Below are 55,489 nucleotides of genomic sequence, written 5' to 3' on the forward strand. Positions count from 1 at the left end.
CACCCCGCTGGGGGTGACCAGCACGATTCCGCCGGCCCGGGCCGACACGTTGCCCGAGGTGCCGACGACCAGGCCGTCCGCCGCCGTCCTCCGGGCCGTCTCGACGACCCCGTCCCAAGCCCGTTCGACCGCGTCCGTACGCACATCACTCATGCGGGGATCCTAGGGTCACGTGACCGACGTCTCCTCAAGGGGACATATCGGGCTCGATCCGGACGCCGGACGCCGGGTGCGGCCGGTTCCCGCACCGGCGCGGAGGCACCCGACAGCACCGCACGCACACAAGCGGAATCGACATACGCGCATGGGGTCACCATGCCGCCCTGTCCAGTTCACCTTCCGTTCACCCTGGTTGCTTACGTTCCACGTGCCAATGACGTCGAACGATTGCCTGGGTAAATGGAACACATCACGCTGCTGCTCGCGATCGTGATCGTGACAGCTCTCGTGTTCGATTTCACGAACGGTTTCCACGACACCGCCAACGCGATGGCCACCACCATCTCGACCGGCGCTCTCAAGCCCAAGACAGCGGTGGCCATGTCCGCCGTTCTCAACCTCGTCGGCGCGTTCCTGTCGGTGGAGGTCGCCAAGACGATCTCCGGCGGGATCATCAATGAGAACGGCCTCAGAACCGAGGTCATCTTCGCCGCGCTCGTCGGCGCCATCCTGTGGAATCTGCTGACCTGGCTGGTCGGCCTGCCCTCCAGCTCTTCCCACGCACTCTTCGGCGGCCTCATCGGCGCCGCGGTCATGTCGGCCGGCTGGTCCTCGATCAACGGCGGCACCGTCGTCACGAAGGTCCTGCTGCCCGCGATCGCCGCGCCCGTCGTCGCCGGTCTCGCCGCCCTGCTGGCCACGAAGCTGACGTACCGCCTGAACCGGAAGATCACGGATCCGGCGCAGCTGAAGTCGACCGCCAAGGGGTACCGCGCCGGCCAGATCGCCTCGGCCGGTCTCGTCTCGCTCGCCCACGGCACCAACGACGCGCAGAAGACCATGGGCATCATCACCCTGGCCCTGGTCACCGGTGGCGTCCTCTCCCCCGGCTCCAACCCGCCGGTCTGGGTCATCGCCTCCGCCGGTATCGCCATCGCGCTGGGCACCTACCTCGGCGGCTGGCGCATCATCCGCACCATGGGCAGCGGCCTCACCGACCTGCGTCCGCCGCAGGGCTTCGCGGCCCAGACGAGCGCGGCCACGGTCATCCTGGCCTCCTCGCACCTCGGCTTCTCCCTCTCCACCACGCAGTCCTGCTCCGGCGCCGTCATGGGCGCGGGCCTCGGACGCAAGGGGGGCGTGGTCCGCTGGTCCACCGCCACCCGGATGTTCATCGCCTGGGGTCTGACGCTGCCGGCCGCCGGACTGGTCGGCGCGGGTGCCGAGTTCCTGACCAAGCAGGGCCCCTGGGGCGTCGCCGTGGTCGCCGTCCTGCTCGTCGCCGGCTCCGGCGCCATCTGGCTGGTGTCGCGCCGCAAGCCGGTCGACCACACCAATGTCAACGAGCCCGAGGACGAGCCCGCGGGCGTCGTCACGACCGCCATCGCGGCCGTCAGCCCGCCGCCCGCCGGTGTGGCCGCCACCGAGCTCAAGACCACCATCCACGCTCCGGCCACGACGGCCGAGACCCCGGCCGACCCGGCCCGGCCGGCCACGGTGTAAGGACAGATCCGCATGAACATCGACTGGGCAGCTCTCGCTTCCGTCTTCGGCGTCAGCCTCGTGATCACCGTGGCGCTGGTCGGCCTCTTCACCCTCGGCATCACGGGCCTCGCCAAGCAGACGCCGACGGCGCAGGGCGGCGGCGGGGCCGGCGTCCTGGCGCGCACCGGCGCGTACGCCTGCTTCGGGCTGTGCCTGGCGGCGGTCGCGTACGGGATCTATCTGATCGTCGCCTGACCTCCGCTCAGACGCGCACCGGCCGGACACACCCCGTGTGTGTCCGGCCGGTGTGCGTCTGAGCACACTGAAGCCTCGCAGGTCAGCGGCAGGTTGACGGGCGTTCGCGGCGCGTGGTGGACTGCCGGAGCCATGTACGGCGACAGAAGAGGAAGCCGGTGCGAATCCGGCGCGGTCCCGCCACTGTCACCGGGGAGCAGCCTCCACACGGAAGTCACGGCCCGTCACCGCGGGCTGGAAGGCCGGAGGACCTGCGGATCCGGAAGCCAGGAGACTCTCGTCGCCGGTCACGTCGAACCAGGGCGCGGACCCTGAGTGAGGACATACGCCATGCCTGGCTGCCCTGCGTCGGTCGCCGTACCACCCGCTGTGAAGGTCCTTCGAGGCGCGACGGCCGGCTGAGCGGTGCGAGCCGACCGCATCTTCGCGTACGGCGCCGCCGCCGGTCTGATCGGCGACCTGCTGCTCGGTGACCCCCGGCGGGGTCACCCCGTCGCCGCCTTCGGGCGTGCCGCGGCGGGGGCCGAGGGCCGTCTGTGGCGCGATCACCGTGGCTGGGGTGCCCTGCACGCGCTCGTCTGTGCCGGGGGTGCCACGGGCGCCGCCGCGCTGGCCGCCCGTGCCGTACGGGACCGTCCCGCCGCCGCCGTGGCGCTGACCGCCGCCGCCACCTGGTCCGTCGTCGGTGGCACCTCGCTGGGCCGCGAGGCGCGCGCCATCGGCGGGGCGCTGGCCGCCGGGGACGTCGAGCTGGCCCGGGAGCGGCTGCCGCATCTGTGCGGCCGTGATCCGCAGGCACTGGACGCGCAGCAGATCGCCCGCGCGGTGGTGGAGTCCGTCGCCGAGAACACGTCGGACGCCGTCGTGGGAGCCCTGGTGTGGGGTGCACTCGGCGGAGTGCCCGGACTGGTCGCCTTCCGGGCCGTCAACACGCTCGACGCCATGGTCGGGCACACGTCGCCCCGCTACCGGCGCTACGGCTGGGCATCCGCCCGGCTCGACGACGTCGCCGGCTGGCCCGGGGCCCGGCTCACCGCCGTGCTCGCCGTGGCCGCCGGGGGACGCCCTCGCGAGGCCGTCCGGGCCTGGCGGGCCGACGCGGGCCGGCATCCCAGCCCCAACGCGGGCCCGGTGGAGGCCTCGTTCGCGGGCGCGCTCGGCGTACGGCTCGGCGGCACCCTCGCGTACGGCGGGCGGGTCGAGCACCGGCCCGTGCTCAACGGCGGGGCCGGCCGGGACGTGCGGGTCACGGACATCGAACGCGCGGTGCGGCTGTCGCGCCGGGTGAGTGTGCTGGCCCTCGCCGTGTGTGCGGTGGGGCGGTCGGCCATGGGACGGAGAGGCGAATGAGCGGCGGGCTGCTGGTCGCGGGAACCACGTCGGACGCGGGCAAGAGCGTCGTCACGGCCGGGATCTGCCGGTGGTTGGTGCGCCAGGGGGTGAAGGTCGCACCGTTCAAGGCGCAGAACATGTCGCTGAACTCGTTCGTCACCCGGGAGGGCGCGGAGATCGGCCGGGCCCAGGCGATGCAGGCGCAGGCCGCCCGGGTGGAGCCGTCGGCGCTGATGAACCCGGTGCTGCTCAAGCCCGGCGGTGACCGGTCGAGCCAGGTCGTACTGATGGGAAAGCCGGTCGGCGAGATGAGTGCGCGCGGCTATCACGGAGGGCGCCAGGAGGCGCTGCTGGGGACGGTCGTTGACTGTCTGGAGCAGCTGCGGGGCACGTATGACGCCGTGATCTGCGAGGGGGCGGGCAGTCCGGCCGAGATCAATCTGCGGCGTACGGACATCGTGAACATGGGCATCGCCCGGGCCGCGCGCTTTCCCGTGCTGGTGGTCGGCGACATCGACCGGGGCGGTGTGTTCGCCTCGTTCTTCGGTACGACGGCGCTGCTGAGCCCCGAGGACCAGTCGCTGGTCGCCGGATATCTCGTCAACAAGTTCCGTGGTGACGTGTCTCTGCTGGAGCCCGGTCTCGACATGCTGCTCGGGCTCACGGGCCGGCGGACGTACGGGGTGCTGCCGTACGCCCACGGGCTGGGCATCGACGAGGAGGACGGGCTGCGGGTGTCGATGCGGGGCGCCGTACGGGAGTCGGTCGTGGCGCCGCCGCACGGTGAGGACGTGTTGCGGGTCGCGGTGTGCGCCGTACCGCTGATGTCGAACTTCACCGATGTGGACGCCCTGGCGGCCGAGCCGGGTGTGGTGGTGCGGTTCGTGGACCGGGCGGAGGAGCTCGCCGACGCCGACCTCGTGATCGTGCCCGGGACGCGGGGCACCGTGAAGGCGCTGGCGTGGCTGCGCGAGCGGGGACTCGCCGACGCGCTGCGGCGGCGGGCCGCCGAGGGGCGGCCGGTACTGGGGATCTGCGGCGGGTTCCAGGTGCTGGGTGAGCGCGTCGAGGACGACGTGGAGTCACGGGCCGGTCTGGTCGAGGGGCTCGGGCTGCTGCCGGTGCGGGTCCGCTTCGGCCGGGAGAAGGTCCTGGGGCGGCCCGTCGGGTCGGCGCTCGGGGAACCGGTGGAGGGTTACGAGATCCATCACGGGGTGGCCGAGGTGACGGGCGGCGAACCGTTCCTGGACGGGTGCCGGGTGGGTTCGGTCTGGGGGACGCACTGGCACGGGTCGCTGGAGAGCGACGCGTTCCGGCGGGCGTTCCTGGTCGAGGTCGCGCGGGCCGCGGGACGGCGGTTCGTCCCGGCGCCGGACACGAGCTTCGGGGCGCTGCGGGAGGAACAGCTGGACCGGCTGGGGGACCTGATCGAGGAGCACACCGACACGGACGCCTTGTGGCGGCTCATCGAGACCGGCGCGCCCGAGGGGCTGCCGTTCATCGCCCCGGGCGCGCCGGGGGCACCCGTTCCTGAGACAACCGGCGCGCTCGGTCATGCAGGTGTGATCGCTACAGAGGAGGCCTTGTGAACACGCCCTATCCCTTCACCGCCATCGTCGGGCAGGACGATCTGCGGCTCGGTCTCCTGCTCAACGCCGTCAGTCCCGCCGTCGGCGGGGTCCTGGTCCGGGGTGAGAAGGGCACCGCGAAGTCCACCGCCGTACGGGCGCTCGCCGCGCTCATGCCCGAGGTCGCGGTCGTGGCGGGGTGCCGCTTCTCGTGCGACCCCGGCGCGCCCGATCCGGCGTGTCCCGACGGCCCCCACGAGACGGGGACGGGCGTGTCGCGCCCGGCGCGGACCGTGGAGCTTCCGGTCGGCGCGTCGGAGGACCGGCTGGTCGGGGCTCTCGACATCGAACGGGCCCTCTCGGAGGGCGTGAAGGCCTTCGAGCCGGGGCTCCTCGCCGACGCCCATCGCGGGATCCTGTACGTCGACGAGGTCAACCTCCTCCATGACCACCTGGTGGACCTGCTGCTCGACGCGGCGGCCATGGGCGCCTCGTACGTCGAGCGCGAAGGCGTCTCCGTCCGTCACGCGGCACGCTTCCTTCTGGTCGGGACGATGAATCCGGAAGAGGGCGAGCTCCGGCCGCAGTTGCTGGACCGCTTCGGGCTGACCGTCGAGGTGGCCGCCTCGCGTGAGACGGACCTGCGCGTCGAGGTCGTACGGCGCAGGCTCGCCTACGACGACGATCCGGCCGCCTTCGCCGCACGGTGGGCCGACGAGGAGGCCGCGCTGCGTGAGCGGATCGTCGCCGCGCGCGCCCTGCTTCCCCGGGTGGTGCTCGGCGACGGCGTGCTGCGGCAGATCGCGGCGACGTGTGCGGCGTTCGAGGTCGACGGGATGCGGGCCGACATCGTCATGGCCCGCACCGCGACGGCGCTGGCCGCGTGGGCGGGCCGCGAGGAGGTCGTCGCGGACGACGTGCGGCAGGCCGCGCTCCTGGCACTCCCCCACCGTCGACGGCGCAATCCGTTCGACGCGCCCGGGCTGGACGAGGACAAGCTGGACGACGCCCTCCAGGACGCCGCGGACGAGAACGACGGGGGCGACGACGACCCGGACCCCGACGGACCCGGCGGCGGCGTGCCACCGCAGGGCGGCGGCCCCGACGACGGCGGTACGGACACGCCCGGCCCCGACGACGGGGGCACGGACACGCCCGGCCGTGACGAGGCGGGGAGCGGCGGAGCGCCCGCGCCGGGCGGCGGCGCCGGGGAACAGCAGCCGGTGCGGGCCGGCGAGCCGTTCCGCACGAAGATGCTGAGCGTGCCCGGCCTGGGCGAGGGCGCGGCCGGGCGGCGGTCCCGGGCGCGTACCGAGCACGGCCGGACCACCGGGTCGCGGCGGCCCGAGGGTGCGCTGACGAAGCTGCACCTGGCGGCGACCGTACAGGCGGCGGCGCCGCACCAGCGGGCGCGCGGGCGGTCGGGGCGAGGACTCGTCGTACGGCGTGACGATCTGCGGCAGGCGACCCGGGAGGGGCGCGAGGGCAATCTGGTGCTGTTCGTCGTGGACGCCTCCGGGTCGATGGCGGCCCGGCAGCGGATGGCCGCCGTCAAGGGCGCGGTGATGTCGCTGCTGCTGGACGCCTACCAGCGGCGTGACAAGGTCGGCCTGGTCACTTTCCGGGGCAAGGACGCCGAGGTGGCGCTGCCGCCCACCTCGTCGGTGGACGCGGCTGCCGCACGGCTGGAGTCGCTGCCGACCGGCGGTCGCACCCCGCTGGCCGCCGGACTGCTCAGGGCGCACGACGTGCTGCGGGTGGAGCGGCTGCGCGATCCGTCGCGCCGCCCGCTGCTCGTGGTGGTGACGGACGGCCGGGCGACCGGGGGCGTCGATCCGGTGGCGCTGGCGGCGCGGGCCGGGCGGCTGCACGCCTCCGAGGGGACCGCTTCCGTCGTCGTGGACTGCGAGTCGGGGTTCGTACGCCTCGGTCTCGCCGCACAGCTCGCACGGGATCTGGGGGGCAGCGCGGTCACGCTCGACGAGCTGCGCGCCGACTCGATCGCCGGGCTGGTCAAGGACATCACTGCTGCCGGGAGGGCCGCTTAATGCCACAGGGACAGCCGGTATCGGTACCGGACGACGGACTGACGACACGTCAGCGGCGTAACCGTCCGCTGCTGTTCGTCCACACGGGCATCGGCAAGGGCAAGTCGACGGCGGCCTTCGGGCTGGCGCTGCGGGCCTGGAACCAGGGGTGGCCGATCGGGGTGTTCCAGTTCGTGAAGTCGGCGAAGTGGAAGGTCGGCGAGGAGAACGCGCTGAAGGTGCTCGGGGCGAGCGGCGAGGGCGGCACCGTCGACTGGCACAAGATGGGCGAGGGCTGGTCGTGGGTCCAGCGGGGCATTCACGGTGACAACTCCGACAACGAGGAGAAGGCCCGCGAGGGCTGGGAGCAGGTCAAGCGTGACCTGACGGCGGAGACGTACAAGCTGTACGTGCTCGACGAGTTCGCCTACCCGATGCACTGGGGCTGGATCGACACCGACGAGGTCGTCGAGGTGATGCGGGACCGTCCGGGCACGCAGCACGTGGTGATCACGGGCCGGAACGCCCCGCAGAAGCTGATCGAGGCCGCCGACCTGGTGACCGACATGTCGAAGGTCAAGCACCCGATGGACGCCGGGCAGAAGGGCCAGAGAGGCATCGAGTGGTGAGTGTTCCTCGTCTGGTCATCGCCGCACCCGCCTCGGGCAGCGGCAAGACCACGGTCGCCACGGGCCTGATGGCGGCCTTCGCGGGGCGTGGCCTCGCCGTGTCCCCCCACAAGGTGGGGCCCGACTACATCGACCCGGGTTACCACGCGCTGGCCACCGGCCGCCCGGGGCGCAACCTCGACGCGTACATGTGCGGGCCCGGTCTCGTCTCCCCGCTGTTCGCGCACGGTGCGGCAGGCTGCGACCTGGCCGTCGTCGAAGGAGTGATGGGGCTGTACGACGGGGCCTCGGGGCAGGGTGAACTCGCCTCGACCGCCCAGGTGTCCAAGCTGCTGCGGGCTCCCGTCGTGCTGGTGGTCGACGCGTCCTCGCAGTCGCGTTCGGTCGCTGCCCTCGTGCACGGTTTCGCCTCCTGGGACCCGGAGGTGCGGATCGGCGGGGTGATCCTGAACAAGGTGGCCTCCGACCGACACGAGGCGCTGCTCCGGGAGGCGCTGGACGAGTCCGGGCTGCCGGTGCTCGGAGTGCTGCGGCGGGCGCCGCAGGTGGCGACGCCCTCGCGCCACCTGGGGCTCGTCCCGGTGGCCGAGCGGCAGGCCGACGCCCTCGACGCCGTACGGGCGATGGGTGAGCGGGTGCGGGAGGGCTGTGATCTGGACGCCCTGCTGGCGCTGGCCCGTTCGGCGCCCGCCCTGCCCGGCGAGGCGTGGGAGCCGGAGCACCACCCCGAGCCGGGAGCCCGGCCGGTGGTGGCCGTCGCGGGCGGCGCGGCGTTCACCTTCGCGTACGCGGAGCACGCCGAACTGCTGACGGCGGCGGGCGCGGAGGTGGTCGTCTTCGATCCGCTGCGCGACGAGAAGCTGCCCACGGGTACGGCGGGCCTGGTCATCGGCGGCGGCTTCCCCGAGGTGTACGCCCCGGAGCTGTCCGCGAACGAGCCGCTGCGCCGGGCGGTGACCGGACTGGCCCTGTCCGGTGCCCCGGTGGCGGCGGAGTGCGCGGGGCTGCTGTATCTGGCCCGTGAGCTGGACGGCCGGCCGATGTGCGGGGTGCTGGACGCCTCGGCCCGGATGTCCGAGCGGCTGACGCTCGGCTACCGGCAGGCGGTGGCGGTGTCCGACAGCGTGCTGGCCGTGGCCGGGACCCGGCTGCGCGGGCACGAGTTCCACCGGACGGTGCTGGAGCCCGGGGCCGGCGCGACACCCGCCTGGGGTCTGCACCAGCCGGAGCGGCGGGTGGAGGGCTTCGTGCAGGGGGGCGTTCACGCGAGTTATCTGCACACGCACTGGGCGGCGGAGCCCGGGGTGGCCCGGCGCTTCGTGGAGCAGTGCCGAAGATGACGTCACTCCGCTCCCGTGGAGGGGCGCCCTGGACGACGTCACTCCGCGATGCCGACCACCAGCCAGATGAAGCCCACCCCCGTGACCGTGCACAGCAGTGTGGAGCGGGCCGGGTGGTCGTGGTGCGCCTCGGGGAGGATCTCGGCGGCGGCGAGGTAGAGGAGCGCCCCGCCGAAGAAGCCGAGATAACAGCCGAGCAGTTCCTCCGGAAGGGTGAACAGCAGGGTGGTCGCCGCGCCCACGATCGGGGCCAGGGCGTCCGCGAACAGCATCAGGAGTGCCTTGCGGCGGGCGTTTCCGTAGAGGCTGGTGATCGTGTACGTGTTGAAGCCGTCGGCGAAGTCATGGGTGATGACGGCGAGCGCGACGGCGGCTCCCATTCCGCCGCCGATCTGGAACGCGGCGCCGAGCGCGATGCCGTCCATCAGGCTGTGGCCCACCATCGCGGCCGCCGCCGTCAGCCCGACCTGCGGCACCCGCTCCTCGCTCGCCCCGTGTGCCGCCTGGCGCACGGCCAGCGAACGCTCGACGAGATGCGCCGTCAGGAAGCCGCCCACGAACAGCAGCAGGGCCGCGGGGACGCCGAAGACCGGGCTGCCCGCGGCCTCCACCGCCTCGGGCAGCAGATCGAGACCGACGACGCCCAGCATCAGGCCGCCGGCGAAGCCGAGCACGAGGTGGCGGCGGTCGCTGACGCGCTGGGCGACCCAGCCGCCCACCAGGGTCATCAGGAACGCGCCGAGCGCGACGAATACCGCCATGGGCCCTTGCTAGCGGATTGAGCCCGTTTCCCGCACCTCACGTCCGCCTTGGCGTGTCCCCTGGTCCGAGTCCCCTACGTGTCCCGTCCTGTGTCCCCTGAAAGGACTTTCTGCCATGACCCGAGCCGGGCTCGTCGTCGGTGTCGGTGCCCGTCGCGGCGTCCTGGCCGAGGAGGTACTGGGACTGATCCGGAGGACGCTTCAGGAGGCCGGCCCGGAGGCCGGTGAAGTGGTCGAGCTGGCGACGCTCGACACGAAGGCGGACGAGCCGGGCATCCTCGGCGCCGCGGAGCGTCTGGGGGTGCCCGTGCGGTCGTACACGGCCGGGGCGCTGGCGGAGGTCTCCGTGCCGCATCCCTCGGCGGTGCCCCGTGAGGCGGTGGCCACCGGGTCGGTGGCGGAGGCCGCGGCGCTCGTGGACGCCGGTGAACTGCTGGTTCCGAAGCGCAAGTCGGCGTCCGTGACCTGTGCCGTGGCCCGCCGGAGCACTCCGGCCGACACCTCGGCATCGACGAATCGCTCCGAGCCGTTCACCATGGCTGCCATGCTGCCCCCCACGAAGCACATCGAGAGCGCCGGGCCCGACCTGCGGCACCACGGCGACGCGGAAGTACGCGGCCTGGACCTGACCGACCTCGCCGTCAACGTACGGACCGGCACACCCCCGGACTGGCTGCGGCAGCGGATAGCCGCGTCGCTGGGATCACTGGCCGCCTATCCGGACGGGCGGCCCGCCCGGACGGCGGTCGCCGGACGGCACGGGCTGCCTGAGGAAAGGGTGCTGCTCACGGCGGGCGCGGCCGAGGCGTTCGTGCTGATCGCGAGAGCGCTGCCCGCCCGGCGGCCGGTCGTCGTGCATCCGCAGTTCACCGAGCCCGAGGCCGCCCTGCGCGCGGCGGGTCACGAAGTCGGACGGGTGGTGCTGCGGCCGGAGGACGGCTTCCGGCTCGATCCTGCGGCGGTGCCGGAGGACGCGGACCTGGTGGTGGTCGGCAACCCGACCAACCCGACGTCCGTGCTGCACCCCGCGGGCGTGCTGGAGCAACTGGCGCGGCCCGGGCGGACGCTGGTGGTCGACGAGGCTTTCATGGACGCCGTGCCGGGTGAGCGTGAGGCGCTGTGCGGGCGTACGGACGTCCCCGGTCTTGTGGTGCTGCGGAGCCTCACCAAGACCTGGGGGCTGGCGGGGCTGCGCATCGGTTACGTACTGGCCGACCCGGCGACCGTCTCGGTGCTGCAGGAGGCGCAGCCGCTGTGGCCGGTGTCCTCCCCCGCGCTGGCGGCGGCCGAGGCGTGCATGGAGCCGCGTGCGCTCGTCGAAGCGGCGGACGCGGCGGACCGGATCGCGGTGGACCGGGCTCATCTGCTGGCCGGGCTCGCGGAGTTCAGCGAGGTACGGGTGGTGGAGCCGGCCGCCGGGCCGTTCGTGCTGCTGCGGCTGGAGCGGGCGGACGAGGTCCGGCAGTTGCTGCGCTCGCGCGGCTTCGCGGCGCGGCGCGGGGACACGTTTCCCGGGCTGGGCAGCGAGTGGCTGCGACTGGCCGTACGCGACCGTGTGACGACCAACAGGTTCCTGCAGGCGTTCGACCTGGCCCTGCAGGGGCTGCCCCGGAGAGCCGTCGGCTGACGGCCCCCCGGGATTGGTGATCAGCCTCGGGCACGCCTGCGGGCGATGACCGTGGCGCCGGCGCCGGCCGCCAGCAGGACGGCGGCGCCGCCGGCGATGTACGGGGTGGAGGAGCTGGATCCGGTCTCGGCGAGGTCGCCGGTGCCGGAGGCCTCGACCGGGTCGGAGCCGGTCTGGGGCTTCACGTCGACGGGCTCCTCCTGGCCGCCGGAGTCGCCGGAGCCACCGGTCTCACCGGAGCCGCCCGTGTCGCCGGAGCCGCTGTCTCCGCCCGTCGATCCACCGTTGCCGGAACCGCCGTCGTCCGAGCCGCCGCCCTGGGGCGTCTCGCACGTCGCTTCGGCCAGCGTGACCTCGCCCTCCACCGCGGCGACGCCCAGGTCCAGCGGGTCCACCGACACCCGCAGCTGGAGCGCCGTCGCGGCCGCCGTCCGCGAGGTCGTCGCGGTCTTCGACAGGTCGAGCGTCACGTCACCGACGCCCGGCACCTCGACCTTCGTCGTACCGCCCGAGGTGAGTGTGGTCTTCTTCCCGAGCACCGTCACGTGCCCGAGCACGTTCGACTCCGCGACCGGCTTGTGGCCCACCTCGCACACCGCCTTGGAGGTGACCTTCTGGACCTCGATCAGCGAGAGCAGCGGCAGCCCCGGTACGTGCACCCGCGCCTCGGCGAGGTTGGTGTACCCCTCTGCCTTGTGCTTGTCCACCGTGGCGTTCGCCGTGGCCACATCGGCCTTCAGCACATGGATGGGACGGCCCTGCTCGGCGCCGTCGAGCTCCACGCTGAGCGCGGTCTTCTCCGCGCTCGCCGGAGCGTGGACCTCGTTGAGCGTGGCCTCGAGCGGCACCTGGACCGACTTGTTCAGGAGCGAGACGTCGAGCCCGGCACGGAGCACGACCGCGCTGGCCTTTCCGTGGCCGGAGGCGGGAGTCGCCGGGGTCGTCGCGGTGGCTGCGTGCGCGGGGACGGCGACGAGCAGAGCGACGGGAGCGGCGGCGATCGCCAGGGCGGCCGAACGGAAGGTGTTGCTGTTCAAGATGGTGGAACCCCCACAAGAGACATGGAGCCACCGGCGCCGTCCAATGGGGGACATCGCGGGCACCGGTGGCCTCGACTCCGTGAATCTTTACGCACAGAGGGTGAACTGGTGGACACCTTCCGCCAGTTCACTCCAAAGAGGGGTTTTCGTGTGCGCATTCGATTCCACCGGCACAGGAGTTCCTCGGAATCACCCGTTTCACTGCGTGTCCGGCCCGTAAGATCGGCGCCCGGACGGCGTGCCGAGATGCTTCAACGAGACAGCGGTCCCGGAGTCACCGCCGGTCAACCCGGCGCCCACCGGGAGGTCAACCGGCGGTCAGCCCCTCACCCGTCCGTTGAGCACCACCCTCCGCGGGGACGCCAGCACCCGTACGTCCGCCCTCGGGTCCTCGTCGTACATCACCAGGTCCGCCGGGGCGCCCTCCTCGAGCACCGGCCGGCCGAGCCACCGCCGCGCGCCCCAGGCCGTCGCGGAGAGCGCGTCGAGGGGCGGGATGCCCGCCTTCACCAGTTCGGCGACCTCCTCCGCGATCAGACCGTGGGCCAGCGACCCGCCCGCGTCCGTACCGGTGAAGACGGGGATCCCCGCGTCGTACGCCGCGCGCACGGTGTCGTACCGGGCGTCGTGGAGCCGCCGCATATGGGCGGACCAGCGGGGGAACCTGGCCTCGCCACCTGCCGCGAGGGCGGGGAACGTGGCGATGTTGACCAGGGTCGGGACGATCGCCACGCCGCGCTCCGCGAACAGCGGAATGGTGTCCTCGGTCAGCCCCGTGGCGTGCTCGACGCAGTCGATCCCGGCCTCCACCAGGTCCCGCAGCGCGTCCTCGGCGAAGCAGTGGGCGGTGACCCGGGCGCCGAGCCGGTGCGCCTCGGCGATCGCTGCCTCGACCTCGCCGCGCGGCCAGCAGGCGGTCAGGTCCCCGGCGTCCCGGTCGATCCAGTCGCCCACCAGCTTCACCCAGCCGTCGCCGCGCCGCGCCTCCTGGGCAACGTAGGCGACGAGGTCGCCGGGCTCGATCTCATGGGCGAAGCCTCGGATGTAACGACGGGTCCTGGCGATGTGCCGGCCCGCCCTGATGATCTTCGGCAGATCCTCGCGTTCGTCCGTCCACCGGGTGTCGGAGGGCGATCCGGCATCCCGGATGAGCAGCGTGCCGGCCTCCCGGTCGGTGAGGGCCTGCTTCTCACTGGTCGCCGCGTCGACGGGGCCCTGGTGGCCGAGCCCGACGTGGCAGTGCGCGTCGACGAGGCCGGGCAGCACCCATCCGCTGAGCGTCACCGCGTCGTCCGCGCCCGGCGGCCTCTCGTAGGTGATCCGCCCGTCGACCGCCCAGAGTCCGTCCCTCACCTCGTCGGGTCCGACGAGCACCCGCCCCTTGATCCGCAGCACCGGCGCCACCTCGTGATCACTCATGGGCAGCACTGTACGAGGCGCTCCACCGAGGAGGCAGAGAGGCGCTTAGTACCCTCGACGCAGGCGCTGACCGCGCACCGGCCGACCCGAAGAGAGCACCACCGTGACACATCCGTTCCTCGACCTCGCCCCGCTCACCGCCGCACACTTCGCAGCGATCGAGCGGCGGGTGGCCGGCCTCCTCGCCACCGAGCAGGACGTCGTCATCATGCAGGGCGAGGCGCTGCTGCCCCTCGAAGGCTGTATCCGGGGCGGCGCGCGGCCCGGTTCGACCGCGCTGAACGTGGTCACCGGGCCGTACGGCCAGACCTTCGGCAACTGGCTGCGCGACTGCGGCGCCGAGGTCGTCGACCTCACGGTGCCGTTCCACTCGGCGGTCACCGCCGCGCAGGTCGAGCGGGCACTGGCCGAGCACCCCGAGATCGACTTCGTGTCGCTCGTGCACGCGGAGGCGGCGACCGGCAACACCAACCCGGTCGCGGAGATCGGCGAGGTGGTCCGGGCGCACGGCGCGCTGTTCATGGTGGACGCCGTCGCGTCGGTGGGCGCGGAGCCGCTGCTGGTGGACGCCTGGGGCGTGGACCTGTGCGTCATCGGCGCCCAGAAGGCCATGGGCGGTCCGGCCGGGGTGTCCGCGGTGTCGGTGAGCGCGCGGGCGTGGGAGCGGATGGCCGCCAACCCGCAGGCCCCGCGCCAGTCGTACCTCTCCTTGCTGGACTGGAAGGCCCGCTGGATCGACGGGGGCCGCCAGGCGCTGCCGCACGCGCCCGCCCAGCTGGAGATGCTGGCGCTCGACGCGTGCCTGGAGCGGATCGAGGCGGACGGCCCGGACACCGTCATGGCGCGGCACGCGTCGGCGGCCGCGGCGACCCGGGCGGGTGCCGCGGCGCTCGGTGGCGGGCTGGAGCCGTACGTCCACGACGCCCGTGACGCGGCACCGGTCGCCACGACGCTGCGGACACCGGCGGGTGTCGACGCCGCCGCGCTCGTCGGCCGGGCGCTCGCGGCCGACCCGTCGCTGCCGCTGATCGCGGGCGGCGGGGCACTGTCCAAGGAGATGATCCGGGTCAATCACTACGGCGTGGACGCGACGCGGGACGCGGTGCTGTCCTCACTGACCGCCCTGGGCGCGGCCCTGGCCGAGGCGGGCCGGGAGACCGATGTGGATGCTGCCCGCGAAGCCGTCGTGGAAACCTGGCCCCACAGCTGAATTAACTGCGGCCCGACGCGGGACGACTTATTCGGCGCCCCATCAGTGCCATTGAGCGCCATTCAGCGACCCCATCAGCATTCCCTCATCCTCCAGCCGAAGCAAGAAAAGGGGAGCTGCTTTATCAGAGCAGCTCCCCACATTCTTCTTCCCTCGTTCCCCATGCCTAAACACCCCAGTTTCCGCTGGGCTGATCCACGTAATCCGAACAAGTATCACTGGAGTTACAGCGATGTGACCGACCCCACACCATGTTCGTTATCGACCGATAAATCCTGGACATATATGGGCATTCTTCCGTCCGACCGAGCCCGGCCCGCGCCCGCGTGATAACACGAAAGGTCCACTCACCCAACCCCTCGCGACGATGCAATTTTGATTTTTGCTGGGTAAATTCAATTCGCATGACCGCCGCACCAGCAGATTTTGCACGTGCCCGAAGCGAATTCCTCAGAATCGACACCCCGCGAGTGGAGGACGGAGCCGCGATCTGGCGCATCGCCCGCGACTCCGAGGTCCTGGACCTCAACTCCTCGTACAGCTACCTGCTGTGGTGCCGTGACTTCGCAGCGACCTCCGTGGTCGCCCGCGACGAGAACGGCGACCCGATCGCCTTCGTGACCGGCTACATCCGCCCCGACCGCCCCGAGACGCTCGTCGTCTGGCAGGTGGCCGTCGACCGGGCTCACCGTGGCAAGGGGCTGGCGGCGACGCTGCTGGACGCACTGACCACCCGCGTCGCCTCCGAGCAGGGCCTGGCATCGGTCGAGACGACCGTCACTCCGGACAACACCGCCTCCGACCGGCTCTTCACGTCGTTCGCGCAGCGCCACGACGCGCCACTGGAGCGCGAGGTGCTCTTCGACGGTGCGCTGTTCCCCGAGGGAACGCACCTGCCGGAAGTGCTCTACCGCATCGGTCCGTTCTAGGGCCTTCAGCGCCCCCGCGCCCCGCCCGGGCGCGGCTTCCCGGGCATGCCTGACCCGCCGCCCGTCACACCCCCCTCGAGCAGGAGATCAGCTGTGACCATCACCCCGCCCGCCCTGAGTGTCTTCGAGACCCTGGAATCGGAAGTACGGAGCTACTGCCGCGGTTGGCCCGCAGTCTTCGACCGCGCGCAGGGCGCCCGGCTCACCGACGAGGACGGACACTCGTACCTCGACTTCTTCGCCGGTGCCGGATCTCTCAACTACGGCCACAACAACCCGGTGCTGAAACGCGCGCTGATCGACTACATCGAGCGCGACGGCATCACCCACGGCCTGGACATGGCCACGACGGCCAAACGGGCCTTCCTCGAAACCTTCGAGAACGTGATCCTGCGTCCTCGTGACCTGCCCTACAAGGTGATGTTCCCCGGCCCGACCGGCACGAACGCCGTCGAGGCCGCGCTGAAGCTCGCCCGCAAGGTCAAGGGCCGCGAGTCCGTCGTCTCGTTCACCAACGCCTTCCACGGCATGTCGCTCGGTTCGCTCGCCGTGACCGGCAACGCCTTCAAACGGGCCGGCGCCGGCATCCCGCTGGTGCACGGCACCCCGATGCCGTTCGACAACTACTTCGACGGCACGGTTCCCGACTTCATCTGGTTCGAGCGGCTCCTGGAGGACCAGGGTTCCGGCCTGAACAAGCCCGCCGCCGTGATCGTGGAGACCGTGCAGGGCGAGGGCGGCATCAACGTCGCCCGCGTCGAGTGGCTCCGCGCGCTGCAGGAGCTCTGCCACCGCCAGGACATGCTCCTGATCGTCGACGACATCCAGATGGGCTGTGGCCGCACCGGCGGTTTCTTCTCCTTCGAGGAGGCCGGCATCGTCCCGGACATCGTCACGCTGTCGAAGTCCATCAGCGGCTACGGCCTGCCGATGTCGCTCTGCCTCTTCAAGGGCGAGCTGGACATCTGGGAGCCGGGCGAGCACAACGGCACGTTCCGTGGCAACAACCCGGCCTTCGTCACCGCCGCCGCCACGCTCGACGCCTACTGGGCCGACGGCCAGATGGAGAAGCAGACGCTGGCCCGCGGCGAGCAGGTCGAGCAGACGATGCTGGCGATCTGCGGCGAGGAGCCGACCGCGCAGTTCCGCGGCCGTGGCCTGGTCTGGGGCCTGGAGTTCACCGACCCCGCGCGTGCCTCCGCCGTCTGCGCACGCGCCTTCGAGCTGGGCCTGCTGCTGGAGACCTCCGGCCCGCAGTCCGAGGTCGTGAAGCTGCTGCCGCCGCTGACCATCACCCCCGATGAACTGGACGAGGGCCTGCGCACGCTGGCCCGCTCCGTCCGCGAGACCGCCTGAGCGGGGTCACACCCCGCGCAGGCACCACAGAGCAGGACAGAAGAGAAAGGCACCATCCCACCGTGATCGTCCGATCTTTCAGTGACATCGAGAACACCGACCGGCACATCAAGTCCGCTTCAGGCACCTGGGAGAGCAAGCGCATCGTGCTCGCCAAGGAAAAGGTGGGCTTCTCGCTCCACGAGACCGTGCTGTACGCGGGCACGGAGACGTCGATGTGGTACGCGAACCACATCGAGGCCGTTCTGTGCACCGAGGGCGAGGCCGAGCTCACCAACGACGAGACCGGCGAGAAGCACTGGATCTCCCCCGGGACGATGTACCTGCTGAACGGGCACGAGCACCACACGCTGCGGCCGAAGACCGACTTCCGCTGCGTGTGCGTCTTCAATCCTCCTGTCACCGGACGGGAGGACCATGACGAGAACGGTGTGTACCCGCTGCTGACAGAGGAGGGCTGAACCATGACCACCGATGTACGCGCCGACCTGTACCCCTCGCGCGGCGCCGCCGAGATGACCACTCCCCGCCAGGACCCGGTCATCTGGTCCGCGCCGGGCGCGCCCGGTCCGGTCGCCGCGAAGGACCTCCAGTCCTTCGAGCACGACGGCTTCCTCGCCATCGACCAGCTCATCACTCCGGACGAGGTGGCTGGTTACCACGCCGAGCTGGACCGGCTGATCGCCGACCCGGCGGTGCGCGCCGACGAGCGCTCGATCATCGAACCGCAGTCGCAGAGCGTGCGGTCCGTGTTCGAGGTCCACAAGCTCAGCGAGGTCTTCGCGAACCTGGTCCGGGACGAGCGTGTGGTGGGCCGTGCCCGCCAGATCCTCGGTTCCGACGTGTACGTCCACCAGTCACGGATCAACGTGAAACCGGGCTTCGGCGCCTCGGGCTTCTACTGGCACTCGGACTTCGAGACCTGGCACGCCGAGGACGGTCTGCCGAACATGCGGACCGTGTCCGTCTCGATCGCGCTGACCGAGAACTACGACACCAACGGCGGGCTGATGATCATGCCCGGTTCGCACAAGTCGTTCCTCGGCTGCGCGGGTGAGACGCCGAAGGACAACTACAAGAAGTCCCTGCAGATGCAGGACGCCGGCACCCCGTCCGACGAGGCGCTGACGAAGATGGCCGACCGGCACGGCATCAAGCTCTTCACGGGCAAGGCCGGTTCGGCGACCTGGTTCGACTGCAACGCGATGCACGGGTCGGGGGACAACATCACCCCGTACGCGCGCAGCAACGTCTTCATCGTGTTCAACAGCGTGGAGAACACGGCGCAGGAGCCCTTCGCGGCTCCGATCCGCCGGCCCGACTTCATCGGGGCACGCGACTTCACCCCGGTGAAGTAGGGACGTATGACGGCCAGGTGGGGCGGGACGCATCGCGCGTCCCGCCCCGCCCGCGTCCCGGCTGTCAGCGCGGAGGGAGCCGGCCTCCGGCGCCGGGGGCAGCGCATGGACCCGGGCGGGAGCAGCCGCTGCTCCACGGAGAGCGCCCTCGGCCGCGCTCGGGGCCGTCCCACTACGGTCTGTTCCAACTGTGATCAGCGTCATCTTTGTGAACCACATGAGCGTGGGAACCTCCCTGCGCCCGAATGCCCTCAAGGAAGACAGATGGACGCGGGGACCATGACCACGCTTCCACGGGCAACAACGGGAAGGGACATTCATGAAACTGGCAGTCAGAAGCGCGGCATTAGGAGCAGTCCTCGCCGCCACCGCCGTACTGGCGGCTCCGGGATCCGCATCGGCTGCTGACCCCAAAGACGGGGTCGTAGGCTGCTCGGCAGGCAAAGTCTGCCTCTTCGACGGCCACAGCCTCACCGGGAGCGTCCTGCAGCTCGACGCGGTGGACCACCGCAACATCGGCCCGGCGTGGAACGATCGGGCCGGCTCGCTGTGGAACCGCACCGACAAGCACGTGTGCGTGTGGACCGACGAGAACTTCCGCGGCGAGAACTGGATCATCGAGCCGGGTAAGACGCAGGAGCTGTATTTCGCCTACGACAACTCGGTGACCAGCATCGAGGTCCATTACGGCTTCGGCTGCGGCGGCTGAGCCGACGGTTGGCCGATCCCGCCATCTGCCCTCTCCGAGGGGCGGATGGCGGGATGTGGCCGGACATGACCCCAAAGGCCGGCGAGAACGGCAGGCCACCGCCGCCCGGCGCCCAGGCACCTGCCGATCTGTCTGATCGAGGTCCATGACCACGGTCATGTCACCGTGGTCAAAGGTTCGGAGACACGATGCGCGGCCTCCAGGTGCAGCCGGAGCCTGACCCGCTCGTCCGTCGCCCTGGACGGGTCGCCCTGCTCGTCGGCCAGCTTCCCGGCGCACGCGAGCCGGTCGCACGCGTGGCACCAGGGCACGGGCTCCGGGGCCTTCAGGGGGAACGCGGAGACCGGGTCGCCATCCTGGCCGCTCACAGGAAACGCCCTTCGCTGCGGGCGTTGCATCGCGCGTTCTCCGCGCGGAGGCGCTCTATGGGCGTCGCGAGGCGTACGTACGCCGGATCTACCTCCCACTCGGCACCGCCCTGGGCCGGGCGCAGAGACCAGTAGGGACCGGCGACTCCTCGGAACTCACCCACCCTGTCGTCACGGATGGTGTCCACGACGAGGGTGCCACGGGGCGGTGGGTCTGGGGGCTCCTGCCCACACCGAAGACCCCGGGTTCCAGGCATATGCGACTCCTCTCTGTAGCCAATTCGCTACGGGGAGGCTTCACCGTGCCCTAGAGTCGACACGTCTTCAACTGGTGGAAGCCGAAGGAAGAGTTTTGGGAGGCGCTGTTGAACCGCAAGGAACTCGATCCCGCTGCCTCGGCATCTGCGGCATTCGGAGAACGACTTCGCAGGCTGAGGGAGGCCCGTGGATGGACGCAGGATGAGCTGGCCCGGCAGACGGGCTACTCCGGCGCACATGTCTCGGCCGTCGAAACTGATCGCAAACCTCCGACTCTTCGTTTCGCGCAGAGAGCCGACAAGGTGCTCGGTACCGGTGAGACGCTTGAGCAACTGTGCCGATCCGTGCGGGGCGGCGCCTTGCTGGAGGGGTTCCCGGAGTACGTCGGGTGTGAGGGCCGGGCGACGGAGATCCGTCTGTTCGAGATCGGAATCATCCCGGGGCTCCTTCAAACGCCGGCATATGCGGGAGCGTTGGCCGACGGCGAAGTCCAGCGCGGCGCCATCACTGTCGAACAGGCACAGGAACGGGTGCAGACTGTTGCGAAGCGGCAAGCGACTCTTGTCCGCCCGGTATCACCGCTCGTGCTGGCAGTGCTGGATGAGAGCTGCATCCGCCGGCCGATCGGCGATCCAGCCGCTTGGGACGACCAGTTGGTCAGGCTCCTCGACTTCGCCGAGCTGCCGAACACCGTGCTCCAGGTCGCGCCGTACAGCATGGGAGCACGTCGTCCGTTCAATCTCCCTCTCTACGTCCTGACCATGCCGGACCGCTCACTCATGTCTTATGCCGAGTCCGCTCAACGAGGCCAACTCGAGCGTGAAACCACCTTCGTGTTGCCCATATTGACGGCCTACCATCAGCTGCAGGGCGAGTCGATGCCCCAGGCGGCATCCGTAGCCATGATCAACCAGATACGAAAGGGCACCCTGTGACGACCGAAACCCCCCGTTGGATCAAGTCCTCCTACAGCTCGAACGGCGGCGCCTGCGTCGAGGTCGCCGAAAACTTCGCCGTCCCGCACAACGTGGTCCCCGTCCGCGACTCCAAGAACCCGGGCGGCCCGGTCCTGGACCTGCCCGCCGCCTCCTTCGCCGCCTTCGTGACGGGCGTCAAGTCCGGCGCGTTCGGCTCCGTCTGACCGGCGCCCTTCCGGGCTGCCACGAAGCCGTTGTTAGGCTCCCACTGCCGATCATGATCGTGATCGTGCACGCGGTGGAGCAGTGGGGGCGTTGTGCGAGCGATATACGGGACGACGGCGATCACACTGACGTCTCTGCTGGCCGGGGTCGCGCTCGTCGGGTGCGGGGGCGGTGATGACGAGCGCGCGCAGAAGTCGGCGGATGGGATGCTCGACGAGCCAACGCCAGGATGGGCGATGAGCAGTTCCATGGGCTGACGGTCGAGATCATCGGGCCCCTCCAAATGCCCGGAAGCCCGCTGTGTGCCGAACCTTCGACCTGGGCTTCCGACACACGCCCTGGCAGGCTCGGCGTCCGCGACCGGCCTGCGAAGCACGGGCTGGAGCCGCTCAACTCGCTGGACCTCGGCGCGGGTCAGCGTGGACAGTGGCGCCCATGACTTCGCTCGTACAGCACATCACCATCGACTGCGCCGATGCCTACGAACTGGCCCTCTTCTGGGCCGAGGTGCTCGGCTCGCCGGTGTCCGACGACGACGCGCCCGGCGATCCCGAGGCGCTCGTGGAGGCATCGGGGGCGGCGCTGCTCTTCGTCACGGTGCCCGAACCCAAGCGCGCCAAGAACCGGGTCCATCTGGACGTCCGTCCCGAGGACCGCACCCGCGACGAGGAGGTCGAGCGGCTGCTCGCCCTCGGCGCCACGCTGGTCGCCGACCACCGCAAGCCGAACGGGCGGGGCTGGGCGACCCTGGCGGATCCTGAGGGCAACGAGTTCTGCGTGGAGTGCAGTGCGCGCGAACGCGCCGCGCTGACGGGAGCCCGGCTGCCCGTCACCGCCGACGACGTCACGCTGGCGGTGCGGCTGGCGGTCGACGCCCTCGCGGCGTCCACGGCGGACAACTGGCGTATGCCGGCGGGGACGTTGAAGTGGGACTGCTGGGAGACGGTGGAGCATCTGAGCGACGACCTCTTCGCGTACGCCGTCCAGCTGGGTGGGCGCAGGCCTCCGCAGGACCGTGAGGTGCCGTACCGGTACGCGCCCGACCGCGAGGGTGGCCCCGGGAACTCGATCTTCGCGAACCCGGAGGCGGGAACGTCCGGGCTGCTCCAGACCCTGGAGTCGAGTAGCGCCCTCCTGACGGCGATGGTGCGTACGACCCCTTCGGACGTCCGCTCCCACCACGTGTTCGGGCTCTCCGACCCGGAGGGTTTCGCCGCGATGGGCATCGTGGAGACCCTGGTGCACACCTACGACGTCGCCGCCGGGCTGTCGCTCTCCTGGGCCCCGCCCCAGGACCTCTGCGACCGGGTGCTGGCCCGGCTCTTCCCCGACGCCCCGGACGACGCCGACCGGTGGACCGTCCTGCTCTGGTCCACCGGCCGCGCCGAACTGCCGGGCCGCGACCGGGTCACCTCGTGGAAGTGGCACGGTGCGCCGCTGGACCGGTGAACCGGCCACGGGGCCCGGGACGCCTACCTGTGCGAGAACCAGGCCGCCGCCGGGAGCAGCTTCCCGTCATAGTCGAACACCGCCTGGTTCTCCCACGCGTTGCCCGACGACGGGTCGGCCGGGTCCCAGCCGCTGCCGGTGACGGCGGTCCAGGCCGGCTCCCAGTAGACGGCGCCGAGTCCCCGGCCGTTCGGGACGGCCTCGACGACGTTCATGACGTCCCGGAGGTTCGCCGCCTGGCCGGCCGGGGTCGCCGGGTAGCCGGTGACCAGCTGGTCGGCGGTGGCCACGTTGTTCTCCAGGCCGTCGTCGTCGGCGAGCGTATGGGCGTAGGCGGTCTCGGCGACCAGCACCGGCTTTCCGTAGCGGGAGGCGGCGTCGTCGAGGTTGGTCTGGAGCTCGGACAGCGATCCGTGCCAGTAGCCGTAGTAGGAGAGGGCGATGACGTCGAAGGGCACCTTCTGCGCCACGGCGTTGTCGAACCACCAGCGGGTTCCCTCGTTGTCGCCGCCCTCGGCGAGGTGCAGCGCCACCTTCGTGCCGGAGGAGACCGCCTTCGCGGCGTTCGCTCCGGAGGTGAGGAGGCCGGCGAGCTGGGACCAGTTGTCGGTGGAGCCCTCGGGCCAGAGCATTCCGGCGTTGGTCTCGTTGCCGATCTGCACCATGTCGGCCGTGGTGCCCTGGGCCTTCAGGGCGTTCAGCACGTCGTACGTGTGGTCGTAGACGTCCGTACGGAGCTGGGTGTAGCTGTGCCCGGCCCAGGCGGCGGGCTTGATCTGCTTGCCGGGGTCGGCCCAGGCGTCGGAGTAGTGGAAGTCGATGAGGGTCTTCATGCCGAGGGTCTTGGCGCGCTTGGCCATGGCCAGGACGTGGGCCTTGTCGTTGTAGCCGTCGGCCGGGTTCACCCAGACCTTGAGGCGTACGTAGTTCATCCCGGAGCTCTTGAGGATGCTCATGGCGTCCCCGGCCCTGCCGTTCGCGTCGCGGTACCTCGCGCCGTACGCCTCGTTCTTCGGGAGGGTGGAGAGGTCACCGCCCCTGACGCTCAGTCCGGTGCTTCCCGGGGTGAAGGTGAGGTCGTCGAAGTTGGCCCACTCCCCCGCGTGCGCGTCGGAGTTGAGGCTGATGGTGCAGGCGCCGCCGGTCACCTTGACGGAGGTGACGAGCCGGACCCAGGCGCCGTTCGCCGTCGGCGGCAGGTCGGTGCGCTGCTCGGCGCCGCCGCAGTTACGCAGGGCGATGTAGGCGGAGTTCTGGCCGCCGCCGGAGCGCACCCAGGCGCTGAGGGTGTACGTGCCGTCGGTGAGGCCGCTCAGGTACTGGTAGGTCTCGACCTTGTACGCCGAGGCCGACCAGTGGCTGAGCCGGGTGCTGCCGCCGTGGCCGCCGGCCTCGGTGAAGGAGGCGGCGTTCTGCCCGCCGGCCGAGTACGTCGACCAGCCGGTCGCACCCGATTCGAATCCGGTGTTGACCGGGGTGGTGGCCGCGTGGGCGGCCTGGGCGGGCAGGGCGGCGAACACGAGGCCGGACAGTGCGGCCACCGCTCCGGCCGCCTTCGCGCGGGTGTGCGTCGTTCCGTACATCGTCGATGTCCCTTCGACAGTTGTGCGGGCTAACGGATGGGCGCCTCAGCCGTCGAGGCGTACGACGCGGACCTCGCCCGCCGGAACGGCGAGCTTGTCCACGGCGGGCTCGCCGGTGAGGAGTTCGGTGCCGGAGGCGTCCAGTGCCACTCCGGCGTCGGCGTCGCTGTGGTTGATCACGAAGAGGAAGGTGCCGGTGTCGCCGGTGCGGCGTACGACCTCGACGTCGTGGGGCAGGCTCGTGCGCGGCTCGATGCGGGCGTCGGCGGCGGCGCGGTCCAGGACGGCGTCCAGGTCGGGGCCGGAGAGCCGGGTGGAGATGTACCAGGCGGCGCCCTCGCCGAGCTGGTTGCGGGTGACGGCGGGCCGGCCGGCCGGGATGCCGTCGGCGTACGACCAGACGGTCTCGGCGCCGCGCGGGATCACCACGTCCGACCAGAGGTCACCGGTCAGGTCAGCGCCCTCGGGGGCGCCCTCGGGGGTGATCAGGCGGACGGTGCCGCCCACGGCGAGCGGGGCGAACTCCTCGACGGTCAGGCCGAGTACGTCCCGGAACGCGCCGGGGTAGGCACCGGGGTGCACGGCGTCGTCGGTGTCGACGATGCCGGAGAAGTACGAGACGACGAGGGTGCCGCCGTTCTCGACGTAGCGGCGCAGATTGCGGCCGGTCTCCTCGGTGGCGAGGTAGAGGGCGGGGACGACGACCAGGGGGTACGCGGACAGGTCGGCGTCGGGGTGGGCGAAGTCGACGGTGAGGTGGCGGTCGTAGAGCGAGGCGTAGAACGTGTCGGCGCGCTCACGGGCGTCGTGCTCCTCGCTCGGGCGCCACTCCAGGCTCTGTGCCCACCAGGACTGCCAGTCCCAGAGCATCGCCACGTCGGCGACGGTCCGGGTGCCCCGGATGCCCTCCAGCAGGCCGAGTCCGGCGCCGAGCGCGCTCACCTCGCGCCAGATCCGCGAGTCGGTGCCGGCGTGCGGGACCATCGCGGAGTGGAACTTCTCGGCGCCGCGCCGGGACTGCCGCCACTGGAAGAACATCGCGCCCTCGGAGCCTCGGGCGACGTGGGCGAGGCTGTTGCGGGCCATCTCGCCGGGGCGCTTGGCGGGGTTGCGGGGCTGCCAGTTGACGCCGCTGGTGGAGTGTTCCAGCAGCAGCCAGGGGGCACCGCCCGCGACCGAGCGGGTGAGGTCGGCGGCCATGGCGAGGTTGACGTGGGTGCGGCGGCCGTCGGTGATCAGGTAGTGGTCGTTGGAGACGATGTCGACCTCGCGGCCCCAGGCCCAGTAGTCGACGGACTCGCACTGGCTGAGGGCGGTCATGAAGTTGGTGGTGACGGGGATGCCGGGGGCGAGCCGGTGCAGGATGTCGCGTTCGGCGGTGAAGTTCTCCCGCATGGTGGCGTCGGCGAAACGGGCGTAGTCCAGCTGCTGGGCGGGATTGCCGACGGTCGGGGTGGTGCGGGGCGGGTCGATGTCGTCGAGGCTTCGGTAGCGCTGGCCCCAGAAGGCGGTGCCCCACGCCTCGTTGACCGCGTCGGCCGAGCCGTGCCGGGCCTCGAGCCAGCGGCGGAAGTGCGCGCCGCAGCTGTCGCAGTAACAGGCGCTGACGGGAACGCCGTACTCGTTGTGGACGTGCCACATCGCGAGGGCGGGGTGGGTCGCGTACCGGCGGGCGAGCTGCTCGGTGATGTTCGCCGCCGCCGCGCGGTAGGGGGCGGAGCTGTGGCAGATGGCGCCGCGTGATCCGAAGGCGTAGCGGACACCCTCGCGGCTGACGGGGAGGGCTTCGGGGTGGGCGCGGTAGAACCAGGCGGGCGGGGCGACGGTGGGGGTGCCGAGGTCGGCGCGGATGCCGTTGACGTGCAGCAGGTCCAGCAGGCGGTCGAGCCAGCCGAAGTCGTAGGTGCCCGGCTCGGGTTCCAGCAGCGCCCAGGAGAAGATCCCGACGCTGACCATGGTCACGCCGGCTTCCCGCATCAGGCGTACGTCCTCGTGCCAGACCTCTTCGGGCCACTGCTCGGGGTTGTAGTCGCCGCCGAAGGCCAGCTTGTGCAGGCCGGCCGGGTAGGCGGCGGATTCTGAGTGCGGCATGGACAGCTCCTGGCTCTTCGGGACAACTTCTGGGAACGTGCACACACACTCTCGGCGGCGCAGAGCCAACATAACCGCACAGCAACAACCATTGACAAGTGTCGGTTTCGTTTCTCTACTGTGAACGCTCACAGCGTCATCCCGGCCGGTCCGTCGATGCGCCCGCTCGTCTCGTCAGGGGAGAAACCATGAAATACCGCACCGTCGCGGTGTCCACCGCCGCCGCTCTCGCCGCCACGGCCCTGCTCTCCGGGTGCGGCTCGGACGACGGCGGCGACGAGCCGGCCGCCTCCGGACCCGCCTCGCTGACCTACTGGGCGTGGGCGCCCGGCCTGGACAAGGTCGCGGACATCTGGAACAAGGGCCCGGGCAAGGAAGCCGGCATCACGGTCACGGTGAAGAAGCAGGCGTCGGGCGACGACCTCGTCACCAAGATCATCACGGCGGCCAAGGCACACAAGGCCCCGGACCTGGTCCAGGCCGAGTACCAGGCACTCCCCACCCTGGTCTCCAACGACGTCCTCGCCGACATATCCGAGGAGGCCGGCGACACGAAGAGCCAGTTCGCCGACGGGATCTGGCAGCAGGCGACGCTCGGCTCGGACGCCCTGTACGCGCTGCCCCAGGACTCGGGCCCGCTGATGTTCTACTACCGCCAGGACCTCTTCGAGCAGTACGGCCTGACCGTACCCACCACCTGGGACGAGTTCGCCGAGACGGCCCGCGCGCTGAAGAAGAAGGCGCCGGACAAGGACCTCACCACCTTCTCCTCCAACGACTCGGGCCTCTTCGCGGGCCTCGCCCAGCAGGCGGGCGCGAAGTGGTGGACCACCGGCGGCGACAAGTGGAAGGTCGCGATCGACGACCCCGCCACGCAGAAGGTCGCCGACTTCTGGGGCGGCCTGGTGAAGGAGGGCGCCATCGACAACCAGCCGATGTACACCCCGGCCTGGAACAAGGCGCTCAACACCGGCAAGCAGGTCGCGTGGGTCAGCGCCGTCTGGGCACCCGGCACGCTGACCACCGCCGCGCCCGAGACGAAGGGCAAGTGGGCGATGGCCCCGCTCCCCCAGTGGACCGCCGGTGAGAACGTCACCGGCAGCTGGGGCGGCTCCTCCACCGCCGTCACCAACGACTCCAAGAACAAGAAGGCCGCCGCCACCTTCGCGAAGTGGCTGAACACGGACCCCGAGGCGCTCGCCGCGCTGGTGAAGGAGGGCGGCATCTACCCCGCCGCGACGGCCGCCCAGACCGGCGGCGCACTCTCGAAGGCGCCGGACTACTTCTCCGACCAGCCCGACTTCTACACCGAGGCCGCGAAGATCGCCCAGGGCACCGCTCCCGCCGCCTGGGGCCCGAACGTCAACGTCGCGTACAGCGCCTTCAAGGACAACTTCGCCGAGGCCGCCAAGAACAAGGCGGACTTCGGCCCCGCCCTGACCGCCATGCAGGACGCCACCGTCGCGGACCTGGAGAAGCAGGGCTTCGGGGTCTCGGAGTGACCCGTACGCCCCGCGGGAAGGCGTACGGGGTCAAGAGCGCCCCGTACGTCTTCCTGGTCCCCGCCACCGTCCTGTTCCTGCTCTTCTTCGCCCTGCCCATCGGCTACGCCGTCCACCTCAGCTTCCGCAGGACCGAGGTCAAGGGGCTCGGCCTCGGCAAGGGCGCACGGGAGGAGATCTGGGCCGGTCTGTCCAACTACACCGACGCGCTCTCCGACTCGGAGCTGCTGCACGGAGCGCTGCGCATCCTCGGCTACGGCGCGATCGTCGTCCCGGTGATGCTCGGCCTCGCCCTGCTCTTCGCCCTGCTGCTGGACACCGACGGGCTCCGGCTGCGCGGCTTCAGCAGGCTGGCGATCTTCCTGCCGTACGCGATCCCGGGCGTCATCGCCGCGCTGATGTGGGGCTTCCTGTATCTGCCGGACGTCAGCCCCTTCCTGTACCTGCTCGACGCGATGGGGCTCCCGCAGCCCGATCTGCTGGACGGCGGACCGCTGTACCTCTCGCTGGCGAACATCGCGGTGTGGGGCGGCACCGGCTTCAACATGATCGTCATCTACACCTCGCTGCGGGCCATCCCCGCCGAGATCTTCGAGGCCGCGCGGCTCGACGGCTGCTCGCAGCTCCAGATCGCGCTGCGGATCAAGATCCCGATGGTGGCGCCGTCCCTGATCCTGACCTTCTTCTTCTCGATCATCGCGACGCTCCAGGTGTTCAGCGAACCCACGACGCTGAAGCCCCTGACCAACTCGCTCTCCACCACCTGGAGTCCGCTGATGAAGGTCTACCAGGACGCCTTCGTCAACAACGACATCCACGCGGCGGCCGCCCAGGCCGTCATCATCGCCCTCGCCACCCTCGCCCTGTCCTTCGGCTTCCTCAGGGCGGCCAACTCCCGTACGAAGCAGGGAGACTCCTGATGAGCACCCAGCCCCTCGCCGCCCCCGGCCGCCGGCGCCTCCCGCTCGTTCCGACCGCCGCGCTGCTCCTCGGCGCCGTGTACTGCCTGCTGCCCGTCGTCTGGGTCCTGGTCGCCTCGACGAAGTCCGGCAGCGAGCTGTTCTCCACCTTCACCTTCCTGCCCGGCTCCGGCTTCACCGACAACGTCGCCGACCTGACGGCGTACCGGGACGGCGTGTACTGGAAGTGGATGGCCAACTCGGCCTTCTACGCCGGGGTGGGCGCGCTGCTCTCCACAGCGGTGTCCGCGGTCTCGGGGTACGCGCTGGCCGTGTACCGCTTCCGAGGGAAGGAGACCGTCTTCAACATCCTGCTCGCCGGGGTGCTGATGCCCCCGGTGATCCTGGCCGTACCGCAGTACCTGCTGCTGGCCGAGGTCGACATGACCGACTCCTACCTGTCGGTGCTGCTGCCGCTGATCCTCTCCCCGTACGGCGTCTACCTCGCCCGGATCTATGCGTCGGCCGCCGTGCCGGCCGATGTGATCGAGGCCGGACGGATGGACGGCGGCGGCGAGTGGCGGATCTTCCGGACCATCGCGCTGCCGATGATGCTGCCGGGGCTGGTGACGGTCTTCCTGTTCCAGTTCGTGGCGGTGTGGAACAACTTCCTGCTGCCGTACATCATGCTCGGCGACGACGAGAAGTTCCCGGTGACCCTGGGGCTCTACACGCTCCTCCAGCAGGGTTCGAACACCCCGGCGCTCTACACGCTGGTGATCACCGGCGCGCTGCTGGCGATCATTCCGCTGATCGCCCTGTTCCTCGTGATCCAGCGGTTCTGGAGCCTCGACCTGCTCTCCGGCGCCGTAAAGTCCTGACAGCTCCTCAACAGGGCTTCCCTTGATGAAAGATCTTGCTCCATGAGCCGCACAGAACAGAACGGCGCGGGACGCCGCAGGCCACCGACGATCCACGACGTCGCCCGGGAGGCCGGGGTCTCCCGGGGCACGGTCTCCCGGGTGCTCAACGGCGGTCACAACGTCAGTCCGGCCGCGCTCGAAGCGGTTCAGGCCGCCATCCGACGGACCGGCTACACCGTGAACCGGCACGCCAGATCCCTGATCACCGGGCGCTCCGACTCGGTGGCGTTCCTGCTGACCGAGCCCCAGGAACGCTTCTTCGAGGACCCGAACTTCAATGTGCTGCTCCGCGGCTGCACCACCGCGCTCGCCGCGCACGACATCCCGCTGCTGCTGATGATCGCGGGGACGGAGGCGGAGCGCCGCCGCAACATGCGGTACATCGCCGGGCACGTGGACGGGGTGCTGCTGGTCTCCAACCACTCCGGCGACCCGGTCGCCGCCCAGCTGCACGAGGCCGGCGTACCGCTGGTGGTCTGCGGGAAGCCGCTCGGGCAGGGGTCACGGGTCAGCTATGTGGCGGCGGACGACCGCAACGGCGCCCGGGACATGGTGCGTTTCCTGTACGAGTCGGGGCGCCGCCGGATCGCCACGGTCACCGGGCCGCTGGACACCCCGGGCGGGGTGGACCGGCTCGCGGGGTACCGCGAGACGCTCGCCGAGTGCGGGCTGCCGGTCGACGAGACCCTGATCATGCCGGGCGACTACAGCCGGGCGGGCGGGGAGGCGGCGGCCACGCTGCTGCTGGAGCGGGCGCCCGATGTGGACGCGGTGTTCGTCGCGTCGGACCTGATGGCGCAGGGCGTGCTGAGCACCCTGGAGCGGGCGGGCCGACGGGTGCCGCAGGACATAGCGGTCGGCGGTTTCGACGACTCGCCCGCGGCGCTCGCGGGGCGCCCGGAGCTGACGACGGTCCGCCAGCCGTGGGACCGGATCAGCGCCGAGATGGTGCGGGTGCTGCTGGCACAGATCGGCGGGGAGGACCCGGCGGCGGTCATCCTGCCCACCGAGCTGGTGCGCCGGGAGTCGGCGTAGGGGCGGGTCCTGGGCGCACGGGCGGCGGGCAGCGCGGGGCGGATGAATCCGCCGCGCCCGGGTCTGCGCCGCGCTGGACGGTGCTCCCCGTGGTCGAGGAGACGGCCCGCCACGCGGGCCGTCCCGCACGATCCGCGAGCCCCCCGACGGTTCGCGTCAGACGGCGTCCAGTGCCGGGTAGTCGGTGTAGCCCTTGGCGTCGCCGCCGAAGAAGGTCGCCGGGTCCGGGGTGTTGAAGGGCCCGCCGGCCTTCAGCCTGGCCGGCAGGTCCGGGTTGGCGAGGAACAGCGCGCCGTAGGAGATGATGTCGGCGATCCCGTCGTCGATCACGGTGTGGTGCTCGGGTCCGGTCGGTCCTTCGGAGAAGACGTTGATGACGAGGGGCCCGGTGAACTTCTTGCGCAGAGCGAGCGTCAGTTCACGGCCGTCGGCCTGCTCCAGCACGTGCAGATAGGCGAGCCCGAGCGGTTCCAGCTCCGTGACGAGCGCGGTGTAGACGGCGTCCGGCTCGGGCTCCTCGATGCCGTTGTACGGGTTCCCGGGCGAGACGCGCAGCGCGGTCCGCTCGGCGCCGATCTCGGCGACGACCGCCTTGACCACCTCGACGGCGAAGCGGATGCGGGCGGCGTCGGAGCCGCCCCACTCGTCGGTGCGCAGGTTGGTGTTCGGGGCGAGGAACTGCTGGATCAGGTAACCGTTGGCGCCGTGCAGCTCGACCCCGTCGAAGCCGGCGTCGATCGCGTTGCGGGAGGCGGTGACGAAGTCGCCGACGGTCGTGCGTATCTCGGCGTCGGTGAGTTCGTGCGGCTCGACGAAGTCCTTCGGCCCCACATGGGTGTAGACCTGGCCGGGCGCCGTGACCGGGGAGGGCGCCACCGGGGTCAGGCCGTCGGGCAGCAGGACGGGGTGGCCGATCCGGCCCGCGTGCATGATCTGGGCGAAGATCCGGCCGCCCGCGGCGTGGACGGAGTCGGTGACCTTGCGCCAGGAGGTGACCTGCTCGGCACTGTGCAGGCCGGGGGTGGAGGGGTATCCCTGGCCGACCACGGAGGGCTGGATGCCCTCGGTGATGATCAGCCCGGCCGAGGCGCGCTGGGTGTAGTAGTCGACGGTGAGGTCGGTGGCCGTGCCTCCTTCACCGGCCCTGCTGCGGGTCATCGGCGCGAGGGCGATGCGGTTGGAGAGCTGCGCACCGGAGAGATCGATGGGGTCGAACACCGTGGTCATGAAAGCCTCCGAGGCATTTATGTGGTCGGCCAAGTAATCGGCGTCCGATCACTGTAACGTATTAGTTGGCCGACCAAGGTAAAGTTCACGAGGACGTCATGAACCCGGCAGGGCCGGGCGCTGACACCGCCACGAGGAGCCCCGATGAAGGCCGACAGCACCGCCCCCGCCGATCCCGCCCGCACCGGCGGGCTGCCCTGCGCGGCCCTCGGCGGCCCCGTCAGCCATGCCGTGTCGCGGGTCGCCCGGCTGCACAGGATGACAGCCGGCCGCATGCTCAAGGGGCTCGGGCTCTACCCGGGGCAGGAGTTCCTGATGATGCACCTGTGGGACACCGGGGCGGTGCGCCAGGCCGAGCTGATCAAGGCCATGGCCCTCGACCCGTCCACCGTCACCAAGATGCTCCAGCGCCTCGAACAGGCCGGGCACGTACGTCGCCGCCCCGACCCGGACGACCGGCGGGCCGTCCTGGTGGAGGCCACCGAGGAGAGCTCCGCCCTGCACGCCGAGGTGCGCAGGGCCTGGTCGGACCTGGAGGATCACACCCTCGCGGGACTCGGCACGGCCGAGCGCGCGGAGCTGACCCGGCTGCTCGCCAAGGTGGAGGAGAACCTCTGCCAGGAGGCAGGGGACTGCCCCGGGCCGTAGCCCGGGGCCCGGCTCAGCAGGACAGCGCGTCCAGGGCGCGGTCGACGTCGGCCCCGGTGTTGTACAGGTGGAAGGCCGCCCGCAGATTCCCCGCCCGGGCCGAGACCATCACCCCGGCCGCGGCCAGATCGGGCTCCCTGCCACCCAGGCCCGGTACGGCGACGATCGCGGAGGTGCCGGGCACCGCTTCGTGCCCGATCGACGCCAGCCCCTCCCGGAAGCGGGCCGCGAGCCCGGTCACATGGGCGTACACGGCGTCCACCCCGACCTCGGCCAGCAGGTCCAGGGACTGTTCGGCCCCGTGATAGGCGAGGAACGCGACCGCTTCGTCGAGACGCCGGGCGTCGGCGGCGAGCTTCTCGACCGGCCCGTACGTACTGTTCCAGCGATCCTCGGCCGCGACCCAGCCGGCGTAGAGCGGCGGCAGGGTCTCCTGCGCCTCCTCGGTCACGGTCAGGAACGACGCGCCCCGGGGGCACATCAGGAACTTGTACCCGCCGGTGACGGTGTAGTCGTACGCTCCGGCGTCCAGCGGCAGCCATCCGGCCGACTGGCTGGCGTCGAGCATCGTACGGGCGCCGTGTGCGGCCGCGGCCGCACGGACCGCGTCCAGATCGGCGACCCGGCCGTCCGCCGACTGGGCGGCGGAGAAGGCGACGAGCGCGGTGCCGGGCCGCACGGCCTCGGCCAGTCCGCTCAGCGGGACGTAGCGCATCTTCAGGTCACCGCGCACGGCGAAGGGGCTGACGACCGAGCTGAACTCCCCCGCAGGCGCCAGGACTTCGGCGCCTGCGGGGAGCGAGGCCGCGACGATCCCCACATGGGCGGCGACCGAGCCGCCGACAGCGACCCGTGCGGGCGTGACACCGGCGATCCGGGCGAAGCCGGCGCGGGCGCCGTCGACCGCGTCGAAGCTGCCCGCACCGCCCCGGACGCCGGCGGCGCACTCGTCGGCCAGCGCCTTGACGGCCTCGAGGGCACGGCGGGGCAGCAGACCACAGGTGGAGGTGTTGAGGTAGGTCGTTCCGGAAGCGAATTCGGTGGCCCTGGCCTGATCGATCGCAGAGGTCTCCATGCGGAACAGCCTGACGGCCGCACAACCCCACGTCAATCAGGTAACTTCCAGTGTCACACCCAAGAACTCCTTATACGCGCTGGTCGGGGGCGTCCGCCTGGGGCACTTCGCAGGCCCCGTCCGCGTCGCAGGCCGCCGCGTCCCCACCCACCTGAGTCAGACCGGTCACCTGGCGGTCCTTCCACGCCTGCTCCAGCGCCTTGCCGAAGACCTCCGCGGGCTGCCCTCCGGAGATGCCGTAACGCCGGTCGAGCACGAAGAACGGCACAGCGTTGGCGCCCAGTTCGGCGGCCTCACGCTCATCGGCCCGTACGTCGTCGGCGTACGCCTCGGGGTCGGCCAGCACCCCGCGCGCCTCCTGGCCGTCGAGGCCCGCCTCGACGGCCAGGTCTGCCAGCACCGCGTCGTCGAAGACGGAACGCTCCTCGGCGAAGTTCGCGCGGTAGACGAGGGTCAGCAGCTCGTCCTGGCGCCCACGGGCCTTCGCGAGGTGGAGCAGCCGGTGGATGTCGAAGGTGTTGCCGTGGTCACGCCCCTCGACGCGGTAGCCGAGCCCCTCGGCCCGCGCGTTCGCCGCGACGTTGGCCTCCATGCCCCGGGCCTCCTCGGGAGTACGGCCGTACTTCTGCGCCAGCATGTCGATGACCTGCTCGGTGTCACCCTTGGCTCGGCCCGGGTCGAGCTCGAAGGAGCGGTGGACCACCTCGACCTCGTCACGGTGGGCGAACCCGGCCAGCCCCTTCTCGAAGCGTGCCTTTCCGACATAGCACCACGGGCAGGCGATGTCGCTCCATATCTCGACGCGCATGACTCTTCTGCTCTCCAGCTCTGCTGTACGGGTGCGGAGGAAGCCTCCGCCGCTGGTTCAACGTGCGGATGGAGCGGCTGATTCCCGTGACGGGCCCGTACGGCGTCACACTGTGCCGGCCCGTCGGCCGGCGGCTGCCCCTCAGTGGTCCGCGCAGCACGGGGTGGGGTCGGGCACTTCGAACGGGACCAGGGTGCCGCCCACCGCGGGCATGGCGGCGAGCACCAGTTCGCCGTCCCGCCACTGCGGCCGGACGAACTCCCGGGTGACCACGCGCGGGTCTCGGGGTCCGGCCGGTCCGCCGTGCCGAGGACCTGGACCCGCTCGATCGCCGAACGGCTCGCCAGCTCGGCGACCGTGAGGATGCCCGTCGGAGCAGCGGCGCCCGGATACAGCACCGCCCGAACGCCGACATCGTCCGCGAGTCGATCGACGGCGCGAACAGCACGGCGCGGCGGGGCTGAAGCGGCGTAGAATCCGGGGGTGGATCTGCGGCTGGCGGCGTACGCCGTGTGCATCGAGGACGAACGGGTGCTGCTCGCCCGTCACGTAGCGCCCGAGGGTGAGACCAACTGGACCCTTCCGGGCGGCAGGGTCGAGCACGCCGAGGATCCGTTCGGCGCGGTGATCCGGGAGGTGGCCGAGGAAACCGGTCTGGACGCGGTGGTCGAGCGCCTGCTGGGGGTGGACTCCCGGGTGATCCCCGCGGCGGAGCGCCGCCTGCCCGGCAAGCCCGAGCTCCAGAACGTGGGGATCTTCTACCAGGTCCGCATCACCGGCGGCCTGCTCCGGCCCGAACCGAACGGTGAGACCGCCGAGTCGGTCTGGACTCCGGTCCCCGAGGTCGCCCGCCTCGGCCGGTCCTCGCTGGTCGACATCGGCCTCGCTCTGGCCCGGACCGTTCCGGCGACCGGCCACGTCCCCACCGTCCCGGTCGGCGGCCTGATCCGGCACTGAGATCGCGCCCGGCGGTTCAGCGCGCCCCGGGAGGTGCGCCGCCCGCGTCCGCTCCCCCGGTCACCGAGGACGCGACGGAGGAAGCCGATTCGGGGGTGTAGGTGTGGGGCGGGGCCGTGAAGGAGCCGGACCTGACCCGTCTGCCCGAGATCGCGCGCATGGTGTCGCAGGAGACCGAGGTGCCGCTGAGCGTGACCACGCCGATCGTGGGGAGCGGGGTGGGCACCATCTCCACCGGCACGCCGTTCGTCCACCCGCAGCTGTTCCAGCCCTACGACCCCCGTGAGCTGTTGGGCGTCGAACCGCGCATCCTGCTCACCCATCTGGCCAGCGCCCGGGTGATCACGGCGGTTGCCGCACGGCTCGGACGGGATCTGGACAGGGAACAGACGAAGGCGGCATCGCAATGGGTCAAGACCCGCGCCTACCGGCAGGGCCGCGCGCTGGTGGACGAGGAGGAGTTCGCGGGCTTCCTCGACGGCCTCGTCACCACCTCCTGAAAGGGACCACATGACCAGCAGCCCGACTGTCGGCGTCGAGCGCGTCCGCCAGGCCCTGTCCCACGGGCGGGCAGTGGTGCTCCCCAACCCCGCACCGCTGACCTGTGTCGTCGCGGCCACCACCCCACAGGCCGTCAACCTCGCCAAGGGACGGCCCGCCGGCCAGGCGGTCGCCCTGTGGATCCACCACTCCCGCACCGTCGGCACCGTGATCGACGCACTCGATCTCGGACCGGACCTGGCCGCGGCGGCCCGGCGGCTGCTGACCGAGGAGCGGGTGACCCTGCTCGCCCCGTTGCTGGAAGGCCACCCGCTGCCCGACTGGATGGGCCCGGCGGCCAAGGACGGGTGGACGCTGCTGTTCGGCGCTCGCTGGGCGCCCCTGCTCCCGGTGCTGGAGGAACATCCGGTCCTCTACGTCAGCAGCGCCAACCGCACCGGTCATCCGCCGGCTGCCACCGCCTCGGACGCCCGGGCGATGTTCCCTGACGACATCCCCGTCCTGGACCCCGCCGAGCTCCCCGGCACCCATGAGGAACGGGAAGGGACACCACGCGCGGCCACCACCACCGTGCGCCTGCACCCCGACGGCTCCGTCGGGCTGCACCGCAACGGTGCGCAGGACCGGCTGTACCCGCCCGGCGGCTATCCGGACCATCTGCGCACCACCTACCAGCTCCCTGGTGACCGGGCGCTGTCGGCAGATGACCGCCACCGGACGTCGTAGGAACGGCCGTCGGGGCCCGGACGGACTCCGCGAAGCCTCCCGGTCAGTGAAGTGGCTCCCCGCTGACGGCCGCAGGGCCCGGATCCTCTCGGATCCGGGCCCCTCGCGTGTGCGTGCTCCGTCAGCTGCCGTCCCGCAGGTCGCCCGGACCGGTGGGCCGGAAGGCGATCCGGTCGAACGACGCCGTGCAGCCCTCGCCGGTCGGTGACTGGACGAGGAAGCCGATACGGGCGGCAGCCCGCTCCTCCTCCGTACCGAGGGTGAACAGCCGGACGAAGGTCCACCGCTCGCCGTCCGCCGAGGCGTGGAAGGCGAAGGCTCCGCCGACGCGGCTGAGCCGCAGCCAGCAGCTGTCCCCCTCCACGACGGCGGAGTTCACGTCGTCGGACTGGCCCCGGGTGACCACGGTGCAGACCGTCGGGTGTTCCGGAGAGAGCTCCAGGCAGAGCTTCGCCCACTCCCGCTCCCCGACGTGGAGGTAGAGGACGCCCGCGTCGAAGGCGGCGGCGAAGCCGACGCGCACCCGGGCGATCAGCTGGAAGTCGCCCTCCGGCGCCACGCCCAGCAGGCGCGGTGCGTCGCTCGCGGGCTCCAGCTCGTCACCGCCGGGCGGGACGAAACGGTCCTGCTTCGCACCCGCCGAACCGGTCAGCACCCCGTCCGCGTACGCCCAACCGCCCTCGGGCCCGACGGGCTCCAGGGCGAAGGGGAGCTCGGACAGCCGTACCGCCGTCACGCGCGGCGTCCGTCGACCCGGCGCGGCAGGTTCTGCGGGTTCTCCTCACGGAGCTCCGGCGGCAGCAGTGCCTCGGGGGTGGACTGGTAGCTGACCGGGCGCAGCCAGCGCTCGATCGCGGTGGCGCCGACCGAGGTGGAGGTGGAGGTGGTGGCCGGGTAGGGGCCGCCGTGGTGCTGGGCGGGGGCGACGGCGACACCGGTCGGCCAGCCGTTGACCAGGACGCGTCCGGCCACCGGGGTGAGCTCGGCCAGCAGTCCGGCGGCGCTGCCGTCGGCCTCCTCCGTGGCGATCTGGAGGGTGGCGGTGAGGTTCCCCGGCAGGCGGGACAGCACCGCGGTGATCTCGTCGGCGGAGTCGTAGCGCGCGACGACGGTGACCGGGCCGAAGCACTCCTCCAGGAGCGCGTCGTGCGGGCCCTCCTGGGCCAGCCGCCGCGCCGGTACGGTGAAGAAGCCGGCGGAGACCGTGTGTTCGCCGCCCGCGCCCGGGGTGACCGGGGCGTCCACGTCCGGGAGCGCTGCCCGCTCGGCCACTCCGTGGACGAAGGCGTCGCGCATCCGGTGGTCGAGCATGACCCCGGCGCCCGTACCGCTCACCGTCTCGGTCAGCGACTTCAGCAGCTGGTCGCCCGCCTCACCGGTCGGGGCGAACACGAAGCCGGGCTTGGTGCAGAACTGTCCGGCGCCCATGGTCATCGAGCCACCGAGCCCGGCACCGATCTGCTCACCGCGCTCGGCGGCGGCCGCCTCGGTGACGACCACGGGGTTGAGCGAACCGAGCTCACCGTGGAAGGGGATCGGGGTGGGCCGGGCGGCCGCGGCGTCGAAGAGGGCGCGGCCGCCACGGATCGAACCGGTGAATCCGGCGGCGGAGACGAGCGGGTGCTTCACCAGCTCGACACCCGCCTCGAAGCCGTGCACCACGGTCAGGACGTCCTCGGGCAGACCGTGCTGCGCTGCCGCCCTGCGCAGGAGCGAGGCGCAGATCTCCGACGTCGCCGGGTGGTCGGGGTGAGCCTTGACCACGACCGGGCAGCCCGCGGCGAGCGCGCTCGCGGTGTCGCCGCCGGGGACGGAGAAGGCGAGCGGGAAGTTGCTTGCGGCGTAGACGGCGACGACGCCGAGCGGGATCTTGTAGCGGCGCAGGTCCGGCCAGGGCGGGGTCCTGCTGCCGTCCTCGTGGTCGATGTGGATGTCGAGGTAGGCGCCCTCGTCGACGACCTCCGCGAAGGCCCGCAACTGGGCGGCCGTGCGGGCCAGTTCGCCGGTCAGCCGGGCGGGGCCGAGCGCGGTCTCCGCGTCGGCCGCCTCGATGACGTGTTCCTGGGCCTCGGTGAGGAGGTCGGCCGCGGTGCGGAGGAACGCGGCGCGTACGGTGCGGTCGGCCAGCGCCCCACGCACCGCGTGCGCCGCCCGGACCGCGCGGTCGACCTCCTCCGCTGTAGCCTCCACCGCAACCTGCTCACGCGGGTTCCCCGTCCGGGGGTCGACGCTCCAGACTGGTGCTGCTGCCACCGTGTTTCCTTCCGGTCCACTGCCACACAGGAGAAGTTGTTCGGTATTCTGAACAGCGTTCCTGATCGTGAATACATGGGAACTCTATTTCCGGGCGCTCAGTGTTGGCAAGAAGTCGCAGGGTCGTACAAGAAGGCTGGAAGGGGCATAAGGCATGTCGGTAGGCGAGTCCGGTGGGGCACAGGTCAAGTCCGCGGTACGGACGGTGGAACTGCTCGAATACTTCGCGGGGCGCCCCGGTATGCACTCGCTGGCCGCCGTGCAGGAGGCCGTCGGCTACCCCAAGTCCAGCCTCTACATGCTGCTGCGCACGCTGGTGGAGCTCGGCTGGGTGGAGACCGACGCCACGGGCACCCGGTACGGGATCGGTGTGCGCGCCCTGCTCGTCGGCACCTCGTACATCGACGGCGACGAGGTCGTCGCCGCCGCCCGCCCCACCCTGGACCGGCTCTCCGACGACACCACGGAGACCATCCACATGGCCAGGCTGGACGGGACGAACGTGGTGTACCTCGCCACCCGGCAGTCCCAGCACTATCTGCGCCCCTTCACCCGCGTCGGCCGCCGGCTGCCCGCGCACTCCACCTCGCTCGGCAAGGCGCTGCTGGCGACCCACAGCGACGAGCAGGTCCGCAAGATGCTGCCCGAGACGCTGCCGGCGCTGACGGAGCACACCCTCACCGACCGCGAGAAGCTGATCGAGGAGCTGCACCTCATCCGCGAGCAGGGTTACGCGGTGGACCGCGAGGAGAACACGCTGGGACTGCGCTGCTTCGGCGTCGCGATCCCGTACCGCACGCCGTCACGCGACGCGATCAGCTGCTCGGTGCCGGTCGCGCGGCTCACCACGGCGCATGAACAGATGGTCAAGGACGCCCTGTTCGACGCCCGCGACCGGCTGACCCTCGCGACCCGGAGGCTCTGACCGGTGCACATCTCGCTGCGTGAGGTCCGGGACGCCGACCTGCCGTTGTTCTTCGCGTTCATGAGCGACCGGGAGGCGACCAGGATGGCGGCCTTCACCAGCGCCGATCCGTCCGACCGGGCCATGTTCAACGCCCACTGGCAGCGTATCCGCGCCTCGGACACGGTGATCATGCGCACGGTGCTCGCCGACGGTGCGGTGGTCGGCAGTGTCGGGGTGTACGGGTCGCCGGCCGAGCGTGAGGTCACCTACTGGGTGGACAGGGCGCACTGGGGCAAGGGGCTCGCGACCGCCGCGCTGCGGGTGCTCCTCGACGCCGTACAGGAGCGGCCGCTGCACGCGCGGGCGGCTGCCGACAACACGGGCTCGGTGCGGGTGCTGGAGAAGTGCGGGTTCACCGTGACCGGCACCGACCGGGGCTACGCCCAGGCGCGCGGCGAGGAGACCGACGAGCTGCTCCTGCGGCTGGACACCTGACCCGGAGGCGTCCGGCGGAGGCGGATCGTCGTCGCGCAGGAGGTGCGGCCGGCACGGCGAAGACGCATGTGGCGGCGGTGCTCGCGAGGACCGGCGCCCGGGACCCTGCGCAGGCGGTGATCGCGGCGTACGAGTCACGGTTCATCACTCCCGGCTGACCGGCCCTGCGCGCGCACCGGAGAAACCGGTGAGAAGGAACACGAACGGGAACGTACCCGGCGCCCCCATTCGTCCCTCCAGCGGGATGAACAAGACGATCAGGCGCGCCTCGGTCTTCTGTCTGCTGATGGTTCTCGCCCTGCTGGTGCGGGCGACCTGGGTGCAGGCGTACGAGGCCCGGGCGCTCGCAGACGACGAACACAACCGGCGGAACACGATCGCGCAGTACGCGCGGCCGCTCGGCGACATCATCGTGGCCGGCTCCCCGGTCACCGGTTCGAAGGAGACGGACGGCGACGACCTCCGCTACAAACGCACCTACACCCAGGGCGAGCTGTACGCGGCAGTCACCGGTTACAGCTCGCAGGCCTACGGGGCCACCCAGCTCGAAGGCATCTACAGCGATGTCCTCGACGGCACCGACGACCGGCTCAAGAGCCCCGCCGATGTGATCACCGGCAAGCAGGCGGCCCCCGGGGACGTGCTGACGACCATCGACCCGGACGTGCAGAAGGCGGCCTTCGAGGCGCTCGGCGACGACCGGGGCGCGGCGGTCGCGATGGACCCGGAGACCGGGCGGATCCTGGGGATGGTCTCCTCGCCCTCGTACGACCCCTCCGGCATCAGCGGGACGACGGACGGCGACGCCTGGCAGAAGCTGCTCGACGACACGGCCAAGCCACTGGTCAACCGGGCGCTGCGGCAGCCGCTGCCGCCCGGATCGACGTTCAAGCTGGTGGTGGCCTCGGCGGCGTTGGAGAACGGCCTGTACGGCTCGGTCGACGAGCCCACGGACAGCCCCGATCCGTACACCCTGCCGAACACGAGCACGGTCCTGTCCAACGAGAACCCTTCGGCGCCCTGCGAGGACGCCACGCTGCGCACCGCGCTCCAGTACTCCTGCAACAACGTCTTCGCGAAGGTGGCGGCCGATCTCGGCCAGGACAAGCTGAAGGCGATGGCGGACGCCTTCGGTTTCGACACGGAGAAGCTGGACGTGCCCGTGCGGGCGTCCGAGAGCGTCTACCCGACCGGTATGGACAAGGCCCAGACCGCGCTGACCGGGATCGGGCAGTTCGAGGTGACCGCGACCCCGATGCAGATGGCCATGGTCTCGGCCGCGCTCTCCGACGGCGGCGAGCTGGCCTCGCCGCACATGGTCTCCAAGGTGACCGACGCCGACGGCTCCACGCTGCAGGAGTACCCGGACGGCGACACCCGTCGGGTCGTGAAGGAATCGACGGCCGAGCAGTTGCGCAGCGCGATGGTCACCGTCGTGGAGGAGGGGACCGGCAGCAACGCGCGGATCGACGGTGCGGAGGTGGGCGGCAAGACGGGAACCGCGCAGAACGGCGTGGACAACAGCAACACCCCGTACGCCTGGTTCACCTCGTACGCGAAGGACGGCTCCACCGGCAAGCAGGTCGCGGTCGCGGTGGTCGTCGAGGACTCCGGGGCGGCGCGTTCCGAGGTCAGCGGCAACGGGCTGGCGGCGCCGATCGCGCAGAAGATGATGAAGGCGGCCCTGAAGGGGTGAGCCGTTCCGCCACCGCCCGGCGGGGCGGTGGCGGCGTGGTGGCTGCCGGATGCCTGCCGCACTCCGTCCTCGGTCCTGCGCCCGGGTGCGCGGTGTGATCGGGCTCCGTCGCAACTCCCCCTTCACCTCGGCCTTTGCGGGTTGCGGGCGAAGGCAGCCGTCGCGTCGGGGGCCGTGCTGCTGGCCGGCCTGGGGGTGGCGACGACCGCCGCCCCCGGCGCGGGCGGCCGTGGCGGACTGCACGCCGGGGATCTGAACACCTTCTCCGACGGCCGTTTCAAGGCCGGCGTCGGCTCCGACACGTGGGTGTGCTGACCTGCCGCGATCCTTCTCCGTGGCCCGCCGCCGGGTGAGCCTCCGGGGATCCCCGCGTCGTGAGGGGGCGACGCGGCGATCCCCCGGATCGTTCACCCGGCGCAGAGGGGTTCAGGTTTTCGCCGTGTTACGCCTTACTGGGAGGCTCACACGCGTCGAAGCGCTCCCGGAGTTCGCATTGGTACGCTCACGCCTCGCGAACGGAGTTGGGAACGTACACAACCCGTTCGAGCGTGCAGGGATCCCGTGCAGAGAAGAGGTACCCGTGGGCACAGTCCTGGATGATGCTGCTGCCGCCGAGTTCCACGCGTTCTTCGAGGCGCACTACGCCGAACTCGCCCGGCTCGCCCATCTGCTGACGGGCGAGGCCGACGCTGCGGACGATCTGGCCGCCGACGCGCTCATGGCGCTCTGGCACCGCTGGGACCGGATCAGGGGCGCCGACCATCCGGCGGCCTACGCGAGGGGCGTCGTGGCCAACCTGGCGCGTACGCGCATCCGCAGCGCGGTGCGTGAGCGCCGAAGGATCGCGCTGTTCTGGGCGCCCCGCGGGGCCGGGGACGGCTACGCGGCGGACGGGCCCGACGTGTCGGCCGTGGTGGACGTCCAAGAGGCCCTGCGCCGGCTGCCGTTCCGCAAGCGCGCGTGCGTGGTGCTGCGGCACGCCTTCGACCTGTCCGAACGGGACACCGCTCTGGTCCTCGGGGTTTCGGTGGGTACGGTGAAGAGCCAGACCTCGCGTGGTGTGGCGGAACTCCAGCGTCTGCTCGGGCCCCAGACCCCGGCGGCACAGGTACAGGTGGCGGCCGCCGGGCAGCACACCGGAGGAAGGCGATGATGGACGAGGACCTGCGGGAGCGGCTGCGCACGGCCGCCACGTCGCACCGCCCCGACCGGGCACGGATGCTGGCCCGGATCGAGCGCGGCATGGCGGAGGAACCGCCGGTCCGTCCCGCGCGCCCCCCTCGCATGCCGATGCCCTGGCTGCGGGTCGCCGGCGCGACGGCGGCGGTGTGCGGAGTGCTGACCGCCGGCGCGTTCGCTGTCACCTCGGCGGGGCAGGACGAGCCGGCGGGCGGGCAGCGGGTGGCCGCCGAGCCCGCGTCGCCCTCCCCGGACAGTGCGCCGTCCCCGAATCGCGGCGGTGCGCTGCCCGCCGGGAAGGGCCCGCTGTGGTCGGACGGTTCACTGAACCCGAACAGCAACAGCTACTGGTCGCAGAGCGAAGTGACGATCAAGACGGACCGGCCGTTGTCCTCGCTCACCGTCGAGCTCCGGATCGCGCTGAACGGCGGGGTGAGCACCACCGGTGCCTGGCGCTCCCTGCCGGAGCGGGACTTCGCGGCGTCGGCACGCGAGGAGGACGGTTTCCTCGTCTACCGCTGGGCCCTGAAGCCGGGACGGAGCGTGCCGACCGGTACGCACACCTTCGCGGGGCAGTACAACCACACGTCCGGCGCCCGTGACACCGGTCGGGACGACTACACGGCGCGTGCGGGCACGGCGGGTGAACAGACCTCCGTGGGCGGCGTCTTCACGGCGACGCACTGAGCGCGGGGGGTGGGACGGCTCGAAGAGAGGGCCGTCGCGGTGGGCGCGGAAAAAACATATCCGGAACACGGCAACCCTTTTCCTGGCGGTGGCGACCTATGAGCGCAACACACTGACCCCACCCCCTAGGAAACGGGACCGAACGAGCATGAGTGAACGAGCGCACACGCACAGGCGCAGGCCCGGCAAGCGCCGTATGGCCGCCGCCCTGACCGCGGCCCTGGGTCTCACCGGCGCCGCTCTGGCCACCAATGTGATGCTGCAGCCCGCCGGGGCGGCGGCTGCCGCCGTGCCCGCGTGGCCCAGTGCCACCGGCACCAAGGCCGTCTCGAAGACCATCGCGGTCTCGGGGACGTACGACGGATCCCTGAAGCGCTTCTACGGGAGCGGCGACCTCGGCGGGGACGGTCAGGACGAGGGCCAGGACCCGATCTTCAAGCTGGCCGACGGAGCGACGCTCAAGAACGTCATCCTGGGCTCGCCCGCCGCCGACGGCGTGCACTGCTCCGGCAGTTGCACGATCCAGAACGTCTGGTGGGAGGACGTCGGCGAGGACGCCGCGTCCTTCAAGGGCACGTCGACCGGCTCCGTCTACACGGTGCACGGCGGCGGCGCCAAGAAGGCCTCCGACAAGGTCTTCCAGTTCAACGGCGCGGGCAAGCTGGTCATCACGAAGTTCCAGGTCGCGGACTTCGGCAAGCTCGTCCGGTCCTGCGGCAACTGCTCCAAGCAGTACAAGCGCGACATCATCGTGAACGACGTCGACATCACGGCGCCGGGCAAGTCCCTGGTCGGCATCAACACCAACTACGGGGACACCGCGGCGCTGCGTTCGGTGCGGATCCACGGTGACAGCAGCAAGAAGATCAAGCCGTGCATCCGCTACACCGGCAACAACACCGGCGCCGAGCCGAAGGAGACGGGCAGCGGTCCGGACGGCACGTACTGCCGCTACACCGCGTCCGACCTCAGCTACGACTAGGACTGTCCGGCAGATCATGTGCCTCCCGGCCGGTTGTTCGCCGGCCGGGCACGGGCCGGGATCTGACGAACCGCGAGCGGTCGCTTCCCGGTGGCCATGACGATCACTCCTCCGAGCAGGGGTGAGAGGGCGCGCCGAAACCTGGGGAGGTCGAGGCGCGCCCTTCCGGTTCGTGAGACGGGTAGCCGGAAGCCCGGGGCCGGTCGGCACGCGACTCCGCTCATCGGGACAGGACACCTGGAGCGGTTCCCCGGGCGGACGACGGACGTGACGAGGACGCAGAACGGGTGAATACCGCCGCGCCCGGTCTCCCAGGGCTTCGGCCGCCCGGACGGAGGCGATACTGATCGTGACAGTCGCCTCGGCACCGAACCAGCTCCGGATGCGCGCCGGGCCGGGGGACGCATCTTTGCCGATGCCTCCGAGGGGAGCCGTTCATGACCACGGCGAAAGACCTGTTCATCATCACCATGGACCCGGGGCCGGAGCACGCCGTGGGGCAGGGTGACCTGTCCCTCGCACTCGCGGGAGCCGAGCTGATCGATCTCATCGGTGCGGGGGCCGTCACCGTGGACGGCGACCGTATCGTGCCGGGCGAGTCGCCGGCGCCGGACGATCGGCTCCTCGGCGAGGCCGCGGCACAGCTCACTCGGCAACCGCCTCACGAGCGGATCGAGGACTGGCTGTGGCGCCGGGGCCGGGACCTCGCGGCCGCGTACCAGGCCGCGTTGGAGGAGGACGGCGAGCTGACGCGGAAGCGAACCGGCCGGTCGCCCTTCGGCTCGGAACGCGTGGAACCGGTCGATACGCCCGGCCGCCGCCGGGCAGCCGATCGCCGGGAGGAGAAGGAACCCGTCCTGACCGCCCTCGCCTCGGTCGTGGGCGTCGACGGCGGGCGATCCGACGACGAGTCCGACCTCGATGACGAGGCGGTGACGACCGTGGTGGCCGTCGTCCACGACGCGGTGATGGAGCTGGAGGCCGTACGCCAGAGGCGGACCATCGAGAACGCGGCCTACGCCAACCTCTGGCGAGGCCTGTGAGCCGGGGCCGAGGCCGACGGCACGGGTGAGCCGACGCCCGGCCGTCGGGCGGGGCCGGCCACGTGCGTGGGAACGCTGGAGTCCGCGCGGCAGCCGCCGGATCAGGCGTGCGCCGGTTCCCGTTCCGATTCGGCGGCCGCTCCGGCGGTGGAGGGCGTACCCCGCCAGTAACCGCAGAAGTAGATCTGCTGCTTGTCGACACCTCGCTCGTTCACCAGGTAACGCCGCACGGACGTGGCCAGGGTGGACTCGCCGGCCACCCAGACGTACGGCGTACCGGGCGGGAAGGGCAGGGCGCGCAGCGCCTCCACCGTGCGGGAACCGGGGGAGCCCGAGCGGTACAGCCAGGTCGCCTCACCGGCCAGGTCCAGCACGTCCTGCTCATCCTTGACTTCGAGCAAGGTGTGCACGGGGGTGCGGGCGCCTTCGAGCATGGAGGCGATCGCGGGCAGAGCCGTCTCGTCGCCGATCAGCAGCTGCCAGTCCGCGTCACCGGCCTGATACCGGGCACCATCACTGAGGATGCCGATCCGGTCGCCGGGCTCGGCCGTGCCGGCCCAGGCGGACGCCGGACCGCTGTCCCCGTGCAGCGCGAAGTCGATGTCGAGCCGGCGGCGGACGTGATCGATCCGGCGAACCGTGTAGTTGCGGACCACGGGGCGCCGTTCTTCCGGCATCGCCTGCAGTTCGGTCCACCAGTCGGAGCCGGTCGGCAGCTGCAGGTCATCGCTGACCGGGAGGAACAGCCGCACCAGGTGGTCGGGGCCCGCGTAGTGGAAATCACCCACGCCGTCCCCGGCCAGCGTGATCCGGACCATGCGCGCCGTGAGCCGGCGCACCCCGACGACACTCGCGAACATGGGCCTCTGCGGTGGCACTTGGCGGGCTGCGAGCGATTGCGGCATCGAAGAACCACTCCTGAACGAGAGACACCGTTAGGTTAGGTTTAGCTTACTTGTACAGGTATCCGAATGCCACACCGGCGGCCACAGCCGCTGAACGCACCTCTCGGGCCGCGGCCGGGTCCACCGTTCGCACACACACCTTTTTCCGGCCACTTTCATGACAGGGGCATGATAAGTGCAGGGTGAAGGGCATACATCTGAGGCCCCGGGAGAACCTGCGACCAGCCACCCGCTGACGCAGCCTCCTGCCCCGCTCTCGGTTCCGATCTGAGCCGAGTCCCGCACGAGTGAAGGGACAGCAATGCCGCACTCCTTATGGCTGAAGGCAGCCGGCACCGCCGCCGCGGTCACCCTGGCCGCAGCAACAGCGGCGCACGCCGCGCCCGCACCGGAGCCGGCCGCGACGCAGAACGCGGCAGCGGTAGTGACACTCCGCTACGACGACAGCCGAGCAGCCGGCTGGGAAGCGGCGATCACCGCCGGAGTCGCCTCGTGGAACCAGAACGTCGGCAACGTCAAGCTGGTCGAAGCCACACCTGGCACCCGGGCCGAGATCCAGATCGTCGCCACCAGCGGCTGGCCGCAGGCGACACTCGGGCCGGTGCGCCCGGGCGGCCAGGTGCGCGTCGAACTCGGCAGCCAGGCGGTATCTCAAGGCCATGACAAGACCCGCATCGCCGCGCACGAGATCGGGCACAGCTTGGGCCTGCCCGACACCAAGCCCGGCCCGTGCTCCCAGCTGATGTCAGGGTCGAGCGCAGGCACCAGTTGCAGGAACGCGGTCCCGGACACGGCCGAACAGGCCCGTGTCGAGTCCGCCTACGCCAACGGCCTGGCCTCGCTCACTCCGGCCGACGGCCGCACCTTGGTGGACGCGCCTTAGAGGTCGCGCGGATAGGTGGGACAACCACCGCGTGAGGTGCCCGACGCACTCCGTACGGTCGGGCACCTCGCGCATGAGCAGGCAGGGCTCACGTGTCGGGGCGACGTCGAGGCTCCGCGTCAGGCCCGGCCGACCGCCGAGTCGTCAAGAGCCTTGATCCCGGGCGAGCCACGTGTCCAGCCAGGCGTACACCTCGTCCTGCATGGCCACCGTGAACGCGTGGCCGATCTCCGGCCAGACGGTGGTGGTGAGCCGGTCGCCCGCTCCCTGCGACTCCCAGACCGCGCGCAGCTTCGCGTACGCCGACTCCACCCCGGCCGCCGTGAACAGGTGGTCCCGGCCGCCCGCGTGGAAGAGGGCGGGCTTCGGGGCGGCGAGGGACGCCACGTCCGGGATGTCGAGGTGGCGGTGCAGCCCGGGGTGCAGCATGAAGTACGCGGACTGGCCGCGCAGCGTGTTGTTGCCCGGGACCATCATCTCCTTGAGCCCCGTCATCCAGCAGACGGCCGCCGCCGCCCGGACGCCGTCGCACAGGGCGGACAGCTGCCAGGCGCGGTAGGCGCCCATGGAGAATCCCAGCGCGCCGACGCGCCGTTCGTCCACCTCGGGCAGTGACGCGAGGAAGGCCACGGCCCGGATGTCCTCGTGGGCGGCGAGGCCGGCCGGGGACGTGCCCAGCTGGAGGAGGTTGGCGGCCAGGGCCTGCTGGTCCTCGTAGGCCAGCGGTCCTCTGTCGCCCCAGCCCAGGGTGTCCACGGCGAGCACGGCGTAGCCACGGGCGGCCAGGTCGTCGCCGATGAACCGGCCGTCGTAGTGCCGCCGGGCCCACGCGGTCGCGCGTGCGAGGCGGTCAGGGGCCGAACGGGGCCGAACGGCCTTCTCACGGCCGATGGTGAACTCGGCCCCGTGGTCGTGCAGGATCAGCACCGCGGGGAAGGGCCCCGTCCCGTGCGGCACCAGCAGCGAGCCGCGGGCCCGCCCGTAACGGCTGAGGGCGAACTCCACGGTGCGCGCGGTGTACCGGCCCGCCTCGCACGCGTCGACGGTCACCGGGTCGAACGGCTCGGGGCCGGGGTCCGGCGGCTGCAGCAGCGACTCCCCGACCACGGCGCGCGCCTCGGCACGCCAGGCCGGGAAGTCACGGGTCGCGGACCTCTCCCAGGAGAGCGGGAAGGTGAGTTCGTCCCTCAGCCGCTCGTAGAAGGCGGGGAGTACCCGCTGGGTGATCCCCAGGGTCATGCGTCGGGGCGCCAGTCGCCCAGGAAGCCGGCCGGGGTGTGCGCGCGGGCCTCGGACGCCGTCAGCTGCGGACGGTCGGCGGGGACCGTGACGCGCGCGCCGGGACCGGTGTTGCGGTACTCGGCGAAGCGCTGGTCCTGCCAGGGGAAGCCCGAGGACATCGTGCCGTACGGCGTGACCGCGTCGATGCCCGCGCCGAGGTGGCTGTCGCGGACGGTCAGCATCGGGTGGGCGGTGAGGTCCGACGAGGGCACCCAGGGGCGGGCCAGCTTGTAGTACGCGTCGGGGGCGGTGCTGGTGATCCGGGAGCGCAGGACCAGGTAGCCGCGCGGGTTGGCTCCGGCGGTGCTGGGCGCGAAGACGAAGCCGTACGGGGCCGAGGCCAGGTCGGTGCGGGTCAGGGTGCGGAAGTGGCAGCGGTCGTAGACGGCGGTGGCGCGGCCGAAGACGAAGTCGACGTCTCCCTCGACGTAGCAGTCGCGGTAGTACTGGCGGGCGAAGGCGGTGAGGGCGAGGGAGTCGGCGTACAGGGTGTCCTGGTGGCCGAGGAAGTGGCAGCCGTAGAACGCGGACCGGTCGCCCTGCACCTTGATCGCGACGGCCTGGGTGCCGGTGTACTCCGGATTGTCGGAGCGCAGCCAGTCGTTGGCGAAGGTCACGTCGCGGGCGGTGAAGCCCGCGGCCTGGACGGTGACGGTGGCCGAGCCGCTCGTGCCGTAGGTGCCTGACCCGTCGGGCTTGGGCGTACCGGCCGCGTTGTCGTGGACGACGACGGTGTCGCGGGGGTCGCCGCTCGCGCCGATCAGTGTGAGCTCCGCCCGGGCGGCGGTGACCAGGACCGTGCCCCGGTAGGTGCCGGGGGCGAGCACCAGGGTACGGCCGGTGCCGGATGCCGCGTCGACGGCGGACTGTACGTCGGTGTGGTCGCCCCTGCCGTGCGGGTCGACGTACAGCGTCAGTGCGTCGAGGCGCCGGGACGGCGAACCGTAACGGCCGAACGGGCGGGGGTGCGTGGGCCTGGCGTGTGCGGCGGGCGTGCCGAGGGCGAGGGCGGCGCCGGCACCCGCGAGCAGGGTCAGCGCACTGCGTCTGCTGGGCATGGCGGTACTCCTTCTACGGGGTGGTGGGCCGGAGCGGCGCTCTCCGGGGTGGTGGAGAGCGTGCGGTGCCGCTCCGGCCGGTTCGGGTGGCCTCAGCAGCCAGGGGCCTTGCCGGCTCCCGCCTTGCGGTCCACCAGGCCGGGGACGGCGCGCGGGCTGTCGGTCTTCGTGCGGAGCGTCGGGGTCCAGCCGGCGCCCTCGGTGAGCTGCTCGGCGGGCACGCCCGCGTTGTGCACGGCGATCAGGTCGGTCTTCCGCCCGTTGACGTAGTTGTTCTCCGCCGTGAGGGAGGACTCGGACCACTTCTTGAGGATGGTCGCCTTGTCGAAGCCGGCGGGCACGGTGAAGGCGTTGTGCTCCGCGACGAGCGCGGACTCGGCGCCGATGCCGTAGGTGTAGCCGTAGGCGGCGCCCTCGGTGGCGACGAAGTGGTTGTTGTACGAGTCGACCTGGCCGAAGCGGACGCGCGGCGCGCGCTCCTTCACGTCCTGGAAGAGGTTGTGGTGCAGCGTCACGCGGAGCTTGCCCCGGTCGCTCGCCCCGGCGCCGTCGCTGTTGCCGATGAGCATGGTCTTGTCGTGGTCCTTGAGGACGTTCCACGACACGGTGACGAGGTCGGCGCCGCGCACGATGTCGAAGAGGCCGTCGTGCTGCTGGTACACCCGCCCGAAGTAGTGGGGCTGGTCGGCGTCGGGGCGGTCCCCGTCGCTGAAGGTGTTGTGGTCGACCCAGACGTGGCTGGATCCGTAGACGACGAGGTTGTCGTACTCGGAGTTCCAGGCGCCGTTGTCACCGTCGGTGGGGTCCCACTGCGGGAAGCAGTCGTAGGTGTCCTCGAAGGAGATGTTGCGGACGATGACGTTGGAGACGTTCTTCACCTGGAGGCTGGCACCGATGATCGTGGCGTCCTCGCCTACGCCGACGAGCGTGGTGTTGGACGGGACGTTCACGTTGACCGCGGCCGCCTGCAGCTTCGCGGACGCGGCGCGGGCGTCCTCCAGTGGGCCCGCCGGAACCTCGTCCCTGCCCCAGACGGCCGGGTCGTAGGCGGCGAGGTACTTCTCCAGGGTGTAGCCGTCCCGCTGGTACGCCTCGCAGCCGATCGGGGTGCCGGCGGCGTCGGAGTTGCCGTGGACGGTGCCGTCGATCCGGATGATCTTCGGCGCGTCGCCCGCCTCCTCGAAGGCGGCGATGAGCTCGGCACGGTCGCTCACGGTGTAGACGTGGTCGGGGGTGGCCCCGGCGCCGCCCGTGGTGGAGCCCTCGGCGGCGGCCCAGCCGTCGCCCGCCGGCAGTACCTCGCGCTCGATTCCCTTGCGGTGGTGGGCGGCGGCCTGGGCGGGGAGGGTCACGGCGAGGGCCAGCGAGGCACAGCCCATCACGACGGCGATGGCGCGGACATGTCTCATGCGTGCGGGCATGGCGAATCCTTAACTGTCGTACGCGGGAAACAGGGAGAGGAGAACCTGGCGAACGGGGAGAGCAGGACCTGGTGAACGGGGCGGGCGCGGATCAGGCCTGCGGCCAGGTGATCCACGAGCCGGGCACCGGCTCGTCGAGACGGCGCAGCTCGCGCGGGGCGAGCACGCGCTCGTCCAGCAGCGCGCGGGCGGTCATGCGGGCCACGTCGACGGCGCCGTCGGGCCGGAAGTGGGTGTTGTCCTGCTTGCCGTCGGGATAGTTCGGCGACTCGCCGGGCTCCAGCCAGTTGAAGTACGCCTCGGTCCCGTCCGGTCCGAGTTCCTGCCAGCGCGCGAGGGAGAGTGCCTGGACGTCGAGCAGGGTCACGCCCTCCTCGGCTGCCAGGGCGCGCATCGCGGCGGGGTACTCCCCGTGGGTGGGCTTCGCGGTGCCGTCCTCGGCGAAGCGGCGGCGCTCGACCGGGGTGATCAGCACGGGCTCCGCGTGCCGGTCACGGGCGCCCTTGATGTACTGACGCAGGTATTCCTGGTAGGTGGTGTACGGGTCGGTACCGCGGGCGGGGTCCTCGGTCTTCTCGTCGTTGTGCCCGAACTGGATGAGGACGGCATCGCCCGCGCGGACGCCGTCCAGGAGGACGGTGAGACGGCCCTCGTCGATGAAGCTCTTCGAACTCCGGCCGTTCACCGCGTGGTTGGTGACACCGAGCGCACGGCCGAGGAAGAAGGGCAGGGCCATGCCCCAACCGGTCTCGGGTGCGGCGGCGGCGTACTTCCGGGCCGCTGTGGAGTCGCCCGCGATGTGGAGTGTCCGGGGCCGGGGCTTTCCCCCGCCCCCGCTGCCGTGTGCGAGCGCGGGGGTGGCACTGAGGGCGAGGGGCAGCGCGAGGAGCGCGGCTGCCGTCTGTCTACGGGTGAGTGACACAGGATGACTGCCTCTCTCGGAGGACAAACGTGAGGTGGTGCGTAGAAGAGGGACCGGCGGCGGGGTGCGACCCGGACCGCCGCCGGACCCCCGGTCAATGGGGGTGGGACCGGGGTGGGACGGCCGGGGTCAGCCGTTGCCCAGTTCCTTCCACTCCTTCTGGGACGCGTTCAGCTCTTCGGCCATCTTGTCCAGGAAGTCCTTGGCCGTGACCTTGCCGAGGAGCAGCTTCTGGAACTCCGGCTCGTTGTCGGCCTTGCTGATGTTGTTCCAGTCGGGCAGGTAGTACGGCAGGTCGACGATCTTGGTGGAACCGTCGGTGAGGGTCTTCGCGGCGAGCGCGGTGGGCTCCGTCTCGTTGATCCACGGGTCCTTGGCCGCGTCGGTGTTGGCCGGGATGGCGCCCGCGGACTCGTTCCACTTGCTGTTGGACTCGTGCGAGGCCGCGAACTCGATGAACTTCCAGGCCGCGTTCTTGTTCTTGCTGGAGCGGAACAGGCCGAGACCGTCGACGGGGTTGGAGACCTGGACGCGGGTGCCGCCCTCCCCGATGGGGGCGGGTATCCCGGCGAACTTGTCCTCACCCAGCGCCTTCAGGTGGTCCTGGTAGGAGCCCAGGTTGTGGCTGAGCATCCCGATGGTGCCGGTGTCCCACTGGGCGACCATCTTGGTGAAGTCGTTGTTGACGTCGGCGGCCGGCGTCGTCTTCTTGAACAGGGCGGCGTACTTCTCCAGCGCCGCGACGTTCTTCGGGTCGTTCAGGGTCGTCTCCTCGCCGTCCCAGAACTCCGTGATGCCGGTCTGGCCGTAGATCGCGTCCAGGGCCTGGGCGATGGAGCCGGCGCCGCCGCGGATCGTGTAGCCGAACTTGTTGTTCTTCGCGTCGGTGAGCTTGTCGGCGGCCTCGTAGAACTTGGGCCAGGTGGTGGGCGCCTCCAGCTTCGCCGCGTCGAACAGGTCGGTGCGGTACCAGAGCGCACCGTTGTTCGCGGAGGTCGGCACGGCGTACACGTCGTCGCCACGGCCGGCCGCGGATCTGACGCTCTCGACCATGTTCTCGACGAGTTTGCCCTTCAGCTCCGACTTCTCCAGTCGGCCGCTGACCGACTCCAGGGCTTCCTGGGACACGATGTTGGCCAGGTACGCGGTGCCGACGCCGCCCACGTCGGGCAGGCCGCCGCCCGCGATCGCCGTGTCGTACTTCGACTGGACGTCCGCGATCGGGATCGGGACGTACTTGACCTTGATCTCTGGGTTCTTCTTCTCGAAGTCCTTGATGATCTCGGTCCAGATGGCGGTGCGTGGACCACCGTTGTTGTCCCAGAAGGTGATCTCGCCCTTCCCGCTGCCCTCCGTGCCTGAGCTGCTGCCGTCGTCCCCGCAGCCGGTGGCCGCGAGCGCCAGGACCGCGGTGAGGGACACCGCGGTCGCGGTACGCCCCCGGAGCGTCTTCGAGATGTTCATGTCGGCTCTTCTCTCTCGGATCTGTACGCGTAGTGGGGGGAGGTCAGTGGTGTGTGCCGTGCGGCGCGGCGCCGATGTACTTCTGCGGGCCCGCGTCCCGGGTCACCAGCTTCGGTACGTCGGCGGCGCGGTCGAGGGTGTAGGAGTAGAAGTGACGCGGTTCGAAGGCGGTGCCCCAGGTGTCGGTACGGCCCGTGGTGTTCTCCAGGATCGATCCGCGCTGGACCAGCTCTGCCGTGGCGTCGGCCTGGTAGGGGTGCTGGACGTCCCGGTAGTAGCTGTTCTCGATCACCATCTTCGTGGCGCCGCGCGCCCAGTTCCCGTACGTCCACAGCGGGTCCCCGTCCGCCACCTGCGCGGAGAGGTAGTTGTTGTAGAGGTGGGCGTAGGCGCAGTTGTCGGCGGACGGGTTGCGCTGCTTGGTGCCGCTGAACCAGTTGTGGTCGATCGTGATCTGTGTGGTGACGTTCTCGGTCCAGCCGATGCCGAGCGCCTTGTTGTGGTTGTCGAAGTGGTTGTACGACACGGTGATGTACTGGCTGTCCTTGCGGATGTCGAGCAGCCCGTCGCCCATGTGTGTCAGCCGGTTGTGGTCGATCCAGACATGGTCGGCCGAGTCCATCTGGATCGCGTCGAAGTCGCTGGTCTTCCCGTCCCAGTCACCCTCGACGTAGGAGTCGCGGATGGTGAGGTTGCGGATGATGACGTTGCTGGTGCCCGGGTTGAGGTGGAGCTCGCCGTGGACGATCTCGCCCGTGTCGCCCGCCCCGACGATGGTCTTGTCCGAGGCGACGTCGATGTCGGCGCCGAAGGGTTCGACGGCGATGGAGCCGGCCACCCGGATGACGTAGGGCTCCTCCGCACCGGCGTACTTCTCCAGGCCCGCCTGGTCGGTGACCGTGACCACCTCACCGCCACGGCCCCCGGTGGTGCCGCCCGCCAGCGAGGCGAAGCCGTGCGGTGTGCCGGGGCGTCCGCCGCCGTGGTGTGCGGCGGGCTGCGCCCCGGTGGCGGCCGATGCCCCGCCCGGGGCGGTGGGCAGGAGAAAGGCGGCCGCGAGGGCGATCGCCGTGAACAGTGTTCTCGCTCTGGTGCGCTCGGTACGGAGGTGCGTCATTGCGGCTCCCATACAGCGGTGCGGGTCAGGTCCTGCGTGGTCTTCCGGTGGTGCGGAATGCGGTGAAACCGGCTGTTCCGGAGGGCCCGTTGCCGGCCGGTGCGGTGGCGAAGAGTCCCAGCAGCGCGCCGACCCAGCGCCAGGGGGTGGCGGCGAAGACCTGGCCGGAGGCCCGGAAACCGGCCCCGTCGCCGGTGTCGGCGTAGAAGCGGCAGCGGGCGCCCCGGGTGACCTCGATCCGGACGCGGGCGGAGGCCCCGGGGGCGGGGCGGGGGTGTTCGGCGTCCCGCTCGTGCTCGGCGACGGTCTCGGCGTACCGGTGCACGAGCCGGGTCCTCCCGTCGGGCCCGGCCTCCAGACCGATCCACGAGAAGGCGTCGCCGAGGACGGCGAGCCCGGCCTTTGCCCCCGGTTCGTCGGTGGCGAGCGTGATGCCCACCTCGACGGTGAACTCCTCGGCGGGCAGCCGCTGCACCAGGACGTTGGGCAGGGCGCGCAGATCATGCGCGTACGCGGTCCGTACGCAGCTGAGCCGCAGCCCGTCGCCGGCGTGGCCGACCGTCCAGCCCGGCCGGGGGTTGGCCGTCCACTGCCACTGGCGGCCGTGGCGCCCGCCGGGGAAGTCGTCGCTGGAGGCCGGGGCCTCGACGGCCTGCTCCGGGGCCTCGGGCCTGCGGTGCGTGAGGACGGGTTCGCCCTCGTCGCCGATGACCGGCCAGCCGCCGTCCCAGCGCATCGGCTGGAGGTGGACGACGCGGCCGTACGCCCCACGGGCCTGGAAGTGCAGGAACCAGTCCTCA

At 71.1% G+C, this 55,489-nt stretch carries 55 protein-coding genes, 2 pseudogenes and 1 riboswitch (2 of these 58 cut by a window edge); of the genes and pseudogenes, 35 read left to right on the forward strand and 22 right to left on the reverse strand.

Annotation, left to right across the window (positions count from 1 at the left end):
• Nucleotides 1–153, reverse strand: the 5' portion of a protein-coding gene (locus ACFYQ5_RS30185) for a class II aldolase/adducin family protein (protein ID WP_389202104.1). The gene continues 507 nt to the left of window position 1, outside the view; 153 of the gene's 660 nt are visible here — the first part of the coding sequence; it begins with the start codon at nt 151–153; the stop codon falls past the left edge of the window.
• Between the two features lie 246 nt (nt 154–399).
• Between ACFYQ5_RS30185 and ACFYQ5_RS30190 the strand changes: the two genes are divergently transcribed.
• The 7 genes from ACFYQ5_RS30190 to ACFYQ5_RS30220 all read left to right on the forward strand — a co-directional run bounded on the left by ACFYQ5_RS30190 (nt 400) and on the right by ACFYQ5_RS30220 (nt 8,795).
• Complete coding sequence (locus ACFYQ5_RS30190; protein WP_389202106.1) at nt 400–1,662, forward strand: anion permease; 1,263 nt, start codon at nt 400–402, stop codon at nt 1,660–1,662.
• 12 nt (nt 1,663–1,674) lie between these two features.
• Nucleotides 1,675–1,899, forward strand: coding sequence for a hypothetical protein (locus ACFYQ5_RS30195; RefSeq protein WP_389202107.1), 225 nt, complete (start codon nt 1,675–1,677; stop codon nt 1,897–1,899).
• Nucleotides 1,900–2,045: 146 nt separating this feature from the next.
• Nucleotides 2,046–2,176: riboswitch (cobalamin riboswitch) on the forward strand.
• A gap of 128 nt (nt 2,177–2,304) precedes the next feature.
• The gene (locus ACFYQ5_RS30200) at nt 2,305–3,249 is read left to right on the forward strand and encodes a cobalamin biosynthesis protein (RefSeq protein ID WP_389202108.1); all 945 of its coding nucleotides are present in this window, start codon (nt 2,305–2,307) and stop codon (nt 3,247–3,249) included.
• Complete coding sequence (locus tag ACFYQ5_RS30205; RefSeq protein WP_389202110.1) at nt 3,246–4,820, forward strand: cobyric acid synthase; 1,575 nt, start codon at nt 3,246–3,248, stop codon at nt 4,818–4,820. Before ACFYQ5_RS30200 ends, ACFYQ5_RS30205 begins: the two co-directional genes overlap by 4 nt.
• Complete coding sequence (locus ACFYQ5_RS30210) at nt 4,817–6,847, forward strand: putative cobaltochelatase (protein ID WP_389202112.1); 2,031 nt, start codon at nt 4,817–4,819, stop codon at nt 6,845–6,847. Before ACFYQ5_RS30205 ends, ACFYQ5_RS30210 begins: the two co-directional genes overlap by 4 nt.
• Complete coding sequence (gene cobO / locus ACFYQ5_RS30215) at nt 6,847–7,455, forward strand: cob(I)yrinic acid a,c-diamide adenosyltransferase (RefSeq protein ID WP_389202113.1); 609 nt, start codon at nt 6,847–6,849, stop codon at nt 7,453–7,455. The genes ACFYQ5_RS30210 and cobO overlap by 1 nt, the downstream gene beginning before the upstream one ends.
• On the forward strand, nt 7,449–8,795 hold the full coding sequence (locus tag ACFYQ5_RS30220; protein ID WP_389202114.1) for a cobyrinate a,c-diamide synthase: 1,347 nt from the start codon (nt 7,449–7,451) through the stop codon (nt 8,793–8,795). The genes cobO and ACFYQ5_RS30220 overlap by 7 nt, the downstream gene beginning before the upstream one ends.
• Nucleotides 8,796–8,833: 38 nt before the next feature.
• Here ACFYQ5_RS30220 and ACFYQ5_RS30225 read toward each other — a convergent pair whose 3' ends face one another.
• The gene (locus ACFYQ5_RS30225) at nt 8,834–9,556 is read right to left on the reverse strand and encodes a ZIP family metal transporter (RefSeq protein ID WP_389202116.1); all 723 of its coding nucleotides are present in this window, start codon (nt 9,554–9,556) and stop codon (nt 8,834–8,836) included.
• 115 nt (nt 9,557–9,671) lie between these two features.
• Here ACFYQ5_RS30225 and cobC point away from each other — a divergent pair, with 115 nt between their 5' ends.
• Nucleotides 9,672–11,183 (forward strand): Rv2231c family pyridoxal phosphate-dependent protein CobC, encoded by a 1,512-nt coding sequence (cobC, locus tag ACFYQ5_RS30230; RefSeq protein ID WP_389202118.1) that lies wholly within the window; start codon nt 9,672–9,674, stop codon nt 11,181–11,183.
• A gap of 20 nt (nt 11,184–11,203) precedes the next feature.
• Here cobC and ACFYQ5_RS30235 read toward each other — a convergent pair whose 3' ends face one another.
• Nucleotides 11,204–12,220 (reverse strand): SCO1860 family LAETG-anchored protein, encoded by a 1,017-nt coding sequence (locus ACFYQ5_RS30235; protein WP_389202120.1) that lies wholly within the window; start codon nt 12,218–12,220, stop codon nt 11,204–11,206.
• Between the two features lie 321 nt (nt 12,221–12,541).
• On the reverse strand, nt 12,542–13,642 hold the full coding sequence (locus ACFYQ5_RS30240) for an amidohydrolase family protein (protein WP_389202123.1): 1,101 nt from the start codon (nt 13,640–13,642) through the stop codon (nt 12,542–12,544).
• 103 nt (nt 13,643–13,745) lie between these two features.
• On the opposite strand from ACFYQ5_RS30240, the gene ACFYQ5_RS30245 reads away from it, so the two are divergent.
• The 6 genes from ACFYQ5_RS30245 (at nt 13,746) to ACFYQ5_RS30270 (ending at nt 19,204) form a co-directional block, all read left to right on the forward strand.
• Nucleotides 13,746–14,852, forward strand: coding sequence for a pyridoxal-phosphate-dependent aminotransferase family protein (locus tag ACFYQ5_RS30245; RefSeq protein WP_389202124.1), 1,107 nt, complete (start codon nt 13,746–13,748; stop codon nt 14,850–14,852).
• A 404-nt stretch (nt 14,853–15,256) separates the two neighbouring features.
• Complete coding sequence (gene ectA / locus ACFYQ5_RS30250; RefSeq protein WP_389202126.1) at nt 15,257–15,781, forward strand: diaminobutyrate acetyltransferase; 525 nt, start codon at nt 15,257–15,259, stop codon at nt 15,779–15,781.
• A gap of 93 nt (nt 15,782–15,874) precedes the next feature.
• Entirely contained in the window at nt 15,875–17,137 is a 1,263-nt protein-coding gene (gene ectB / locus ACFYQ5_RS30255; protein ID WP_389202127.1) for a diaminobutyrate--2-oxoglutarate transaminase, read from the forward strand.
• Nucleotides 17,138–17,199: 62 nt separating this feature from the next.
• A complete protein-coding gene (locus tag ACFYQ5_RS30260; RefSeq protein ID WP_099176037.1) occupies nt 17,200–17,598 on the forward strand; it encodes an ectoine synthase in 399 nt (132 codons plus the stop codon).
• Nucleotides 17,599–17,601: 3 nt separating this feature from the next.
• Entirely contained in the window at nt 17,602–18,495 is an 894-nt protein-coding gene (thpD, locus tag ACFYQ5_RS30265) for an ectoine hydroxylase (RefSeq protein WP_389202129.1), read from the forward strand.
• A gap of 319 nt (nt 18,496–18,814) precedes the next feature.
• A complete protein-coding gene (locus tag ACFYQ5_RS30270) occupies nt 18,815–19,204 on the forward strand; it encodes a peptidase inhibitor family I36 protein (protein ID WP_389202130.1) in 390 nt (129 codons plus the stop codon).
• A 155-nt stretch (nt 19,205–19,359) separates the two neighbouring features.
• Here ACFYQ5_RS30270 and ACFYQ5_RS30275 read toward each other — a convergent pair whose 3' ends face one another.
• Entirely contained in the window at nt 19,360–19,572 is a 213-nt protein-coding gene (locus tag ACFYQ5_RS30275; protein WP_389202132.1) for a hypothetical protein, read from the reverse strand.
• The gene (locus ACFYQ5_RS30280; RefSeq protein ID WP_389202133.1) at nt 19,569–19,829 is read right to left on the reverse strand and encodes a hypothetical protein; all 261 of its coding nucleotides are present in this window, start codon (nt 19,827–19,829) and stop codon (nt 19,569–19,571) included. Before ACFYQ5_RS30280 ends, ACFYQ5_RS30275 begins: the two co-directional genes overlap by 4 nt.
• A gap of 105 nt (nt 19,830–19,934) precedes the next feature.
• Here ACFYQ5_RS30280 and ACFYQ5_RS30285 point away from each other — a divergent pair, with 105 nt between their 5' ends.
• From ACFYQ5_RS30285 to ACFYQ5_RS30295, 3 genes are all read left to right on the forward strand, one after another.
• Nucleotides 19,935–20,765: a helix-turn-helix transcriptional regulator gene (locus ACFYQ5_RS30285; RefSeq protein WP_389202229.1), complete on the forward strand. Its 831-nt coding sequence runs from the start codon at nt 19,935–19,937 to the stop codon at nt 20,763–20,765.
• The gene (locus ACFYQ5_RS30290) at nt 20,762–20,971 is read left to right on the forward strand and encodes a DUF397 domain-containing protein (RefSeq protein WP_389202135.1); all 210 of its coding nucleotides are present in this window, start codon (nt 20,762–20,764) and stop codon (nt 20,969–20,971) included. The genes ACFYQ5_RS30285 and ACFYQ5_RS30290 overlap by 4 nt, the downstream gene beginning before the upstream one ends.
• A gap of 436 nt (nt 20,972–21,407) precedes the next feature.
• Nucleotides 21,408–22,421, forward strand: a complete 1,014-nt coding sequence (locus tag ACFYQ5_RS30295) for a VOC family protein (RefSeq protein WP_389202137.1) — start codon at nt 21,408–21,410, stop codon at nt 22,419–22,421.
• A gap of 23 nt (nt 22,422–22,444) precedes the next feature.
• Here ACFYQ5_RS30295 and ACFYQ5_RS30300 read toward each other — a convergent pair whose 3' ends face one another.
• Nucleotides 22,445–24,004, reverse strand: a complete 1,560-nt coding sequence (locus ACFYQ5_RS30300; protein WP_389202138.1) for an arabinogalactan endo-beta-1,4-galactanase — start codon at nt 24,002–24,004, stop codon at nt 22,445–22,447.
• A gap of 45 nt (nt 24,005–24,049) precedes the next feature.
• A complete protein-coding gene (locus ACFYQ5_RS30305; RefSeq protein ID WP_389202140.1) occupies nt 24,050–26,095 on the reverse strand; it encodes a beta-galactosidase in 2,046 nt (681 codons plus the stop codon).
• A 188-nt stretch (nt 26,096–26,283) separates the two neighbouring features.
• Between ACFYQ5_RS30305 and ACFYQ5_RS30310 the strand changes: the two genes are divergently transcribed.
• Genes ACFYQ5_RS30310 through ACFYQ5_RS30325 form a run of 4 tightly spaced genes read left to right on the forward strand, consistent with a single transcriptional unit; the run spans nt 26,284 to nt 30,454 of the window.
• Nucleotides 26,284–27,597, forward strand: a complete 1,314-nt coding sequence (locus ACFYQ5_RS30310; protein WP_389202142.1) for an extracellular solute-binding protein — start codon at nt 26,284–26,286, stop codon at nt 27,595–27,597.
• Entirely contained in the window at nt 27,594–28,517 is a 924-nt protein-coding gene (locus tag ACFYQ5_RS30315) for a carbohydrate ABC transporter permease (RefSeq protein WP_389202144.1), read from the forward strand. Before ACFYQ5_RS30310 ends, ACFYQ5_RS30315 begins: the two co-directional genes overlap by 4 nt.
• Entirely contained in the window at nt 28,517–29,377 is an 861-nt protein-coding gene (locus ACFYQ5_RS30320; protein WP_389202146.1) for a carbohydrate ABC transporter permease, read from the forward strand. The genes ACFYQ5_RS30315 and ACFYQ5_RS30320 overlap by 1 nt, the downstream gene beginning before the upstream one ends.
• 42 nt (nt 29,378–29,419) lie before the next feature.
• Nucleotides 29,420–30,454, forward strand: coding sequence for a LacI family DNA-binding transcriptional regulator (locus ACFYQ5_RS30325; protein ID WP_389202148.1), 1,035 nt, complete (start codon nt 29,420–29,422; stop codon nt 30,452–30,454).
• A 156-nt stretch (nt 30,455–30,610) separates the two neighbouring features.
• Here ACFYQ5_RS30325 and ACFYQ5_RS30330 read toward each other — a convergent pair whose 3' ends face one another.
• Nucleotides 30,611–31,681, reverse strand: a complete 1,071-nt coding sequence (locus ACFYQ5_RS30330) for an alkene reductase (protein WP_389202150.1) — start codon at nt 31,679–31,681, stop codon at nt 30,611–30,613.
• Between the two features lie 144 nt (nt 31,682–31,825).
• Here ACFYQ5_RS30330 and ACFYQ5_RS30335 point away from each other — a divergent pair, with 144 nt between their 5' ends.
• Entirely contained in the window at nt 31,826–32,329 is a 504-nt protein-coding gene (locus tag ACFYQ5_RS30335) for a MarR family winged helix-turn-helix transcriptional regulator (protein WP_389202152.1), read from the forward strand.
• Between the two features lie 13 nt (nt 32,330–32,342).
• Here the strand turns inward: ACFYQ5_RS30335 and ACFYQ5_RS30340 are convergent, their stop codons facing one another.
• From ACFYQ5_RS30340 to ACFYQ5_RS30350, 3 genes are all read right to left on the reverse strand, one after another.
• A complete protein-coding gene (locus ACFYQ5_RS30340; RefSeq protein ID WP_389202153.1) occupies nt 32,343–33,404 on the reverse strand; it encodes an aminotransferase class V-fold PLP-dependent enzyme in 1,062 nt (353 codons plus the stop codon).
• Between the two features lie 70 nt (nt 33,405–33,474).
• Entirely contained in the window at nt 33,475–34,212 is a 738-nt protein-coding gene (locus ACFYQ5_RS30345) for a DsbA family oxidoreductase (protein WP_389202154.1), read from the reverse strand.
• Nucleotides 34,213–34,353: 141 nt separating this feature from the next.
• On the reverse strand, nt 34,354–34,485 hold the full coding sequence (locus tag ACFYQ5_RS30350; protein ID WP_389202155.1) for a hypothetical protein: 132 nt from the start codon (nt 34,483–34,485) through the stop codon (nt 34,354–34,356).
• A 210-nt stretch (nt 34,486–34,695) separates the two neighbouring features.
• Here ACFYQ5_RS30350 and ACFYQ5_RS30355 point away from each other — a divergent pair, with 210 nt between their 5' ends.
• From ACFYQ5_RS30355 to ACFYQ5_RS30365, 3 genes are all read left to right on the forward strand, one after another.
• Nucleotides 34,696–35,169 carry an NUDIX hydrolase gene (locus ACFYQ5_RS30355; RefSeq protein WP_389202157.1) on the forward strand — a complete coding sequence of 158 codons (474 nt, stop codon included), beginning with the start codon at nt 34,696–34,698 and terminating at the stop codon, nt 35,167–35,169.
• A 116-nt stretch (nt 35,170–35,285) separates the two neighbouring features.
• The gene (locus tag ACFYQ5_RS30360) at nt 35,286–35,669 is read left to right on the forward strand and encodes a hypothetical protein (protein ID WP_389202158.1); all 384 of its coding nucleotides are present in this window, start codon (nt 35,286–35,288) and stop codon (nt 35,667–35,669) included.
• A gap of 10 nt (nt 35,670–35,679) precedes the next feature.
• Nucleotides 35,680–36,396, forward strand: a complete 717-nt coding sequence (locus ACFYQ5_RS30365) for a hypothetical protein (RefSeq protein ID WP_389202160.1) — start codon at nt 35,680–35,682, stop codon at nt 36,394–36,396.
• 121 nt (nt 36,397–36,517) lie between these two features.
• On the opposite strand, the gene ACFYQ5_RS30370 is transcribed toward ACFYQ5_RS30365, so the two are convergent.
• Complete coding sequence (locus tag ACFYQ5_RS30370; protein WP_389202162.1) at nt 36,518–37,132, reverse strand: DUF1349 domain-containing protein; 615 nt, start codon at nt 37,130–37,132, stop codon at nt 36,518–36,520.
• The gene (locus ACFYQ5_RS30375) at nt 37,129–38,649 is read right to left on the reverse strand and encodes an aldehyde dehydrogenase (NADP(+)) (RefSeq protein ID WP_389202163.1); all 1,521 of its coding nucleotides are present in this window, start codon (nt 38,647–38,649) and stop codon (nt 37,129–37,131) included. Before ACFYQ5_RS30375 ends, ACFYQ5_RS30370 begins: the two co-directional genes overlap by 4 nt.
• 154 nt (nt 38,650–38,803) lie before the next feature.
• Here ACFYQ5_RS30375 and ACFYQ5_RS30380 point away from each other — a divergent pair, with 154 nt between their 5' ends.
• The 9 genes and pseudogenes from ACFYQ5_RS30380 (at nt 38,804) to ACFYQ5_RS30420 (ending at nt 45,638) form a co-directional block, all read left to right on the forward strand.
• On the forward strand, nt 38,804–39,574 hold the full coding sequence (locus ACFYQ5_RS30380; RefSeq protein ID WP_389202165.1) for an IclR family transcriptional regulator: 771 nt from the start codon (nt 38,804–38,806) through the stop codon (nt 39,572–39,574).
• Nucleotides 39,575–39,577: 3 nt separating this feature from the next.
• On the forward strand, nt 39,578–40,051 hold the full coding sequence (locus ACFYQ5_RS30385; protein ID WP_389202166.1) for a GNAT family N-acetyltransferase: 474 nt from the start codon (nt 39,578–39,580) through the stop codon (nt 40,049–40,051).
• Nucleotides 40,052–40,080: 29 nt separating this feature from the next.
• Nucleotides 40,081–40,209: pseudogene (locus tag ACFYQ5_RS30390) on the forward strand (DNA-binding response regulator); the annotation flags it as partial.
• An 86-nt stretch (nt 40,210–40,295) separates the two neighbouring features.
• Nucleotides 40,296–41,747 carry a peptidoglycan D,D-transpeptidase FtsI family protein gene (locus ACFYQ5_RS30395; protein ID WP_389202168.1) on the forward strand — a complete coding sequence of 484 codons (1,452 nt, stop codon included), beginning with the start codon at nt 40,296–40,298 and terminating at the stop codon, nt 41,745–41,747.
• Nucleotides 41,748–41,888: 141 nt separating this feature from the next.
• Nucleotides 41,889–42,062 carry a hypothetical protein gene (locus tag ACFYQ5_RS30400; protein WP_389202170.1) on the forward strand — a complete coding sequence of 58 codons (174 nt, stop codon included), beginning with the start codon at nt 41,889–41,891 and terminating at the stop codon, nt 42,060–42,062.
• A gap of 265 nt (nt 42,063–42,327) precedes the next feature.
• Entirely contained in the window at nt 42,328–42,900 is a 573-nt protein-coding gene (locus tag ACFYQ5_RS30405; protein WP_389202171.1) for a SigE family RNA polymerase sigma factor, read from the forward strand.
• On the forward strand, nt 42,900–43,613 hold the full coding sequence (locus ACFYQ5_RS30410) for a hypothetical protein (protein WP_389202231.1): 714 nt from the start codon (nt 42,900–42,902) through the stop codon (nt 43,611–43,613). The genes ACFYQ5_RS30405 and ACFYQ5_RS30410 overlap by 1 nt, the downstream gene beginning before the upstream one ends.
• Nucleotides 43,614–43,761: 148 nt before the next feature.
• Complete coding sequence (locus ACFYQ5_RS30415; RefSeq protein ID WP_389202173.1) at nt 43,762–44,595, forward strand: pectate lyase; 834 nt, start codon at nt 43,762–43,764, stop codon at nt 44,593–44,595.
• Between the two features lie 437 nt (nt 44,596–45,032).
• On the forward strand, nt 45,033–45,638 hold the full coding sequence (locus ACFYQ5_RS30420; protein ID WP_389202175.1) for a GPP34 family phosphoprotein: 606 nt from the start codon (nt 45,033–45,035) through the stop codon (nt 45,636–45,638).
• A gap of 101 nt (nt 45,639–45,739) precedes the next feature.
• Here the strand turns inward: ACFYQ5_RS30420 and ACFYQ5_RS30425 are convergent, their stop codons facing one another.
• Nucleotides 45,740–46,498, reverse strand: a complete 759-nt coding sequence (locus tag ACFYQ5_RS30425) for a siderophore-interacting protein (RefSeq protein WP_389202176.1) — start codon at nt 46,496–46,498, stop codon at nt 45,740–45,742.
• Nucleotides 46,499–46,844: 346 nt separating this feature from the next.
• Here ACFYQ5_RS30425 and ACFYQ5_RS30430 point away from each other — a divergent pair, with 346 nt between their 5' ends.
• Entirely contained in the window at nt 46,845–47,426 is a 582-nt protein-coding gene (locus tag ACFYQ5_RS30430) for a snapalysin family zinc-dependent metalloprotease (protein ID WP_389202177.1), read from the forward strand.
• 144 nt (nt 47,427–47,570) lie between these two features.
• Here ACFYQ5_RS30430 and ACFYQ5_RS30435 read toward each other — a convergent pair whose 3' ends face one another.
• The 7 genes and pseudogenes from ACFYQ5_RS30435 to ACFYQ5_RS30465 form a co-directional block, all read right to left on the reverse strand.
• Nucleotides 47,571–48,665 carry a dienelactone hydrolase family protein gene (locus tag ACFYQ5_RS30435; RefSeq protein WP_389202179.1) on the reverse strand — a complete coding sequence of 365 codons (1,095 nt, stop codon included), beginning with the start codon at nt 48,663–48,665 and terminating at the stop codon, nt 47,571–47,573.
• On the reverse strand, nt 48,662–49,765 hold the full coding sequence (locus ACFYQ5_RS30440) for a pectinesterase family protein (protein ID WP_389202181.1): 1,104 nt from the start codon (nt 49,763–49,765) through the stop codon (nt 48,662–48,664). Before ACFYQ5_RS30440 ends, ACFYQ5_RS30435 begins: the two co-directional genes overlap by 4 nt.
• A 92-nt stretch (nt 49,766–49,857) precedes the next feature.
• Complete coding sequence (locus ACFYQ5_RS30445) at nt 49,858–51,186, reverse strand: polysaccharide lyase family 1 protein (protein WP_389202183.1); 1,329 nt, start codon at nt 51,184–51,186, stop codon at nt 49,858–49,860.
• Nucleotides 51,187–51,277: 91 nt separating this feature from the next.
• On the reverse strand, nt 51,278–52,108 hold the full coding sequence (locus ACFYQ5_RS30450) for a rhamnogalacturonan acetylesterase (protein WP_389202185.1): 831 nt from the start codon (nt 52,106–52,108) through the stop codon (nt 51,278–51,280).
• A 129-nt stretch (nt 52,109–52,237) separates the two neighbouring features.
• A complete protein-coding gene (locus tag ACFYQ5_RS30455; protein WP_389202187.1) occupies nt 52,238–53,572 on the reverse strand; it encodes an ABC transporter substrate-binding protein in 1,335 nt (444 codons plus the stop codon).
• A gap of 70 nt (nt 53,573–53,642) precedes the next feature.
• Nucleotides 53,643–54,689, reverse strand: a pseudogene (locus ACFYQ5_RS30460) (polysaccharide lyase family 1 protein); the annotation flags it as partial.
• 25 nt (nt 54,690–54,714) lie between these two features.
• On the reverse strand, nt 54,715–55,489 hold the 3' portion of the coding sequence (locus ACFYQ5_RS30465) for a family 43 glycosylhydrolase (RefSeq protein ID WP_389202189.1). It continues 773 nt past the right edge of the window; only the last 775 of its 1,548 coding nucleotides appear in the window; its start codon lies off the right edge, out of view; its stop codon occupies nt 54,715–54,717.

Source organism: Streptomyces sp. NPDC005794 (genome assembly GCF_042871445.1).
Lineage (GTDB): Bacteria > Actinomycetota > Actinomycetes > Streptomycetales > Streptomycetaceae > Streptomyces.

What these genes read in the sequence shown, in the direction of transcription:
- ACFYQ5_RS30435 (WP_389202179.1), bottom strand. Translation starts at nt 48,665, where the DNA reads ATGACCCTGGGGATCACCCAGCGGGTACTCCCCGCCTTCTACGAGCGG.
- ACFYQ5_RS30410 (WP_389202231.1), top strand. Translation starts at nt 42,900, where the DNA reads ATGGACGAGGACCTGCGGGAGCGGCTGCGCACGGCCGCCACGTCGCAC.
- ACFYQ5_RS30280 (WP_389202133.1), bottom strand. Translation starts at nt 19,829, where the DNA reads ATGCCTGGAACCCGGGGTCTTCGGTGTGGGCAGGAGCCCCCAGACCCA.
- ACFYQ5_RS30440 (WP_389202181.1), bottom strand. Translation starts at nt 49,765, where the DNA reads ATGCCCAGCAGACGCAGTGCGCTGACCCTGCTCGCGGGTGCCGGCGCC.
- ACFYQ5_RS30380 (WP_389202165.1), top strand. Translation starts at nt 38,804, where the DNA reads ATGTCGGTAGGCGAGTCCGGTGGGGCACAGGTCAAGTCCGCGGTACGG.
- ACFYQ5_RS30395 (WP_389202168.1), top strand. Translation starts at nt 40,296, where the DNA reads ATGAACAAGACGATCAGGCGCGCCTCGGTCTTCTGTCTGCTGATGGTT.
- ACFYQ5_RS30335 (WP_389202152.1), top strand. Translation starts at nt 31,826, where the DNA reads ATGAAGGCCGACAGCACCGCCCCCGCCGATCCCGCCCGCACCGGCGGG.
- ACFYQ5_RS30325 (WP_389202148.1), top strand. Translation starts at nt 29,420, where the DNA reads ATGAGCCGCACAGAACAGAACGGCGCGGGACGCCGCAGGCCACCGACG.
- cobO (WP_389202113.1), top strand. Translation starts at nt 6,847, where the DNA reads ATGCCACAGGGACAGCCGGTATCGGTACCGGACGACGGACTGACGACA.
- ACFYQ5_RS30365 (WP_389202160.1), top strand. Translation starts at nt 35,680, where the DNA reads ATGACCAGCAGCCCGACTGTCGGCGTCGAGCGCGTCCGCCAGGCCCTG.
- ACFYQ5_RS30445 (WP_389202183.1), bottom strand. Translation starts at nt 51,186, where the DNA reads ATGCCCGCACGCATGAGACATGTCCGCGCCATCGCCGTCGTGATGGGC.
- ACFYQ5_RS30270 (WP_389202130.1), top strand. Translation starts at nt 18,815, where the DNA reads ATGAAACTGGCAGTCAGAAGCGCGGCATTAGGAGCAGTCCTCGCCGCC.
- ACFYQ5_RS30240 (WP_389202123.1), bottom strand. Translation starts at nt 13,642, where the DNA reads ATGAGTGATCACGAGGTGGCGCCGGTGCTGCGGATCAAGGGGCGGGTG.
- ACFYQ5_RS30415 (WP_389202173.1), top strand. Translation starts at nt 43,762, where the DNA reads ATGAGTGAACGAGCGCACACGCACAGGCGCAGGCCCGGCAAGCGCCGT.
- ACFYQ5_RS30455 (WP_389202187.1), bottom strand. Translation starts at nt 53,572, where the DNA reads ATGAACATCTCGAAGACGCTCCGGGGGCGTACCGCGACCGCGGTGTCC.
- ACFYQ5_RS30430 (WP_389202177.1), top strand. Translation starts at nt 46,845, where the DNA reads ATGCCGCACTCCTTATGGCTGAAGGCAGCCGGCACCGCCGCCGCGGTC.
- ACFYQ5_RS30295 (WP_389202137.1), top strand. Translation starts at nt 21,408, where the DNA reads ATGACTTCGCTCGTACAGCACATCACCATCGACTGCGCCGATGCCTAC.
- cobC (WP_389202118.1), top strand. Translation starts at nt 9,672, where the DNA reads ATGACCCGAGCCGGGCTCGTCGTCGGTGTCGGTGCCCGTCGCGGCGTC.
- ACFYQ5_RS30195 (WP_389202107.1), top strand. Translation starts at nt 1,675, where the DNA reads ATGAACATCGACTGGGCAGCTCTCGCTTCCGTCTTCGGCGTCAGCCTC.
- ACFYQ5_RS30300 (WP_389202138.1), bottom strand. Translation starts at nt 24,004, where the DNA reads ATGTACGGAACGACGCACACCCGCGCGAAGGCGGCCGGAGCGGTGGCC.
- ACFYQ5_RS30320 (WP_389202146.1), top strand. Translation starts at nt 28,517, where the DNA reads ATGAGCACCCAGCCCCTCGCCGCCCCCGGCCGCCGGCGCCTCCCGCTC.
- ACFYQ5_RS30225 (WP_389202116.1), bottom strand. Translation starts at nt 9,556, where the DNA reads ATGGCGGTATTCGTCGCGCTCGGCGCGTTCCTGATGACCCTGGTGGGC.
- ACFYQ5_RS30190 (WP_389202106.1), top strand. Translation starts at nt 400, where the DNA reads ATGGAACACATCACGCTGCTGCTCGCGATCGTGATCGTGACAGCTCTC.
- ACFYQ5_RS30205 (WP_389202110.1), top strand. Translation starts at nt 3,246, where the DNA reads ATGAGCGGCGGGCTGCTGGTCGCGGGAACCACGTCGGACGCGGGCAAG.
- ACFYQ5_RS30340 (WP_389202153.1), bottom strand. Translation starts at nt 33,404, where the DNA reads ATGGAGACCTCTGCGATCGATCAGGCCAGGGCCACCGAATTCGCTTCC.
- ACFYQ5_RS30345 (WP_389202154.1), bottom strand. Translation starts at nt 34,212, where the DNA reads ATGCGCGTCGAGATATGGAGCGACATCGCCTGCCCGTGGTGCTATGTC.
- ACFYQ5_RS30425 (WP_389202176.1), bottom strand. Translation starts at nt 46,498, where the DNA reads ATGTTCGCGAGTGTCGTCGGGGTGCGCCGGCTCACGGCGCGCATGGTC.
- ectA (WP_389202126.1), top strand. Translation starts at nt 15,257, where the DNA reads ATGACCGCCGCACCAGCAGATTTTGCACGTGCCCGAAGCGAATTCCTC.
- ACFYQ5_RS30310 (WP_389202142.1), top strand. Translation starts at nt 26,284, where the DNA reads ATGAAATACCGCACCGTCGCGGTGTCCACCGCCGCCGCTCTCGCCGCC.
- ACFYQ5_RS30420 (WP_389202175.1), top strand. Translation starts at nt 45,033, where the DNA reads ATGACCACGGCGAAAGACCTGTTCATCATCACCATGGACCCGGGGCCG.
- ACFYQ5_RS30330 (WP_389202150.1), bottom strand. Translation starts at nt 31,681, where the DNA reads ATGACCACGGTGTTCGACCCCATCGATCTCTCCGGTGCGCAGCTCTCC.
- thpD (WP_389202129.1), top strand. Translation starts at nt 17,602, where the DNA reads ATGACCACCGATGTACGCGCCGACCTGTACCCCTCGCGCGGCGCCGCC.
- ACFYQ5_RS30305 (WP_389202140.1), bottom strand. Translation starts at nt 26,095, where the DNA reads ATGCCGCACTCAGAATCCGCCGCCTACCCGGCCGGCCTGCACAAGCTG.